Origin of the sequence: Vibrio agarilyticus (assembly GCF_012641465.1) — a bacterium.
GTDB classification, from domain to species: Bacteria; Pseudomonadota; Gammaproteobacteria; order Enterobacterales; family Vibrionaceae; genus Vibrio; species Vibrio agarilyticus.
The window spans coordinates 1-40,611 of record NZ_JABAIK010000027.1 but is presented as its reverse complement, the minus strand read 5'-3'; the positions used below and the strand labels follow the sequence as shown (position 1 = coordinate 40,611).

At 47.5% G+C, this 40,611-nt stretch carries 34 protein-coding genes, 1 tRNA gene and 1 rRNA gene; 33 read left to right on the top strand and 3 right to left on the bottom strand.

The window, feature by feature from the left end; translation table 11 throughout:
- Nucleotides 1-56: 56 nt before the first annotated feature.
- The 3 genes from HGP28_RS17845 (at nucleotide 57) to HGP28_RS17835 (ending at nucleotide 2,924) form a co-directional block, all read left to right on the top strand.
- Nucleotides 57-1,751, top strand: coding sequence for a hypothetical protein (locus HGP28_RS17845; protein WP_168837814.1), 1,695 nt, complete (start codon nucleotides 57-59; stop codon nucleotides 1,749-1,751).
- A 137-nt stretch (nucleotides 1,752-1,888) separates the two neighbouring features.
- Complete coding sequence (locus HGP28_RS17840) at nucleotides 1,889-2,242, top strand: hypothetical protein (RefSeq protein WP_168837813.1); 354 nt, start codon at nucleotides 1,889-1,891, stop codon at nucleotides 2,240-2,242.
- A 109-nt stretch (nucleotides 2,243-2,351) separates the two neighbouring features.
- Nucleotides 2,352-2,924: a hypothetical protein gene (locus HGP28_RS17835; RefSeq protein WP_168837812.1), complete on the top strand. Its 573-nt coding sequence runs from the start codon at nucleotides 2,352-2,354 to the stop codon at nucleotides 2,922-2,924.
- A 31-nt stretch (nucleotides 2,925-2,955) separates the two neighbouring features.
- On the opposite strand, the gene HGP28_RS17830 is transcribed toward HGP28_RS17835, so the two are convergent.
- Nucleotides 2,956-4,956 carry an ATP-binding protein gene (locus tag HGP28_RS17830; protein WP_168837811.1) on the bottom strand — a complete coding sequence of 667 codons (2,001 nt, stop codon included), beginning with the start codon at nucleotides 4,954-4,956 and terminating at the stop codon, nucleotides 2,956-2,958.
- 413 nt (nucleotides 4,957-5,369) lie between these two features.
- Between HGP28_RS17830 and HGP28_RS17825 the strand changes: the two genes are divergently transcribed.
- The 12 genes from HGP28_RS17825 to HGP28_RS19385 all read left to right on the top strand — a co-directional run bounded on the left by HGP28_RS17825 (nucleotide 5,370) and on the right by HGP28_RS19385 (nucleotide 20,398).
- Entirely contained in the window at nucleotides 5,370-8,081 is a 2,712-nt protein-coding gene (locus HGP28_RS17825) for a nitrate reductase (RefSeq protein WP_168837810.1), read from the top strand.
- A gap of 4 nt (nucleotides 8,082-8,085) precedes the next feature.
- A complete protein-coding gene (gene cobA / locus HGP28_RS17820; RefSeq protein WP_246225777.1) occupies nucleotides 8,086-9,186 on the top strand; it encodes a uroporphyrinogen-III C-methyltransferase in 1,101 nt (366 codons plus the stop codon).
- Complete coding sequence (locus HGP28_RS17815; RefSeq protein WP_168837809.1) at nucleotides 9,183-10,211, top strand: glycosyl transferase family protein; 1,029 nt, start codon at nucleotides 9,183-9,185, stop codon at nucleotides 10,209-10,211. Before cobA ends, HGP28_RS17815 begins: the two co-directional genes overlap by 4 nt.
- A gap of 385 nt (nucleotides 10,212-10,596) precedes the next feature.
- Nucleotides 10,597-11,208, top strand: coding sequence for an ANTAR domain-containing response regulator (locus HGP28_RS17810; RefSeq protein WP_168837808.1), 612 nt, complete (start codon nucleotides 10,597-10,599; stop codon nucleotides 11,206-11,208).
- A 326-nt stretch (nucleotides 11,209-11,534) separates the two neighbouring features.
- Nucleotides 11,535-12,884 carry a CmpA/NrtA family ABC transporter substrate-binding protein gene (locus HGP28_RS17805; RefSeq protein ID WP_439333869.1) on the top strand — a complete coding sequence of 450 codons (1,350 nt, stop codon included), beginning with the start codon at nucleotides 11,535-11,537 and terminating at the stop codon, nucleotides 12,882-12,884.
- Nucleotides 12,885-13,187: 303 nt separating this feature from the next.
- Complete coding sequence (locus HGP28_RS17800; RefSeq protein WP_168837806.1) at nucleotides 13,188-14,153, top strand: ABC transporter permease; 966 nt, start codon at nucleotides 13,188-13,190, stop codon at nucleotides 14,151-14,153.
- A gap of 12 nt (nucleotides 14,154-14,165) precedes the next feature.
- The gene (locus HGP28_RS17795) at nucleotides 14,166-15,053 is read left to right on the top strand and encodes an ABC transporter ATP-binding protein (protein WP_168837805.1); all 888 of its coding nucleotides are present in this window, start codon (nucleotides 14,166-14,168) and stop codon (nucleotides 15,051-15,053) included.
- Nucleotides 15,054-15,063: 10 nt separating this feature from the next.
- Nucleotides 15,064-17,547, top strand: a complete 2,484-nt coding sequence (nirB, locus tag HGP28_RS17790) for a nitrite reductase large subunit NirB (protein WP_168837804.1) — start codon at nucleotides 15,064-15,066, stop codon at nucleotides 17,545-17,547.
- Nucleotides 17,548-17,904, top strand: a complete 357-nt coding sequence (gene nirD / locus HGP28_RS17785) for a nitrite reductase small subunit NirD (protein WP_168837803.1) — start codon at nucleotides 17,548-17,550, stop codon at nucleotides 17,902-17,904.
- Between the two features lie 252 nt (nucleotides 17,905-18,156).
- Complete coding sequence (locus tag HGP28_RS17780) at nucleotides 18,157-19,383, top strand: MFS transporter (RefSeq protein ID WP_168837802.1); 1,227 nt, start codon at nucleotides 18,157-18,159, stop codon at nucleotides 19,381-19,383.
- Nucleotides 19,384-19,499: 116 nt separating this feature from the next.
- Nucleotides 19,500-19,584: transfer RNA gene (locus HGP28_RS17775), tRNA-Leu, on the top strand.
- Between the two features lie 316 nt (nucleotides 19,585-19,900).
- Nucleotides 19,901-20,398 (top strand): prepilin-type N-terminal cleavage/methylation domain-containing protein, encoded by a 498-nt coding sequence (locus HGP28_RS19385; protein WP_168837816.1) that lies wholly within the window; start codon nucleotides 19,901-19,903, stop codon nucleotides 20,396-20,398.
- 159 nt (nucleotides 20,399-20,557) lie between these two features.
- Here HGP28_RS19385 and HGP28_RS17765 read toward each other — a convergent pair whose 3' ends face one another.
- Nucleotides 20,558-21,529 carry a zinc-binding dehydrogenase gene (locus HGP28_RS17765; protein WP_168837801.1) on the bottom strand — a complete coding sequence of 324 codons (972 nt, stop codon included), beginning with the start codon at nucleotides 21,527-21,529 and terminating at the stop codon, nucleotides 20,558-20,560.
- A gap of 65 nt (nucleotides 21,530-21,594) precedes the next feature.
- Between HGP28_RS17765 and HGP28_RS17760 the strand changes: the two genes are divergently transcribed.
- The 16 genes from HGP28_RS17760 to ureG all read left to right on the top strand — a co-directional run bounded on the left by HGP28_RS17760 (nucleotide 21,595) and on the right by ureG (nucleotide 36,620).
- On the top strand, nucleotides 21,595-22,029 hold the full coding sequence (locus tag HGP28_RS17760; RefSeq protein ID WP_168837800.1) for a copper resistance protein NlpE: 435 nt from the start codon (nucleotides 21,595-21,597) through the stop codon (nucleotides 22,027-22,029).
- 77 nt (nucleotides 22,030-22,106) lie between these two features.
- The gene (locus HGP28_RS17755) at nucleotides 22,107-22,976 is read left to right on the top strand and encodes a DMT family transporter (RefSeq protein WP_246225776.1); all 870 of its coding nucleotides are present in this window, start codon (nucleotides 22,107-22,109) and stop codon (nucleotides 22,974-22,976) included.
- A 282-nt stretch (nucleotides 22,977-23,258) separates the two neighbouring features.
- On the top strand, nucleotides 23,259-24,335 hold the full coding sequence (locus tag HGP28_RS17750; RefSeq protein WP_168837798.1) for a TolB family protein: 1,077 nt from the start codon (nucleotides 23,259-23,261) through the stop codon (nucleotides 24,333-24,335).
- Between the two features lie 391 nt (nucleotides 24,336-24,726).
- On the top strand, nucleotides 24,727-26,001 hold the full coding sequence (gene urtA, locus HGP28_RS17745) for an urea ABC transporter substrate-binding protein (protein ID WP_168837797.1): 1,275 nt from the start codon (nucleotides 24,727-24,729) through the stop codon (nucleotides 25,999-26,001).
- Between the two features lie 172 nt (nucleotides 26,002-26,173).
- Complete coding sequence (urtB, locus tag HGP28_RS17740) at nucleotides 26,174-27,799, top strand: urea ABC transporter permease subunit UrtB (RefSeq protein ID WP_168837796.1); 1,626 nt, start codon at nucleotides 26,174-26,176, stop codon at nucleotides 27,797-27,799.
- Nucleotides 27,800-27,808: 9 nt separating this feature from the next.
- The gene (gene urtC / locus HGP28_RS17735) at nucleotides 27,809-29,017 is read left to right on the top strand and encodes an urea ABC transporter permease subunit UrtC (RefSeq protein ID WP_168837795.1); all 1,209 of its coding nucleotides are present in this window, start codon (nucleotides 27,809-27,811) and stop codon (nucleotides 29,015-29,017) included.
- On the top strand, nucleotides 29,014-29,856 hold the full coding sequence (gene urtD, locus HGP28_RS17730; protein WP_168837794.1) for an urea ABC transporter ATP-binding protein UrtD: 843 nt from the start codon (nucleotides 29,014-29,016) through the stop codon (nucleotides 29,854-29,856). The genes urtC and urtD overlap by 4 nt, the downstream gene beginning before the upstream one ends.
- Nucleotide 29,857: 1 nt before the next feature.
- Complete coding sequence (gene urtE / locus HGP28_RS17725; RefSeq protein ID WP_168837793.1) at nucleotides 29,858-30,553, top strand: urea ABC transporter ATP-binding subunit UrtE; 696 nt, start codon at nucleotides 29,858-29,860, stop codon at nucleotides 30,551-30,553.
- Complete coding sequence (locus HGP28_RS17720; protein ID WP_168837792.1) at nucleotides 30,550-31,473, top strand: urease accessory protein UreD; 924 nt, start codon at nucleotides 30,550-30,552, stop codon at nucleotides 31,471-31,473. Before urtE ends, HGP28_RS17720 begins: the two co-directional genes overlap by 4 nt.
- Nucleotides 31,474-31,505: 32 nt before the next feature.
- Nucleotides 31,506-31,808, top strand: coding sequence for an urease subunit gamma (gene ureA, locus HGP28_RS17715; protein WP_168837791.1), 303 nt, complete (start codon nucleotides 31,506-31,508; stop codon nucleotides 31,806-31,808).
- A gap of 37 nt (nucleotides 31,809-31,845) precedes the next feature.
- Nucleotides 31,846-32,190, top strand: a complete 345-nt coding sequence (locus HGP28_RS17710; RefSeq protein ID WP_168837790.1) for an urease subunit beta — start codon at nucleotides 31,846-31,848, stop codon at nucleotides 32,188-32,190.
- Nucleotides 32,191-32,223: 33 nt separating this feature from the next.
- Entirely contained in the window at nucleotides 32,224-33,927 is a 1,704-nt protein-coding gene (ureC, locus tag HGP28_RS17705; protein WP_168837789.1) for an urease subunit alpha, read from the top strand.
- 34 nt (nucleotides 33,928-33,961) lie between these two features.
- Entirely contained in the window at nucleotides 33,962-34,411 is a 450-nt protein-coding gene (ureE, locus tag HGP28_RS17700; RefSeq protein WP_168837788.1) for an urease accessory protein UreE, read from the top strand.
- Between the two features lie 86 nt (nucleotides 34,412-34,497).
- Nucleotides 34,498-35,106: a HupE/UreJ family protein gene (locus HGP28_RS17695; protein WP_168837787.1), complete on the top strand. Its 609-nt coding sequence runs from the start codon at nucleotides 34,498-34,500 to the stop codon at nucleotides 35,104-35,106.
- 39 nt (nucleotides 35,107-35,145) lie between these two features.
- Nucleotides 35,146-35,925 carry an urease accessory protein UreF gene (locus tag HGP28_RS17690; RefSeq protein ID WP_343033943.1) on the top strand — a complete coding sequence of 260 codons (780 nt, stop codon included), beginning with the start codon at nucleotides 35,146-35,148 and terminating at the stop codon, nucleotides 35,923-35,925.
- 68 nt (nucleotides 35,926-35,993) lie between these two features.
- Nucleotides 35,994-36,620: an urease accessory protein UreG gene (ureG, locus tag HGP28_RS17685; RefSeq protein WP_168837786.1), complete on the top strand. Its 627-nt coding sequence runs from the start codon at nucleotides 35,994-35,996 to the stop codon at nucleotides 36,618-36,620.
- A gap of 83 nt (nucleotides 36,621-36,703) precedes the next feature.
- Here ureG and HGP28_RS17680 read toward each other — a convergent pair whose 3' ends face one another.
- Nucleotides 36,704-38,605, bottom strand: coding sequence for a glycoside hydrolase family 17 protein (locus HGP28_RS17680; RefSeq protein ID WP_168837785.1), 1,902 nt, complete (start codon nucleotides 38,603-38,605; stop codon nucleotides 36,704-36,706).
- Nucleotides 38,606-39,434: 829 nt separating this feature from the next.
- Here HGP28_RS17680 and HGP28_RS17675 point away from each other — a divergent pair.
- Nucleotides 39,435-39,842 (top strand): VOC family protein, encoded by a 408-nt coding sequence (locus HGP28_RS17675; protein WP_168837784.1) that lies wholly within the window; start codon nucleotides 39,435-39,437, stop codon nucleotides 39,840-39,842.
- 707 nt (nucleotides 39,843-40,549) lie between these two features.
- Nucleotides 40,550-40,611, top strand: a 16S ribosomal RNA gene (locus HGP28_RS17670); the annotation flags it as partial.

Sequence of the window (40,611 nt, the reverse complement as noted above, 5' to 3'; positions counted from 1 at the left end):
GCACTCCTTAAAGATAGGTCTAAGCCTATCGCTTAACTAATGAGTGTCCGTTTTAATTGGGGGCTATTACAGAAAATCAGACGCTGGTACTAGAGCAAAAATATTTTCGTCTGAGTCATAATTTAATTGAAACGTTGATCGATGCAATAAATGACAATAGCAGCGAATTTATTCGCAATAATGTGTCTAAATGTGCCTTGGCGTGGTTTGAAGCGAATTTTACCAAACGAGCGCAATCCTTGTTGGCAAAGCGCGTTTTGCCCGTCATTGGTCAAGCGCTGTTATTTTATGATGCGGTAACGGCCAGCGAATCTTTAGCACAAAGCTCAGGGGTAATTTGGGACGTTTCGCGTAAAGAAGAGTGGTTATTGAATTTCGAATTTTCACATTGTGTGATGCAAAATCGATTAAATCAATATTATGAAGATGATACTTATTGTTACTCGGTTTATCAGGATGAGGGCGATGGGCGTGTGTATGCGCAGCAATATCATCATGGTTTATTAGCCACAGATGCTAGTTTTGAACCTGGTAATCGCTCGTTAACGAGCGAATATCCTGCCATTCCGGTCGACTTTTATTCTGACATTAAAGTGGGAAAAAAAGATCATTGGATGACATATAGCACGTCGATTGAAGCACCACGCTACTCAGTCCCAATGGAGTCTCATACGAATACTTCTGGTAATGAGAATTCAGAAGGTTATACGGTGGATCGCTTCTTTAGTGAGCCTCTGCAAGATCTCAATGGTGAATGGCACAGCTTGCTGCAAAAAATGCAATACAAATCAGAGAGTGCAGAAAGGACAGATATTTACTATCCCGAAGCGCGTTATGATCTCTACGGCACTCCTTTGAGTATCATTTCTGAAAGACAAAGCTATGACCCTGTTACTGATACCTTTAGCCGTCAACTATTTAGCGAACCGGTTCAAGATAAGAATGAACATTGGATTGCCTTGCTAAACTACACCGAGACGCAGCACCCCAGTTATGACAGCTTTACTCGATATGCGCCAGCGCAAGATAATGATGGGGAGTGGAAAGCGCACACCCTGGAATACCAACATCGCTCATTTACGCAAAACAGTGAGCACCATGATGAGTATTTTCACCAGCTGCAGCAAAACCATGCTGGACAATGGGTGAGTCTGCTTCACCGATCTCGTGTGATTAATCAAAGGGGTGAAAATCTTCGAGAGAATTACGAACCCACTCAAGACAGTGATGGCAATTGGCATGCGCACCCGAAGGAGAAACGCACTCGCAGCATTCACAGTAGCGCCGAAACGGAATCACTCGAGCGTTATTACCCTCCAGAGCAAGATAACAAAGGTTACTATTCCAGCTCGTTAGAGGTAAAAACCTACTCGTCATCATCAAGTCGCAGTAAAACGCAATACAGCGCGCCAAAACAGATCTCAGCGGATCGGTTTGACTCGTATCCGATTTATAGCGAATCGTTTAATGGTGCTCGCGCGGTGATCACCCACTATTACCCAGCAGAAGTTGGCAGTAACGGCGAGGTTTACTCTTTGTGTGAAGAGGTGGTGGATTATTATGATTTTGATAATGGTGGCATTCGCACTCGCACCGATTGCGGTGCTCCGGTGGCGCGTGATGGTGGCTATGTGAATAGCCAAAGGGTGGTCACTTATTACTGTTTTCCTTATACCGGGCGAGTTTCTTCTCGAGCCACTTACCGCGCCGATGGCAGCTCAAACTCGAGTGAGCCTAACGATTGTGATTAATACTTTGGGTATAGAGTTCAAAAACAGACCCATAGGTAGTAACTGAAAAGGGTTAGTTATCTCAACAAAAAGACACTCAATTGTGTCGCGGCAACGTAGGATAAGGAAATGAAAGCGAAAGGGCGGGAGTGGGCGATATGAGTTTTCGACAGCTGATCACCGATGTGTTTACAAAAGACATCATTGTTATCATGGTAATCAATATTGTTTTGGCGATATTGGCCGATTTTCAGTCTCATATTGGCTTTGAAAACATAACCCAATCGTACTTTTTACTTCATCCCTTCATGTTCTTGCGACACTTTATTGAAGGTTTGCTCGCAGCCCTTGTGTTACCGTTTTTTGTGGTTGCTGTCTACTATGGCGTGTCGAGCGAGCGAAAAGTCAAAATCTTTCAATGGTTACTGGTGATATCTTGCGCCGCGTTAATTCTGTTTAATCTTATTGCGTTGAAGCGGCATGTGTTTTTGTCAGCGACGCCGTATGATTAGTGCGATAAAGTGTTTATGTCAAAGCCATGACGAAAGTCGTGGCTTTGTCGTCTTTGTCCGTTGATAATCAACAAATTCGATTGGTATCTCAAATCATGAGAGGTTTTGGGTGCGTCATCATCTGCGTGGATTTACATTAATTGAGATAGCCATCATTGCGATCATTCTTGGGATTATCGCGTTAAAGCTGTTGCCTAAGCTTGATAACGTGCAGCGCGATGCCCGCATTGCCACTCTTGAAGGAGCAAAAGGCGCTTTAGACAGCGCGTTCGATCTCTTCGCGACTAAAGTCAAGACCGAGCAAACACTAGCCCCTTGCACTCTGCCTTTTCAATCCGAGATGCGTTGTCTTACGGTGAATGGCGTTGAGATAGGCATCACCGCAGACGATCATCCGGCCATTTTGTCGACCGTGCAACATAATGGTATTACGCAATTATTGGCCATTACGTCAATCGACTTAAACGAAGCCGATCATAGAACCGAGAAATATCAAAACAAGCTCAACTATGAAGATGAAGCTGAGCACTTTCGCGCGCAAGCGTTTTGGATTCTGCCCCCCACCCAAGAGGGTTGGATCCATGCACGCGATTCACGTTGTAAATTGATCTATTTACCGTTAGGTAATCCTAACAACCATCAAGGAAAAAGCCATTTTGAGCTTATTACGGATGGGTGTTAGCTGTCGCATCGCACGTTAAGAGCAAGATAATTTAGGATATCAATTCCGTTGGCGCGGCATAAATTCGCGACTTAAATTGTTCAATAGCATTACGGAGCGTTGACTCATCGAGCGGCTTTGCCAAAATATAGTCAGCACCGGCGGCATTAAATTTATCGTGTACATCCTGAAATACATCGGCGGTGTAAGCGAAAATGAGGATCTGCTCGCCAAGTAAGCGCCGCACATGGTGGGTGGCTTCAATGCCATCCATTTCGGGCATATGATTGTCCATCAAAATAATGTCGTAATGCTTGCCGGAGTTCAGTTTGGCAAGTACCTCAACGCCATTAGTCACGATATCCACATCACAATGAAGATTTTCACAATAGCATTTAGCGACAAACGCATTCACCGCGTTGTCTTCGGCAATCAGGACTTGCAGCGGTTGGGGAGTCGTCGGTGGCTGATCAAAAAGAGCTGTTGCAGTCTGCTGAGGATGACTTTGATAACTGGTTATTGGCAACTCTAAGATAAATTCAGTCCCTTTGCCAAATTGGCTCTCAACCGCGATTGAGCCCTTCATCGCCTCGGTCAATTTTTCAACGATGGACAATCCAAGCCCAGTACCGCCGTATTCGCGAGTGGTCGACGTGTCTGCTTGTTCAAATGGCCGAAAAATCTGTGCCTTACTGGTTTCTTTAATGCCAATCCCAGTATCTTTCACGCTAAATTTTAGCAAACCGTCCGGTTTATTATGAGTTACGCTGATCATAATGTGTCCCTCATGAGTAAACTTGACCGCATTTCCGGCTAAATTCATGATCACTTGTCGAATTCGCGATGCATCACCGACAAACTGAGTGTTATCTTCAACACGATTTTCAATGAAGAAATCGATATTTTTTTCCTCAGCGAGAGGCGCCAACGTACTGTGCACGGGGTTAATAATTTGAGTGACAGAGAAGGGGGTGTTTTCAAGTGTCAGTTTATTTTCTTCCACTTTGGCAATATCAAGAATATCGTTAAGAATGGTGACTAAGTGCTGCCCAGATTCAATAATGGTTTGTGCATATCCTTTTGTTGAATTTTCTTTGGTTTGATTTTGAATAATTTTGGCCAATCCCAGAACGCCATTCATTGGCGTGCGTATTTCGTGACTCATAATCGAGAGGAAATTTCCTTTGGCTTTATTGGCTTTCTCTGCATTATCTCTAGCTTGTTCTAAATTCTTTTTATGTTCTTGCTCTTGCTGCTCTTTATCTGCAAGGTGAATCGACATTTGAATAAAATGGTCGGTCAGGATTTGAATTTCATCCCGCTGTTTTTTATTGTTCATCAATGGACTGTTATCGAGTGCGTTTTTTGTTTGTTTTGAGATGATCGATTTAATTTCATAGATCAAAAAACGCAATCGAGTATTGATGTTTCGATAAAAGAGTATAGTTGAAATTACCGAGACGAGAATGGCTAACGTTGTACCTATTCCAACCACCAAGTAAAGACTATGTTTCGAGTTTTTAGCGGAAACAATACGGTTTTTGATAAGCTTTTCTTCTTCAAAAATGAATCGATCCAATTCAGAATTGATTTTCTTTATTTTATTCTGATTTTCATTATGCTTTGAAATGAAATTTGAACTCGTACGATTATTTTGTATAGAAGAGGACGATAATACCGTACTTACCCAATAGGTATATATGTCATCAATGGATAAAAGTAATTGAACCTGACTCGGGTTATCATCCACTAGGTTGGTCAGTGCATTAAGTTTAGCGTTCCAATTTTGCGTCGCATTAATAAATTCATCTTTTATCCCCTTATCATTAAGGATCAATTGGCTGTTCATATAAGGTTCTATTTTTAGAATCATGTATTTTAATTCATGCGCTTTGCTTATCGCTTGGTGAGTATGATTCACCCAATGATCGTCATGAATGACAGATTTAATATGATTCAGTACCGATACATAGACACCCAGCATAAGAAAAACCGGGATAAGGCAATTGATAATGAGCTTTTTTTGTAAGGAAGATGAATGTAAGTTATTCATTCCACACTCCAACTAACTGTCTGAAAAATATGATTAAGCGGAAAATAATTTTTCAAACCTCGATGAACGACATAAGTGGTGAATAGCTAACTGACATTTGTTTTTTTATTTGTTAATTAAGCTAGTGCGTCAGAGTGCATATCGCAACGTATTGTCCCCGTAAATGACCAAAATGTCATCTAAATGTGATCTTGCGCGAATGAATTTGAAATCGATGCTCAGCCTTTAGTCATTGCTTTGCACGGTAATGAATCACGACGCACCGTTTGAGGGCATAATTGTGATAAAAATGTAATGGACAACGGTTAATTTATTGATTTAATTGATATTTTTTGTTTGGCATTTCAATTGCAGTCTCAACTGTTAGAACGAACCGCTTTGGTGTGAGTGAAATCAATTGTTGGGAGAGTGGGATGTCGCAGAAGTGTTTGAAAACCACATGTCCGTATTGTGGAGTAGGCTGTGGTGTGAGGGTTGATGGGCAAGGCATTGTTGGAGATGAAACGCATCCAGCAAACGAGGGGGCCTTGTGCGTCAAGGGAGTGGCACTTGCAGACAGCTTGGCCATGCCCTCACGCCTGCTCTACCCCAAATTGAATGGACAAGAGGTTTCGTGGCAACAAGCAACCTCCTTAATTGCACAAAAAATGGTGCAAGCTAAGCGTAGCGCCGGAGCCGATTCGGTCGCTATGTACGTTTCTGGTCAGCTTCTAACAGAAGACTATTATGTTGCGAATAAATTGATGAAAGGGTTTGTTGGCAGCGCCAATATCGATACCAACTCACGCCTGTGCATGTCTTCTGCGGTTGCGGCGCACATTCGCGCCTTTGGCGAAGATGTTGTACCTGTTAACTATGATGATATCGATGAAACGGATCTACTGGTCATTTGTGGTGCCAATACGGCCTGGACTCACCCAGTGCTGTTTCGCCGAATTCAACAAGCGCGTGAGCGCAATCCTCAACTGAAATTGGTGGTGATTGATCCGCGAAAAACCGTGACCGCGCAACAAGCGGATCTTCATTTGGCAATTGCTAACGATGGTGACGTCGCCCTCTTCAATGGACTATTGCGTCATTTGGTGCAGAAAAAACAGTTGGATCATGATTATATCGCAGCGCACACCGAAGGTTTTGATGCTTTGATGCAGCAGTTGAGTGATTTAACCCTGCCTTTGCCGGCGTTAGCGCGTGAATTGGGAGTGGCTGATGAGGCATTGCAGACCTTTTTTAATTGGTTTGGTCGCAGCGATAAAGCGATTACCTTATTTTGCCAAGGAGTCAATCAAGCGCCAAATGGCGTTGATAAAGGCAACGCGATTATTAATGCCCATTTAGCAAGTGGAAAAATTGGCCGAGCGGGCGCAGGGCCTTTTTCTATCACGGGACAACCCAATGCGATGGGGGGACGTGAAGTGGGTGGCCTTGCCAATCAATTGGCGGTGCATCGCGGCTTTGATGACGAATCGATTGATCGGGTGCAGCGGTTTTGGCAAGCCCCTGCCATTGCTACCAAACCAGGTTTGAAAGCGGTTGATCTTTTTGCTGCTGCAGAGCGCGGTGACATTGATGTTTTGTGGATAATGGCGACCAATCCAGTGGTCTCCATGCCAAACAACAGCCAAATTAAGCGCGCGTTGGCGCGTTGTCCCTTTGTGATTGTCTCTGATATTACTGGCGATTCCGATATCGCGCAGTACGCAGATTTAGTCTTGCCTGCCGCCGGTTGGGGTGAGAAGCAGGGTATGGTGACCAATTCAGAGCGTCGCCTCTCGCGTCAGCGCCGTTTTCAAACGCCACCGGGTGAAGCTAAGCCCGACTGGTGGGCCATTACTCAAGTGGGTCAGCAATTGTGTGAACTCGATTCTGTGGCAAATGGGTTTAACTTTGCCAGTGAAGTTGAGGTGTTTCGTGAGTATGCCGCCATGACTGCGATAAACAGTGATTCACCACTGTTGCTTGATTTATCGCAATACGCATCACTCAGCGCGCAAGAATATGACCAGTGGCAGCCGACGCAGTGGGGGGGAGAGCGCCCGTTTGCCGATGGGCGTTTTGCTCATGCCAGTGGCCGAGCTAAATTCATCTGTTGCGCGCCTAATTTTAACCATTCCCAAACTGTGGTCTCGTCGAATGATGAAAGTCACAGCGCGGCACCTTTGTGGTGGCTCAATACCGGTCGCCAGCGCGACCAGTGGCATACCATGACGCGCACTGGGCACATCACGCAATTGGCCGCAGGTGAAGTCGAACCCACCGTGTATATGAACAGCTTAGCCGCCTCTGAAGCCGGCCTTAAAGCGGGGCAATTAGTGGCATTGAACGTACCTCAGCACCGTTTGTCCGATAACGTTAACGATGCCACGTTCAGCCCTTCACAAGCTCAGGGTTCAAGTGTTTTGGCTAAGGTGGCTTTTGACGATGGGCTTGGTCAGCGGCATCTTTTCATGTCGATGCATTGGGCTGGCGTGTATGGCGGTGAAAGCCAAGTCAATGCGGTGGTTGCTGCAACCGTTGACCCAATTTCAGGCCAGCCTGCGTTTAAATCATCTTATGTTACCGTAAGCCCAGCTCCTGTGGTGGCGTATGGACTGTATGTCGGATCTCAATTTGATCCAAGCGCCTTTTTTTACCATACCCAGCAAAGTGAAACCGGTATGGCAGTGTGGCGTTTTGCTTCTCATCAACCGATCACACGGCAAAGTTTTACTCTCACACCGCATACTCAACGATTGACGCTTGCTACGTCAACGGGGTGGCTCGCTGTGGATTATGAAACCAAAGGATCGCAACGTGTCATTCGCGCGCTTATGGTGGTGAGTGAACAGCCTACGCGCTGTGACTATACAACGTTGGTGAAATGGATTGGTCAGCCTTTAGATATCAATCCACTATTAGCCGCCACCCAAAACCAAACTCAAGCCAAATTGGTTTGCAGCTGTTTTCGTATCACTGACAAACAAATTATCGATGCCGTCGAAAAACACGATTGTCGCTCAGTGGCCCAAGTGCAAAATCGCTTAAAATGTGGCACCAACTGCGGCTCATGTTTATCGCAAATTCATCAAATGGTGGAAGAGCAAGTGGCTTCATCTGCGCTCACTACCTCAGCCAAAGAAGGATAAGATCATGGACGTTACTTATCGACAACTCTTTGCTAAGCAAGGCGTTATGGATGAATCAAAAGAGTCTCACTCAGCCAATGCAACAGCGCTATTTGATACGGATGCACGTATGAGCGAGCAGGCGTGGTTTGATAATATCTGGCCTCAATCTGAGGCGCAGAACACGGCGAAACCAACGGCTTTTTCTCAGGTGAAAAATGACGTGAGTCACCGCCGGTCACAGTTCTCAGCGCACTTAGCGCAAGTTGAAAAAGTCGGCGCTTTGGGGCGTGTCGAAGGCGATAACAGGGAAAAAAGATCGCCCGGCGGCGAGGCCTTTGATGGGCGTTTTGGCTCGGATCGTACGGGGTTCGTTTCGATCGTTGGCGCCGGGCCACATGATCCTGAGTTACTGACGATGAAAGCGGTGAAAGCGATCATGCAAGCGGATGTGCTGCTGTACGATCGTTTAGTCAATCGCGAGATCTTAACCCTCTCCCCAGATCAGTGCGAATGGGTCTATGTGGGAAAACGTTGTGGTGAAGTCAGCATTGGCCAGCAAGAGATTGGGGATCTTTTGGTCAGCTTGGCTCAGCAAGGCAAGCGCGTGGTGCGCTTGAAAGGGGGCGATCCTTTTGTCTTTGGGCGTGGTGGTGAAGAGGCGCTCGCTTTGGTAGAGGCGGGTCTGCGTTATGAGGTGATTCCAGGGATCACAGCCGCAATTGGCTGCGCCGCAAGCAGCGCCATCCCTCTGACGCATCGCGGTTTATCGCGCAGTGTTACCTTTGTCACCGGTCAAGTGGTGACAGGAGCGTTTGACGCTTGGAGCCAGTTGATGCAAAGCGGGCAGACTCTGGTCTTTTATATGGGACTTGAAAAAGCACACAGCATTCAAGAAGGATTGATAAACGCCGGGTTAGCGCAGGATTTTCCGGTCGCCATCATTACTCACGGCTGCAGCGCGCAGCAGCAAGTGCATGTGACAACATTGGATCAGTTGATGACACTTGCCACTCGGTTAAAAGGAATAAGCCCGGCACTGATGATCATGGGGGAAGTGGTACGGTTACGCGATCAGTTGTGTCGAGTCCATGAAATGGCAATGGAGCAGAAGGATTGCGTATGAGTACAATTATTTCGTGTATTAAAACCGTGGGTCGTGGTGAGCGCGGCCGTCAATCACTCAGTTTTGAACAAGCGTATCAAGTGATGACCGAATATTTGGCCGGTGACATCGACGACGATCAAATGGCGATGTTGATGATGCTGATTCGAGTCAATAACGAAACGCCCCAAGAAATTGCAGGGTTTGTTAAAGCATTTCAGCAACAAGTCACGCCATTAGACGCGGAAATTGATTGGCCTTGTTACGCGGGCAAACGTCCACAAGCAGGTGAGCCTTGGCACGTGTTAGCGGCAAAAATTTTGGCGGATAATGGGCATAAGGTGCTACTGCACGGTTACCACAACCCGCAATCAGATCGGATTCACGCTGAGAATGTGCTGGTTAAACTGGGTATTGCTCAAGCGCACACTCTTTGTGATGCGCAACGTTTATTAGACAAATACCACATTGCCTATTTGCCATTAGAGGTATTTGCGCCGCAGGCAAAAACCATGCTGGGTTGGCAGCAGCGTTATGGTTTGCGCACCCCAATCAATACTGTGGTGCGGGCGTTAAATCCCGCGCGTGCATTGACGGGCGTGCGTGGCAGTTTTCACCCCGGTTTTCAGCAGCTGCATGCGGAGGTTGAACATTGGGTAGGGCAAACGCAACACGCGGTGGTCTCTTTTAAAGGTCAATCAGGCGAGAGTGAATACAATCCTAAAGTGAGTCAAACGGTTTGGGTCAGTCAAGACTCGGGCGTCACTTCCCATTATTGGCAAGAATTGCAATTGGATGATCTACCCGTTCCCGGGCGCTGCCCGCTTGATACCGCACCAAGCGTGATACAGCAAATGGCGAATACGGTGATTGAAACCATGAGTGTGGCGTTATTTGCGCAATTGCAAGATCGCACTGCGGCAAGAGCAAAAGCACTGAGTTACTGGCAAACGTACTGTGATGACCGAGAAATCCACGTACGGCCGCACGCACCACTTCATCCGAGTAGGCGTTCGCATTTATGCGCGAGTGCATTTCGTCATTAACGCTTTATACCCAAGTAACCTCAAGATGCATGGTTCAGCGAGAATGACTTGGTTTGTCAGTGAGGCGAGGATTTGAAGATTGAGTGGTTCTCAATCGAAAATCGTCAACAAAGCTGATGAGCCAAGGCAGCTCGCCCCTTGGGAGCCAATCACTGAACCGCTTTTTGTTGTAACGAAAGTGCGTTAAACAACTTGAAAATAGGCTCGCTATTTCGCTGCGTTGTTTGCCTTGCTCTCAGCTCAGTGAGCCGGCTCTGAATCCAGCATCTTGAGGTCACTTGGGTATATTGAGTGAGAGCTGAGACTCTCACTCACCTCATTCAAAATGCCTTGGCACAGATCTTGTTTGATCTAGATCAAACGACGTTAATTCCAAGGTGTTCGTATGACAGTTTCCTCTCAATCCGCTTCATTTTTATCTCAGACAACCGCGCAAACGCCAATCATCGTTTGCTGCGATACACTGGCAGAACAAGCTCGTTTATCCGGCTTATTAAGCCAAGGCTGCGACAATATTGTCGGCTGCCGTTTGTCTCAATTTGAGCGCCTTCTTGAGCGAGAGTCGAACGCCTCTGTGGTTGTCAGTTGGCAACAGCCCTGCGCGGAACTGCGGCTCATCATTGAATTTTGTCGACAAAAATCCGTTCCTTTACTGCTGGTGTTAAAACAGCTTTCATCTAATGATATCAATCGCTTGTGTGAAAAAATGGATTACGTCATTTTGCCCGCTGACAGCGATTTTGATTTGCTACCTTGGCTTGACAATGCAAAGCGTCTGCGCGCCAGCTTCATGGCAATGGAGCACGAAATTGCGCAATTAACCGACAAAATTGAAGAGCGTAAAGTGGTGGAAAAAGCCAAGGGTTTACTGGTTAAGATTCATCAAGTCAGTGAAGAAGAGGCTTATCACGCTTTGCGTAAATCGGCGATGCAATCGAGCCAGTCATTAGCGCAAGTGGCGCAAAATGTGATCACGACGTGTGAGGTATTGGTTTAACGCCAAGCCACCGATTTGGTGCGTGTTGCACTAACAAGTCGCAATGATGAGTCAGATAATGGAATATAAGAGGCGAATTACGAGTGTTTTTATTGTAAGTGGCTGATTTTTATCGATTTGATTAAGTTGGCACACGCATTGCAATATTTAAAGTGAGTCACCATGAGTTGTTTACATTCTCTTGTGGTTGCTTGGTTAGTGGAATTTTCATACATGGCTTAGTGACATGACCAACGAGGGTTATGACATTATCAGCAACGGCGCTGCTTCTCCTTTTGGAGTTGTAGCGCTTTTTTTATGGGAGTAAACCAATGAATTGGAATTGGATGCGAACCCTTTCAGTGGTGTCGTTAGTTGCGTTAGCCACGGGCAGTGCCCGTGCCGAGCTGGGTGAGCCAGAGATTGAAGATCTGAAGTTTGGCTTTATTAAGTTAACCGATATGGCGCCGCTTGCGGTCGCTTACGAGAAAGGATTTTTTGAAGATGAGGGGCTGTACGTCACCTTAGAAGCACAAGCAAACTGGAAAGTGTTGCTTGACCGCGTGATTGATGGTGAGCTCGATGGCGCGCACATGCTTTCAGGCCAACCTTTGGGGGCAACCATCGGAATTGGCACGCAAGCAGAGGTGATCACCGCGTTTAGCATGGATTTGAACGGCAACGCTATCACTGTCTCAAACGATACTTGGGAGCAGATGAAGCCACACATTCCTAAGCAAGCTGACGGTAAACCGGTTCACCCAATTAAAGCCGATGCGCTAAAACCCGTGGTGGAAGGGTATTTGGATCAAGGTAAACCATTCAACATGGGAATGGTGTTTCCCGTTTCCACTCACAATTATGAATTGCGCTACTGGCTGGCGGCTGGTGGCATTCACCCCGGCTATTACGCGCCAGAGTCAGGCGATAACAGCGGTCAAATTAACGCCGATGTATTACTGAGCGTGACACCACCGCCACAAATGCCAGCGACAATGGAAGCTGGAACCATTAAAGGTTACTGCGTCGGTGAACCGTGGAATCAACAAGCGGTATTCAAAGGCATTGGTGCGCCGGTTGTGACTGATTATGAGATTTGGAAAAACAACCCAGAAAAAGTGTTTGGCGTGTCAAAAACGTGGGCTGAAAAGTACCCCAATACCCACATTCGCGTCGTCAAAGCGCTGATCCGTGCCGCACACTGGTTGGATGAAAACAACAACGCAAACCGTATGGAAGCGGTGAAGCTGCTATCAAAAAGTGAGTATGTTGGCGCCGATGCGGAAGTGATTGCGAACTCAATGACGGGAACCTTTGAGTACGAAAAAGGCGACAAACGTGACGTGCCCGATTTCAATGTCTTTTTTCGTCACAACGCCACGTACCCTTACTACAGCGATGCTATTTGGTACTTAACTCAAATGCGCCGTTGGGGCCAGATTGCAGCGCCACAAACCGACGATTGGTATATGAATATCGCCAAAGAAGTGTATCGACCTGATATCTATCAACAAGCGGCGGAAGCGCTGATTGAGGATGGTCTCTTTGAAGCCAAGCAGTTCCCTGACTTTGCCGAAGAAGATGGTTTCCGCGCGCCGCAAACGCACTTTATCGACAACATCGTGTATGACGGTCGTGAGCCGAATAAATACCTCGAGAAGTTCAATATCGGTTTGAAGGGCGACGATAAGGTGTAAGCAAGCCATATCAGCCCGTAAATAATAATAACCCCTTTCTACTTGACGTTGCAGCTGTGTTGCCTGGCACTCACAAACTTCACCACATAGTGTATCTATGTTCATGAAGTGCTCAGAGGCGTTGTTCGTTTGTCACCGAGCTGCATCACCAAGTCGTTTAGGCATGGCTCTTGGCGCGTTAGCACCAATGAGCAGGTATAAGCCTTTGGCGGCGATGCGTCGCCATAAGGCATTCCACGAACCCAAGCCCTTCAATTCGAATGGGTAACGTTGTGGGACGCAATGTCACACCAAGGAGTGCGTATGCGTAGTAATGTCATTTCTCTTTTTCCTGCAAAGCAGGTGGTAAACCGAAGTCGGCTGGTGCTGTTACCGCTCATCGGCTTGGTGATTTTTTTAAGCATTTGGCATCTTGCCGCCAAAGAGGTCAACACCTCACTCGGCGCATTGCCAGGTCCTTCTCAGACATTTGAGCAATTAACCAATTTGGTGAAAGACCATTGGCAAGAGCGTGAAAAAGAGCAAGCGTTTATTGAGCGTCAAGAGAAACGCAATGCGGCCAAGCTGGCTAAAAACCCTGACGCAAAAGTTAAAATTCGCCCTTACACCGGCAAGCCGACCTTTTTTGACCAAATCGGCACCAGCCTTATTACCGTGGCGGCGGGGTTTCTTCTCGCCACTGTTATTGCGATACCGCTTGGCATTGTGCTTGGTCTCAATCAAGGTTTGTATCAAGCCTTTAACCCGATCATTCAACTGTTAAAACCGGTTTCGCCTTTGGCATGGTTACCGATTGTCACCATGGTGGTGAGTGCCACTTACATCAGTGATGATCCTTTGTTTGCCAAATCGTTTATTAACTCGCTCATTACGGTTGCGCTGTGCAGCTTGTGGCCGACGCTCATCAATACTGCGGTTGGCGTGACCAGCGTAGATAAGGATCTGATTAATGTGAGTAAAGTATTGCAGCTTTCATGGTGGCAGCACATTCGTACTATCGTACTGCCCTCTGCGATCCCAATGATCTTTACCGGATTACGTCTGTCACTTGGCATCGCTTGGATGGTGCTCATCGCCGCAGAGATGCTGGCGCAAAACCCAGGTTTGGGTAAGTTCGTTTGGGATGAATTCCAAAACGGCAGCTCGGCCTCATTGGGTCGCATTATGGTGGCCGTGATCGCGATAGGCTTTATCGGCTTAATGCTGGATAAAGGAATGCTGCAACTGCAAAAGTGGTTGTCGTGGAATAAACAGCAAGCGCTGCGCTAGAGGGACACACTCATGGAAAAACCATTATTAGATTTGACCCGTTTGGGCATGCGCTTTCCCACCAATGATGGCGAGTTTATTGCGCTGAAAAATGTCGATTTGCAAATTCAACAAGGGGAGTTCATCTCTTTGATTGGTCACTCAGGTTGTGGTAAGTCGACGGTATTAAACCTTGTGGCTGGCTTGTATTTACCGACCGATGGCGGCGTGATTGTCGACGGTCGAGAGGTGTCAGGCCCAGGTCCAGATCGCGCCGTGGTGTTTCAAAATCACTCTTTGCTGCCTTGGCTGAGTGTCTACCAAAATGTCGAGCTAGCAGTGAAACAGATCGCCGGTAAGCAAGACAAAGCGTGGATCAAAGAGCAGGTAATGCACTACCTCGATTTAATTCAGATGACCCACGCCGCAGATAAAAAGCCTGATGAAATTTCAGGCGGTATGAAACAGCGCGTTGGTATTGCTCGCGCTTTAGCGCTGCAACCCAAAGTGTTACTGATGGATGAACCCTTTGGTGCGCTTGATGCGCTAACACGCGCTCATCTGCAAGACGCGTTGATGGCGATTCAAGCCGAGCTCAATAACACCGTTATTATGATCACTCATGATGTGGACGAAGCGGTACTGCTGTCAGATAAAATTGTCATGATGACCAACGGGCCGGCGGCAACCATAGGTGAAGTGCTTGAGATTGACTTACCGCGCCCTCGGGAGCGTGTGGCGATGGCGAATCATCCTCAATATCAACACTATCGCCAATCGGTATTGAAATTCCTCTATGAAAAGCAGTCAAAATCGGCAGTGACAAAACCCGAGGTGAAGCACGCAGCCACCGAGGCGTCAGCGAAGGCTCAGGATGAGCCGGCGGCGAAGGCAGACAAACCCGCCGCGCGTCAAGCATAAGGAGATCATCATGAATCATATAGTTATTGTCGGTAACGGCATGGTGGGTCATCACCTTGTTGAGCAATTAGTGCAAAAGCAGGCGCACCTGGAGCATCGCATCACGGTGATTGGCGCGGAACGTTTTATCGCCTATGACCGAGTGCAGCTTTCGTCGCTGTTTGGCGGGAAATCTCATGACGACCTGATGCTCAGCAGCCAGCAATGGTACGAGATGCACGGTATTCAATTGGTCCTCGGTAGCCAAGTGACAGGCATTGATCGCGAGCAGCAACGCATTTTGCTCGATGACGAAGATGTGATTGGGTACGATCAACTGGTATTGGCAACGGGCTCATATCCTTTTGTGCCGCCGATCCCCGGCTACGACCGTGAGGATGTGTATGTTTATCGCACTTTGGATGATCTTTCGCAGATCAAAAACGCGTGCCAAGGCGTCAAACGCGGCGCGGTCATTGGTGGTGGTTTATTAGGTTTGGAAGCGGCCAACGCGCTTAAGTTGCTGGGGCTTGAAACCCATGTGATTGAGTTTGCGCCACGGTTAATGCCAGTGCAGTTGGACGATGGGGCGGGCGCGCTGCTGCGCGAGAAGATTGAAGATCTCGGTTTGACCGTTCATACCGCGACGGCCACCGAACGGATTTGTGATGGAGAAACGGCGCGTCATCGCATGGTGTTTAAAGACGCAGAGCCGTTGGAAGTCGACGTGATCGTGTTTTCTGCTGGCATTCGCCCGCAAGATCATCTCGCGCGTTTGGCGCAACTTGAAGTGGGTGAGCGCGGCGGTATTGTGGTCAATGATCACTGCCAAACCAGCGATGAGCGTATTTTTGCCATTGGTGAGTGTGCCCTGTGGCAGCAGCAGATTTTTGGTCTGGTTGCGCCGGGGTATGCCATGGCTCGAGTGGTGGCCGATAAACTGACTCAGCGCCAAAACAGCGGTTTTCATGGTGCCGATATGAGCACCAAGTTAAAACTGCTTGGTGTTGATGTGGCGTCGATTGGTGATGCGCAAATGCGTACCGAAGGCGCGCAAGAGATGGTGCTGCAAGATGCCGTCGCAGGTCTTTACAAAAAATTAGTGATTGACGCTTCGGGCACTCGTCTGCTCGGCGCGATTTTGGTCGGTGATACAACCGATTATGAAGCGCTGCTACAAGCGTATCTCAATCAAACTGAGCTGCCTGATCACCCCGCCAATTTGCTGTTTGATACTGGCGCGCTTGATGGTGACATGCCGGATAATGCGATCATCTGTTCTTGTCACAATGTGACCAAAGCGGATCTGGTGGCTGAGATTCAGGCGGGCACCACCGAGCTTGGCGATCTCAAAGCCAAAACCAAAGCCGGTACTGGCTGTGGCGGATGCAGCAATATGGTGAAATCAGTCTTAGATGCCGAGCTGGTGGCGATGGGCGTTGAAGTGAATAACGACTTATGTGCTCACTTTGCGCTGAGTCGTCAGGAGCTGTTTCACATTTGTCAGGTCGAGCAAATCAAAGATTTTGATACCTTACTTGAGCGCCATGGCAGCGGCCAAGGGTGTGACATTTGTAAGCCTACCGCGGCGTCGGTGTTTGCTTCATTATGGAATGAGCACATCATGGAGCCACAGCATCAATCGCTGCAAGACTCGAACGATGCCTTTATGGCGAACTTACAAAAAGATGGCTCCTACTCTGTCGTGCCTCGCGTTCCCGGTGGCGAGATAACGCCGGACAAATTGATTGTGCTGGGCGAAGTGGCGCAGCAATACGATCTGTACACCAAAATTACTGGGGGTCAGCGGGTTGATTTGTTTGGTGCCAAACTCGAACAGTTGCCAGATATCTGGAAAACCTTGATTGACGCCGGGTTTGAGACCGGGCATGCCTATGGTAAGTCATTGCGAACCGTAAAATCGTGTGTTGGCTCAACGTGGTGTCGATATGGCGTTGATGATTCGGTCGGCCTCGCGATTGAACTGGAAAATCGCTACAAAGGGCTGCGCGCGCCGCACAAAATTAAGTTTGCTGTCTCAGGATGTACTCGCGAATGCGCCGAAGCCCAAAGTAAAGACATTGGAGTTATTGCGACTGAAAACGGTTGGAATCTGTACATCTGTGGTAACGGAGGAATGCGTCCACGCCATGCGGATCTGTTTGCCTCTGATCTCACCAAAGAGGCGTTGGTGACCATGATAGATCGCGTGCTGATGTTTTATGTTCGCACCGCAGATCGATTACAACGTACTTCGGTATGGATGGAGAATCTTGACGGCGGGATTGAGTATCTTAAAGAGGTAGTACAACAAGACTCGCTTAATCTGTGTCAGTCACTCGATGAGCAGATGGCGCATGTCGTCGAAACTTATCAGTGCGAATGGCGCAGTACGCTGGCGAACCCACAAAAACTTCAGCGTTTTCGTCCTTATCTCAACAGTCAGGCCAGCAGTAAAGCGCTGCCATACCAGCGCGTTCGCGGCCAGCGCATTCCAGTGAAGCAGGAGGGATAAATGGAACAGATGACTCAAACGGCGCTGTGCCGACTCGATGAATTGATGCCTAATATCGGCTCTATCGTTCTTATTGAGGGTGAGCAGGTGGCGCTATTTTTCGTCCCAGATCATGGTGTCTATGCGGTGCAAGATTGGGATCCGATTGGTCAAGCTTATGTCATGAGTCGTGGGATTGTTGGCGACATTGATGGAGAGCTCTGCATTGCATCGCCGTTATACAAGCAGCATTTCAGCTTGATAACGGGGCAGTGCTTTGAAAATGATCAAGTGTGTTTAAAGGTGTGGCCTGTTGGTGTTAATGAGGATGGTCGTGTTTGCTTATACTCGTCCTACTTGAAGTTTCAGCGGTGTTGACGGGCACTCACAAACCTCATCACATAGTTTATCTATGCTCAGAGGCTTTGTTCGCTGGTCGCCTACCTGCATCTTCAAGTTGTTTGAGTATAGATCTGAATTAGTACAGCTTAGACAAATATTAGATCACACATATTGATACACCGACGTATCGTTTTCGCTAAAGCCCTGCAGTTGATGCAGGGCTTTTTCGTTGATTAGGCAAGGATGCACTACTCTAGAGAGAGTCAATCGCCAATAATGGAGGGCTCCATGCCTAAGCCCGGGCTCCAATTTCCTATCGGAATCGAAGTGGCGTTACTGTCAACGATTCCATTGATTTATCAAGTATTGCGTAACAGCCCAGCGGTATTAACGCCAGTCCTGAAAAGTACCTTTGGGTTGAACGCCACTTACATGGGCCTCGTCGCCAGTGCGGTGCCTTTGGGGGCGATTTTTTCTGCTTTGTTTGCTGCGCGCTGGGTCGATCGTTATGGCGCGCGCCCAGTGATTCTCGTTAATGCGCTGATGGTAGTGATTGGTGCGATTGGCTTTGCGTTAGCGCAAGACGCTTGGCAGCTCTTCTTTGCTCGACTTTTGATTGGGTTAGGTTCGGGCGCGTTTCTTGGCGCCGCCATGGTTTGGGTGGGTTATCATCGTTCCATTGAGGAGTTTCGAGTTTATTGGGCTGAAGTGAGCGCTATTGGTCGTCTGGGCACATTAGGGGCGACTGCACCGCTGGCGATGTTAATTGCATTATTGGGCTGGCGAGAGGCGTTACTCGCGCTCTCTATTGTGGCGGCGTGTGTCGGGATCGTGCTGTTTTTTAGTTTATCCAATACCAAAGAGCCAGGAGAAAGTACCGCAAAGAAACCACCAGTGAAGTGGCGCTCGGTTTTTACCGCATTTCTCTGTACTCGCCTGTGGACCTTAATGGTGTTACTCGGCTCTATCACGACGGTGGTTGGCTTGTGGGGCGGGCCGTGGCTCATTAGTGCTTATCAGCTTTCAGAAAATCAAGTCAGCTGGTTACTTTCACTGATGGCGATGGGGTTTGTGGTTGGCTCTGGTGGCTGTGTAGCGTTAGAGCGATTTCTGCACGGGTGGACCATGAGTGTGCTGTTACTCGCCTCTGCGGCGATATTTTTACTGATGGGGCTGGGTTTGATGTCGGCCGTCGGAGCGGGGGCGTGGTTATTCGTGTTGGGGTTTTGTTTGGCGCCAAGCACTTTAGTCATTGCCGAAGTGCGCCAAATGACCGATAAAGCCGTACTCTCTGAAGCGCTTTTTGCCAGTACCATTGCGTTTTCATTAGGGGTGTTTGTGTACCAAGCGCTGTCGGGTTTTATTATCGATAGCTTTGCTTTAACCAAAACGGGGCATCATCCGGTCGAGTCATACCAAGCGCTGTATTATATTGCCGCCATATTATTGGTATTCACCACGGTTTTAAACAATATCTACCGTCCCAAAGTCATTGAAACTGATGCAAAGGAATGAAAACAGGGGTGAAGTGCTTAAAATCTCAGCAAACGCGCGTGGTTGGTGGTTTTTTGCTTGCGTGATGTATCGGCATGCGTATAATGCCAACCATCAAGAGGTTAATGCCTTAAGATGCCGGTGTGGTGAAATTGGTATACACGACGGATTCAAAATCCGTTTCCTTCGGGAGTGGCGGTTCAAGTCCGCCCACCGGTACCAAATTTAAACAATAAAGCCTCGACGAAAGTCGGGGCTTTATTGTATTCAGATAAAGCAAATTAACTTGCTCATCCTCTTATAAATACCCGCCACTTTCATTGACTCATTATGAATAAAAGCCTGATTGAAAGGTTGCCTCTGTCGGGCGCTTTTGTTGCTTTGAAATAAGCAATATTCTGCATCGATTGATATCACTTAATTGTTGTACTGAGTCCATTCACATTCAGTTTCCATAACGCTGTTACTTTTTCATTTAATCGATTATCGTAGTTTGCCTAATATTTAACCCATTAAGTTCGAAGGAAAAGCAGTGAAGATCAAAAGAAAGCGAGGTTTTACCTTAATTGAACTTGTCGTGGTGATTGTCGTGCTTGGGATCTTAGCGGTGATCGCAGCGCCTCGATTCATTAATATTTCAGACGATGCTCGAGTGGCGGCTTTGCAATCAATGCAGGGGTCAGTCAACGAGGTGTTAAGAAACGTTGATATGCTTAGTCAGATTGATGAAAAAGTAATTTATGAAACCAATGGAAAAGGTAAGTTAGTGCCTTTTGTGATTTACTCTGATGATACTCATTTTGAGCTAAACCCCAGCAAAGGTGACAAGATGTCAGTTTCTGAAGTTTGTCGCTCAATCGGTTTGATAGACAAGGCTCAAACGCAAAAAGACGCTTATTCAGCAGATAAAAAATATCGATGCAAGATGGAAAATAGTGACAACTTGTCAATTATTGATAATCAAAACTCTAATTTTTGCGTCAAGTTTAAGGGCAACGGCACCAGCGAAATTTACACCGATGGTAAAGGCTGTTAAGTGGATTACGTTGGTAAGAGGTGATCGCTGAATTAATCAGTACGCATCACGCTGTTTATCCTCTTTTTAATTGAAAGCTGCAGACTTTTCGTTACGAGAACAGAGGCTTTGCTCGTTTGCCACCTACCGCAATGGCATGTTGTTGAGGATCTCTATGGTTTAAGTGACAACCACCAGCTTACCGGAAGCGGTGTTTGTTTCCATGATGCGATGCGCTTGGTGTAGCTCTTCAAAAGAGAAGACTTGCTCAATGTTAGGGCGGTAGGCCCCTGATTCTATTTTTTGAACAATTTGCTGCATCACGGGCGTGGCATAGTTTTTTTCTAAGGTTTCTGAACTGTAAAGTGATAATCGTACTGTCGAAGGCATCCAGGGGAAAAACTCATATTCCCAAGTGTTGCCGAGAAAGCCTACCATACCAACAACACCTTTATCGCGGCAGCATTGTAAACTGTCAGTAATGGTTGCAGGTAACCCAACAAGCTCTACCACGCCATCAACACCGCTACCTGTTTTGCTTTTAACTATGTCACTGATATTACCCTGATCAAGAATGATCTCATCAGCGCCTGCTTGTTTCAGTTTTGCGGATTTAGACTCACTACGAGTGGTGGCAAGAACATGTAACCCGTGATCTTTAGCAATATTAATTGCCGCTAATCCGACCGAGCTTGAACCACCTCGAATTAGGACTTTCTGACCATGAGAGATGTCAATAGTTTCATGAAGTACGCCCCAAGCGGTGAGGTAGCTTTCGGGAAGAGCGGCTAATATTTCCCATGGTAAATTGGTGCTAATAGGGTAAACGTGGCTTCTGGGTAATAGCGCTTTTTCAGCGTAGCCACCGTCGTGTTTTCGACCCATCTCACCCATTGCCGCAACGACCTTTTGTCCCTTAATTAGGTCAGTTCCTCCCCCATCGAGTACGACACCAACACATTCAATGCCGAGTATGCGAGGTAAAGTCACCGCGTCGCCACTGTGGCCTTGGCGAGTGTAAAGTTCACTGCGATTAAGGCCAAACCCTTTGATCTCAATTAGAATCCAATTCTTTTTTGGTGTTGGGTCAGGTAACGTTGTAAGCTGCAATTCGTCAACGTCGCCGGGTTTATGCATGACATACGCTCTCATCGTAACTCCCGCTTATCTTCATCTTATAAAAGTGTATACCTAATTTGATACTCAAGAGGCATGGTATGAAAAACAGATATTGGTTAACCGTCGGTGTGATGTCGGTATTAGGTATGATGGGATGTCAAAGCTCGGCGTCAAAGGTCGAAAAGTCGCTCCCTTCGGTTGCTGCGATGGATAATAGTCAGAATTCGTTAGATTGGAATGGCACCTATTTGGGGACATTCCCATGCGCTGATTGTGAGGGGATTGAAATGAGCCTAACGCTTTTACCTGAAGGGCGCTATCAGTTGACACAAACGTATTTAGGCGAGGCATTAAAGCCCTTGGTTTCTCAAGGCGCATTTGTTTGGAATGACGCGGGTAATACGATAACTCTCGAAAATGAGCCGCAACCTAATCAGTATTTTGTTGGCGAAAACCGGCTGATCAAACTCGACAGGTTTGGTCAAAAACCAACTGGCGAATTGGCACCTTTCTATCATCTAATAAAACAATAATATCCATTTGAATCCAGCATCTTGAGGTCACTTGGGTATAGATATCAATTACTCGAATAAAATTAAAGGCATTGCCGATGAACAAAAAAGACATTAGTGAATTGCTGCTGTTGGCAGCATTGTGGGGCGGCTCCTTTATTTTGATTCGTTATGCGGTACCAGATTTTGGCCCCTTTGCCTTAATCTTGATTCGGGTCGGATTTGCCGCGCTCTTTTTAACGCCACTATTGTTGCTGCGCCGCCAGTGGGCCGTGTTTTGGCGTCACCGTTTTCACGCTTGCGTGGTTGGACTCTTTAGTTCAGCGTTTCCTTTCTTATTATTTGCCTATGCCATGATGAGTGTGTCGGGCAGTTTTGCTTCTATTGTCAATGCGGGAACCCCAATATGGGGCGCGATTATCGCCTACCTTTGGCTTGGGGAAGCGATGGACAAACAGCGAGTACAGGGGCTGGCGATTGGTGTCGTTGGCGTTGTTGTATTGGTGTGGGGCAAGTTGGACTTTAGTGCCAGTGGGCTTGGTTGGCCCGTGCTAGCGGTGCTGGGCGCCACGGTCTTTTACGGCATATCGGCCAGCTACACTAAGCGTTTTTTGACCGGAGTGCCGCCATTGGTGACGGCCACGGGAAGTCAAATTGGCGCGACACTGGCACTGTTGCCTTTGGGCATTCTCTTTTGGCCTGACTCGATGCCCTCGCAATCGGCGTGGTCAGCGGCGCTCATTTTGGGGGTGCTCTGCACCGGGTTTGCTTACATTCTCTTCTTTCGTCTCATTCGAAATATTGGCCCTGCTAATGCGATTGCGGTGACGTTCCTTATTCCGCTGTTTGCTGCGCTGTGGGGCGTTTTGTTTCTCAATGAAGCCATCACATTGCGCATGGCAGTTGGTGGCGCAATCATCTTTTTAGGTACCGCAATGGCAACAGGGGTATTACGCAAAGCACATTGACGTTAACGCTAATAGTTTCTTCACCTTATCGTCTGCTGTTCTCTGAGCAGATTGTTAATGCTTTAGCGCGCTTTTGTGCGCCTTGCCAAGGTTTGGTCATTTAGCCCAAGATATGTCAGCAGGTTTACTACGCTTAAAGACATGTTCTGCGGTGTCTCGATTAAGATAATCTCAACGCTGTGAGGTAGGGCATGAGTATTGTACCAACCGCATCAACGATGAAATCTTCTCAAGTTTGTTTGCGTTTGGTGTTGGACAAAGTTAACTGGAAAGGAGCCCAGCATGTCTCGCCAGCATCTTATTTGGACTTTGCCTGTCTTGGCACTAGCTATGGCAGGATGCCAAGCCACTTCAGGCAAAGATAAACCGGCCACCGGAAAAATTACCGCAGTTGAACGCACCGAAAAGGTGAATAAAGAGACGGGGGAAATCACCGTTTCGACCTCAAGCTATGAAGAAGAGGCGGAACGTAGTGTGGCCGATAAAGGCGCCGAGTCTTTGCTCACTGCGCAAAAATACGCTCCGGTCGGCGCGCCATTTTCTTACTTCTCGGTGGGCGATGAAGATAAAATCGTGACGTCGATTTACAATCAAAATGGTAAATCGGGATCGGACATTTGGATTTTTTCACGCGGTAAGTCGCGTTTGACGAAAACCAATTATCACAACAACACACCGCGCTTTTCTACGGATGGCAAATATGTCTATTTTGCGTCGGCGCGGATCAGTAAATCCTCTTTTGGTAGTTATGATCAAAACTCTTATCTGTGGCGTATGCCTGCAACCGGGGGCGGTGGGATCACTCGAATCGGTACGCCGGTATTTTCTTATTTAGAACCTGTAGAGTCACCCGATGGCACTAAGCTGCTCTATTCCGCGCGTGAGTATTCTGAAAACTCTCCGTTTATTTGGTACGCCACCAAAACCGGCAGCTTGCCGACCCAATTAACCCAAGGGCAGGGGGCTGTGTGGGCCTCGAATGACACCGTGGTTTTTAGCACCCAAGATGAGAATACTAGCCTTCACACCATTTGGAGTTCAAAGCTCGATGGCTCTGAGTTGACGCAAATTATCGCCGATACCGAGCTGCATTGCATTCAACCTTCAGTCAGTCCAGATGGTCGCTATATTGCTTATGTTAAACAGAAAAAAGCAGAGAAAGGCGATAGCTATCGTGCACTAGGTGCATCGAGAGACGTTTATATTTATGACAGAGAGACAGGGCTGTCGCAGCAAATTACCACCAATACCTCTCGTGACGATTTGCCTCAATGGTCTAAAGACAGCCAGGCCGTATTTTTCCGTTCAACACGGGGTGTGGCATGGAATATTTGGAAAGTCTCCACCGCTAAGCTTTAACCTCTTTTTTTACAAATTAACGCCCTTGTTCAAATATGAACAGGGGCTTTTTGCTTGTTGGAGCTCGCATTTCCACGGTGACTTTGTTTGGTTGTCGCCTATATCCAAACAACTTCAAGTGGGATGGTCTTGGCGTCACTGAGTATCAGCGCTGCGCGTTTTTAGTGCGCGCGCAGTGTATCAAAATGGAGCATGCGTCTTACCAATGCACCAATTTGTATCATCCTCGAGATTGAACTGTCACACCACACATTCTCATTTGATTTTAATTGCTTATTTTTCATTGTGTTAGTTCAAATTCTCACATTTGAGCAATTTGGCACTCTTCTTGAATTGCTGCATTAGTAACAGGGAATTACTGCATAACAATTCACAACAACGGAGAGTTCATATGAACAAGATGTTCAAATTATCGCTAGCGGGCTTGGTTACATCACTGTCATTTTCGGCATTGGCCGAAGAGACGATTAAGGTCGGGGTACTGCACTCGTTGTCGGGCACGATGGCTATCAGTGAAACAACGCTGAAAGACACCGTGCTGATGCTGATTGAAGAGCAAAATAAAAAAGGTGGCTTACTGGGTAAAAAGCTTGAACCTGTGGTCGTTGACCCGGCTTCAAATTGGCCATTGTTTGCAGAAAAAGCGCGTGAGCTGATTGAAAAAGAGCAGGTGGATGTTGTGTTTGGCGGCTGGACCTCGGTTTCTCGTAAATCGATGCTGCCAGTTTTTGAAGAGCTTAACAGCATTTTGTTTTATCCCGTTCAATACGAGGGTGAGGAGTCATCGAAAAACGTCTTTTACACCGGCGCTGCGCCAAACCAACAAGCGATCCCGGCAGTGGATTACTTGATGGAAGAGCTTGAGGTAGAGCGCTGGGTTCTTGCGGGTACTGATTATGTTTACCCACGCACCACGAATAAAATTCTTGAGGCATACCTGAAAAGCAAAGGCGTTGCCGCAAAAGACATCATGATCAATTACACCCCATTTGGTCATTCTGATTGGCAATCGATTGTTTCGGATATTAAAAAGTTTGGTTCAGCGGGTAAGAAAACCGCCGTGGTATCGACCATTAATGGCGATGCCAACGTGCCATTTTACAAGGAGCTTGGCGCGCAAGGCATGTCTGCTGAAGATATTCCGGTGATCGCATTTTCGGTCGGTGAAGAAGAACTCTCTGGTATGGACACTGAGCCGTTGGTGGGACACTTAGCCGCGTGGAACTACTTCATGAGTGTTGACACTGAAGCCAACCAGGAGTTTGTCGAAACTTGGCAGGACTTTATTCAAAGTGAAGAGCGTGTCACCAATGATCCGATGGAAGCGCATTATGTCGGCTTCAATATGTGGGTGCAAGCGGTGACAAATGCGGGTACTACCGATGCAGAAGCCGTGCAAGATGCTTTAATTGGCGTGTCAGTTCCTAACCTCTCGGGTGGCTTTTCTACCATGCTGCCAAACCACCACATCACCAAACCTGTGCTGATCGGTGAAATTCAAGATGACGGTCAATTCGATATCGTTTGGGAAACGACGGGCCTTGTGGCGGGCGATGCGTGGTCTGCGTATTTGCCTGAGTCAGCGAAGCTGTTTTCAAGTTGGTCAAAGCCATTTTCATGTGGCGCGTTTAACGTTGAAACCAACACGTGCTCTGGAAGTAAGTAACCCATAATAAAGCGCCCCGCAGACAGAATCCCAAACACCGTAACATGGTTTGGTGATAGCAGCAGTTTGGCGGCCAGCTTTGCATAAGCTTTCTCTTTGTTTTTTATGACAGGAGATACTGTGATGCGGGGCGCGACCTATACGACGGGTATAGTCGCAAGGATGTGATCTCATGAAGCGAATAGTGACCTTATTTATCGCCATGCTCAGTGTCAGCATGGCGCAATGGGCTGTGGCGAGTGTTAATGATGCCGCAAGTTTTGATGCGGCGCTGATGGGTAAAAATAAAACCGTCAAGATGGCCGCAATAGAGTGGCTGGTAAGCTCTCAGCCAACCGAGGTGTCAGAGCGTATTTTAACCGCGTGGCTCGATGGAGCGCTTTACTATGTACGCGCCCGCAATAGCGACCATTATGGGGCGTTAGTTTGGCTACAAGGCGGAAAATCCGCCACCCAAGGTGAGCTCATGTGGCAGCAAACGCCGCTGAACATCAGCTCAAGTAAGATGGTGAAAAAGGTATCGGTCAATAACCGCTTACGGCGAGCAATTCGCCAACAATTGGCGGTACTGAATTTGACTCACTCAGAAATAGCAACACGATTGACTGCCGTAAATGATCTTCTTGGCAACGACAAGCCTGCGGTACTTGCATCACTAAGCGCGCAATATCAGCAAGAAACCAACGAAGAAGTGAAGGCCTTAATTGCGCTGGCACTGAATGTTGAGCGAGCGCTCAATCGTGATATTTCTGCGGCAACGCGACTTAACGCAATTGATGCACTCGGCGAGCAAAAACACACGGTTGTGCTGAAAACCTTAAATCAAATTTTGGCGCAAGAAGAAACAACGGCCATTACCAAAGCGGCTGAGCAGGCACTAGGGCATTATCAGCAAAGTCAGCGTTTTTACTCTGGCATTGAAACCGCCTTTTTTGGTTTGAGTTTGGGATCTGTGCTCGTGCTTGCGGGGATCGGCCTTGCGATCACTTTTGGCGTTATGGGCGTCATCAATATGGCGCATGGTGAACTTATCATGATTGGTGCGTACACCACTTATGTGCTGCAACTTTTATTACCTAACCACATTGGATTGGCGCTTATTTTGGCAATACCGGCGGCATTTTTGGTCTCCTGCGCCGTCGGGGTATTGATTGAGCGTAGCGTGATAAAACACCTTTACGGACGACCCTTAGAAACCTTACTGGCAACGTTTGGCATTAGCTTAATTTTACAACAAGCGGTGCGTTCAATTTTCTCTCCTCTAAATCGCTCGGTGTCAACGCCGGATTGGATGGCGGGCGCTTGGGATCTGCATCCCATGCTGTCACTGACCTACAACCGCCTCTACATCATTGTATTTTGCGCTTTGGTCTTTGCTGCATTACTGCTGGTGCTCAAGAAAACGTCACTGGGATTACAAGTTCGCGCGGTCTCGCAAAACCGTGCGATGGCGCGGGCGATGGGGGTGCGATCTGAGCGTGTCGATGCGATGACATTCGGACTTGGCGCAGGCGTTGCCGGTGTGGCGGGCGTGGCGCTGTCTCAGCTGACGAATGTCGGCCCGAACATGGGGCAAGCTTACATCATTGATTCGTTTATGGTGGTGGTGTTTGGCGGTGTCGGAAACCTATGGGGCACGCTGGTTGCGGGGTTGAGTTTGGGCATTTTCAATAAGGTGCTTGAACCATGGGCTGGCGCAGTATTGGCCAAAATTCTCGTGCTGGTTTTTATCATATTGTTTATTCAAAAAAGGCCAAGAGGACTGTTTCCTCAACGTGGTCGCGCAGCAGAAAGTTGAGGAGTGGTTATGTCGTCAAAATCGATAGTGTTATCGGCGATGCAAGGCGATAGAGGGGGGCAGTTAACACTGCTGGTGTTATTGGCTGCGGTGATTTTGGTGCCACTGGCCAATATGGCATTACCGGCAAGCCACCCGCTGCACATAGAGACATTTACCATCTCGTTGATGGGGAAATACTTAAGTTACGCCATGCTCGCGTTGGCGCTGGACTTAGTGTGGGGGTATTTGGGCATTTTGAGTCTTGGACACGGCGCATTTTTTGCCCTTGGTGGTTACGCCATGGGCATGTATTTGATGCGTCAAATTGGCGATAGGGGGGTCTATGGCGACCCAATATTGCCCGATTTTATGGTGTTTCTTGATTGGCAGGCTTTACCGTGGTTTTGGCACGGTTTTGACAGTTTTGTTTTCGCTTGCCTAATGGTGGTTCTGGTACCGGGCGCACTGGCCTATCTATTTGGTTATCTTGCGTTCCGCTCACGAGTGTCTGGCGTTTATTTGTCAATTATGACCCAAGCGCTGACCTACGCATTAATGCTCGCGTTTTTCCGTAACGAGATGGGGTTTGGCGGTAATAACGGCCTGACCGATTTCAAAGATATCTTAGGGTTTAGCCTGCAAAGTGATGGCACTAAGGTTGCACTGTTTGTCGCCACCGTAATTGCGCTGATGATGAGTTACTGGATTTGTCGCATGGTGGTGGCCAGTCGTTTGGGCCGTGTCGCCCTTGCCATTCGCGACAGTGAGTCACGCACTCGGTTTATGGGATACGACGTTGATACGATTAAGTTGGCCGTGTTTGTGCTTTCGGCGGTGATTGCGGGTGTAGCCGGCGCGCTTTATGTGCCTCAAGTTGGGATTATTAACCCCGGCGAATTCACACCGATTAACTCAATTGAAGTGGTGGTGTGGGTGGCTCTGGGTGGCCGCGCCACGCTATTTGGTGCCATTGTCGGCGCGTTGTTGGTCAACTACGCCAAGAGCTGGTTTACCGTGGAGTTTCCAGAAGTGTGGTTATTTGCGTTGGGCGGCTTATTTGTTCTCTCGACGCTTTATTTTCCACGGGGCGTGAGTGGTTTTGTTCACGAGGCGTTGAGCCGCTATCGCGCGCGCGCTTCAAGAAATGGCAATCGTTCCGATAAGCGCGAGCCTCATCAAAGCACCCTCGATAACACGTCAGAATCTGCGCATACACCCAAGGAGGCGACAATATGAGCACGCAATCAGGTTTAAGCCAGTCTTTTCAGTCTTGGGCTCGGCGTGACCAAGTGTTTGATTTTCTCAAACCAGAGGTGCACCCCAATATCGATATGCGCCACAACATGCTGCTTTATTTAGAAGGGGTGAATAAAAATTTTGACGGTTTTCAAGCAATCACCGATTTGAACTTGTACATCAAGGAGGGGGAATTGCGCTGCATTATCGGGCCCAATGGCGCAGGTAAAACCACCATGATGGACATCATTACCGGAAAAACCAAACCTGACAGTGGTTCGGTATGGCTCGGCGCTTCGCTTAATTTACTCAACCTCAACGAAGCGCAAATTGCCAACGCTGGAGTGGGACGAAAGTTTCAAAAACCGACTGTGATCGAATGTTTAACCGTATGGCAAAACCTTGAATTGGCGATGGCTGGCACACGCGGCGTTTGGTGTACGTTCACCGCCACAATGAGTGGCGAGCAGCGTGACAAATTGCGCTCTGTATTAGAGCTAATTCATCTGCATACCCACGCCAGTGAGCTGGCGGGAAATCTATCTCATGGACAAAAGCAGTGGCTTGAAATCGGTATGCTGCTGATGCAAAACCCCAAGCTTTTGCTGATTGATGAGCCGGTTGCCGGCATGACCCATCAAGAGATGGATCGCACCTCTGAGCTTTTGAATTCATTGGCGGGTAAGCACTCGGTGGTTGTGGTGGAACACGACATGGATTTTGTGCGTTCGATTGCCAGCCATGTCACGGTGTTGCATCAAGGGCACGTGCTTGCAGAAGGCACTATGGATGAGGTGCAAGCCAATCCGCAGGTGAAACAGGTCTATTTGGGAGAGTAGTATGCTGAGTGTTCAGGGGTTGAATCAATATTATGGCGAAAGCCATACCTTGTGGGATCTTAATCTTGAGATCCCGCAGGGGAAATGCACGGTTCTGATGGGGCGCAACGGCGTCGGTAAGACCACGTTACTGCAGTGCATTATGGGGCTGATTAAAGTGGAAAGTGGCGATATTCGTCTTAACGACACTTCGTTGCTGGCGTTGGATGCGGAGGAGCGCTCTCGGCATGGCATTGGTTATGTACCTCAAGGCCGACAAATTTTTCCGCTGCTAAGCGTCGAAGAAAATCTGCAAATTGGCCTGCCTATTCGAGCTAAGGGCGATCGCGACATTCCCGCGTTTATTTTTGATATTTTTCCCGTATTGGATGAAATGCGTCACCGCCGCGGCGGAGATCTCTCAGGAGGCCAGCAGCAGCAATTGGCAATTGCTCGAGCCTTGGTGATTAATCCAAGCCTACTGATTTTAGATGAACCTACCGAGGGGATTCAGCCCAATATCGTACAAGAGATCGGCGATATCATTCGCATGCTCAATCAAAAGCTTGGGTTAACGGTTTTGCTGGTGGAGCAAAAGCTGCCATTTGCTCGCAAAGTGGGTGATGCATTTTGCATTTTGGATCGTGGTAAAGACGTTGCAAGTGGTGCAATGGACACGCTCGATGACCATTTGATCAAGGAGTACCTCACCGTATGAGTGCATTGGTTAGCGCACTATTAACGCACGAAGGGGGATTAGGCCACGCGATTGCCAGCGATGTCCGCGAGGGATGGCAGGCGAATTTGGCGCTGAGTTTTCGCGACCGTGGTGATAAAACCGTGCTCAAATCCCGTCATCAGTCGGGGCCACTGGCCATTCAAAGGCCACTTTATCCTGATGGTCGCACTTGCCATACCTACCTATTGCACCCGCCAGGCGGTGTTGTGGGTGGGGATACGCTAACGATTGAGGTCACCGCACAAGAAAATGCGAACGTATTGATCACCACACCCGGTGCAACAAAGTTTTATCGTTCTGAGCAAAAGTATGCTCACCAAACTCAAACCTTGACCGTTAAAGCAGGCGCGCAGTTGGCGTTTTTGCCTCAAGAAAATATCTTTTTTCCCAGCGCTCACGCGCGGCTTGATACTCAAATTCATTTAGAAACGGGCGCACAATTTTGGGGCTGGGAGATGCACTGTTTTGGGCGGCCCGCACTAAAAGAGGGCTTTTTCAGTGGTCAACTGATTGGAAAAACACAAATTTTTATTGATGGCAAACCTGTGTTGGTCGAAGGCATTAACTTTAATGGAGGCGATAACCCTCTGATTAAAAAGGGCTTACTCGAGTATTCACTCAGTGGCAGTTTTTATTTTACGCCGAAAGAGGGCCAATCGCTTTTGTTGGTACAGGGTTTGCTCAAAGAGATATATCAGCAAGTGATTGATAAAAAACAGGCTTCTCAACAATCACCTGAGATGATTATGGCGGTAACTCAGTTAGATGAGCTGATGGTGGTGCGCGCACTGGCGCATTGGAGTGAAGATCTTCTTCTTGCTTTTGGCCTGCTTTGGCAAGCACTTGCCAGTGACGATAATGGTACCAAACCCGAATGGCCACGGATCTGGCTAACGTAACCAGCAGCGTAATGCTGTGATGAGAAAAAACAATGGAATTGACCCCAAGAGAAAAAGATAAGTTATTGATTTTTTGCGCAGGGATGTTGGCGCAGCAGCGCAAAGATAAAGGCTTAAAACTCAATTACCCAGAATCAATTGCTCTGATCAGTAGCGCGATTTTAGAAGGTGCACGTGCTGGGAAAACGGTCTCAGAGCTGATGGATTATGGTCGCACCTTACTCACGATTGATGATGTGATGGAGGGCGTTGCGTCAATGATCCCCGATGTGCAAGTCGAGGCGACCTTTCCTGATGGCACTAAGTTAGTCACAGTGCACGAGCCTATTGTCTAGTTCAAGGAAGCGTTTAACTCAAGGAGTGAGACACAAAATGGCCAATTCAAAAGCGAATCAAGCTCATTGGGCGCCCGGGCAAATAGAAACTGCCGCGGGCGATATTGCGCTCAATGTGGGGCGCGACACCTGCCAAGTCAGCGTGAAAAATGTGGGTGATCGTCCGGTTCAAATCGGCTCGCATTACCATTTTTACGAAGTGAATCCGTCATTGCATTTTGAGCGCGAAAAAGCACGAGGCTTTCGTCTCAATATTCCAGCAGGCACTGCGACCCGTTTTGAGCCGGGACAATCGCGGACCGTTGAGCTGGTGCGTTACGCAGGAAAGCAGGAAGTGTATGGCTTTCGTGGCGAGGTTATGGGCAAGGTATTTGAGTCGTAAACCGACAAAGAAATAGATTAAAAGGATTTAATAATGGCGACCATTTCTAGACAGGCATACGCTGAAATGTTTGGCCCCACGGTGGGGGATCGGATGCGACTGGCGGATACCGAATTGTGGCTTGAGGTTGAGCACGATTACACCGTTTACGGCGATGAAGTGAAATTTGGTGGTGGCAAAGTCATTCGCGATGGTATGGGGCAAAGTCAATGCTCCGGCGCGCAAACACCAGACTTGGTCATTACTAACGCTGTCATTTTAGATTATTGGGGCGTTGTAAAAGGTGACGTCGCAATCAAGGAAGGTCGCATTCAAGCGATTGGTAAAGCGGGCAACCCCGATGTTCAGCCTGGCGTTGATATCATCATTGGCCCTGGTACGGAAGTGCTCGCCGGTGAAGGGGCGATTTTGACCGCAGGAGGAATCGATTCCCATATCCATTTTATTTGCCCACAGCAAGTTGAAGAGGCATTGGCTTCTGGCGTGACGACCATGATTGGTGGAGGCACTGGGCCAAATACCGGAACTAACGCTACCACATGTACACCCGGGCCGTGGAATCTGCATCGCATGCTCGAAGCTCTCGATGAATTGCCGATGAATTTTGGTCTATTAGGCAAGGGGAACGCGAGCCAGCCCGATGCATTACGTGAGCAGGTCGCCGCTGGAGCGGTGGGGTTGAAACTTCATGAAGATTGGGGCACCACTCCAGCATCGATTGATACTTGTTTGCAAGTGGCGGATGAAATGGACGTGCAGGTCGCCATCCATACCGACACCTTAAATGAGTCCGGTTTTGTTGAGTCCACGCTTGAAGCGATTGGCGATCGCGTGATCCACACTTACCACACCGAAGGCGCAGGCGGTGGTCACGCACCGGACATTATTCGTGCAGCAGGTGTGGCGAACGTGCTGCCTTCATCGACCAATCCGACACGTCCTTACACGATAAATACCGTTGATGAACATCTCGATATGTTGATGGTGTGTCACCATTTATCCCCTTCGATTGCCGAAGATGTCGCGTTTGCTGAATCGCGTATTCGTCGTGAAACCATTGCGGCCGAGGATATTTTGCACGATCTCGGTGCGTTTTCGATGATTGCCTCTGACTCACAAGCCATGGGGCGCGTGGGTGAGGTGATCACACGCACTTGGCAAACCGCGCACAAAATGAAGGTCCAGCGTGGCCCACTGGCAGAAGACAGTGAGCGCAGTGATAATTTTCGTCTGCGCCGTTATATCGCCAAATACACGATAAACCCTGCCATTACACACGGTATGGCTCATGAAATTGGGTCGATAGAAGTGGGTAAATTGGCTGACTTGGTTTTGTGGAAACCGGCCTTTTTTGGTGTGAAACCCAGTGTGGTCTTAAAAGGAGGCATGATTGCAATGGCGCCGATGGGCGATCCAAATGCTTCGATTCCAACGCCTCAGCCAGTGCATTACCGACCGATGTTTGGCAGTTATGGCCGTGCGTGTCAGCGCACCTCGATGCTGTTTATTTCTCAAAAAGCCAAAGCCGACAAACTCGATGAACAACTACAGCTAAAAAGTTTGATTGGTGTCGTGCGAGATTGTCGCAACATATCTAAGGCCGATATGAAGCTCAATGATTGGATGCCAACCATTGAGGTTGATTCGCAAACTTACCAAGTGAGCGCCGATGGTATGGTGCTTTCTTGTGAGCCAGCAAAAGAGCTGCCTATGGCGCAGCGCTATTTTCTTTTTTAACGCGCGCCGCGCATTGTATCTAGGATGTTGAGTCATGATTGAACTAACGGAACACAATCATAAACGAAGCGAGTCACCAGATGGTTATCTCAGCCTGCCAATAGAGAGTCGCATTAAGAGCCGCTTAAAAGTACAGCTTGATGATGGGCGAGACGCGGGGCTGTTTTTGACGCGCGGCATCACGTTGCGAGGCGGCGAGCAGTTGCAAAGTCGTTGTGGTCTCGTGATTGAAATCAAGGCCGCGCCCGAACAAGTCTCAACCATCTATTGTGACGACCCATGGCTATTGACTCGCGTTGCTTACCATTTGGGGAACCGTCACGTGCCATTGCAGGTCGCTCAAGGTTGGGTCCGTTATCAGCACGATCATGTGTTGGATGACATGGTGACAGGTCTTGGTGCCAAGGTCACCGCTGAGCTGGCGCCTTTTGAGCCCGAAGCCGGCGCTTATGGTGGTCGCTCAGGTGGCCATCATCACCACTAATCACTTGGTGCGATGTTCACACCAATAAAATATGCCCAAACTACGTCAAGTTGTTTGGGTATAACAAAAGTTGCAAGGAGTAAGCAATGACAACAAAAAAACGCAGTTTGGCTTCACTTATTGTGGGTGCATGCGCACTCGCACCATCGCTAGCCATGGCTCATCCAGGCCATGATACCCATTCGTGGATGGCAGGAGCACTGCATTCATTAACCGGCACCGACCATTTGATTGCCTTGGTCTCATTTGGTTTAGTTCTGGCCGCTGTCGCGACGCGGTTTTCTCATAAATTAATTATTGCCGCGTTTGGGCTGCTGGCGCTGCTGTCTGGGCTAATTAGCGGCCAGCATTTTGGGGCCATCTCGCTGGTCGAGCCCATGATTATCGGCTCACTTGTGGTTGCAAGCCTTTGTTTGTGGGTTATTGCGCTGCCTAACCGTGTCACCTCGTTAAAAAAAGGGTGGCAGAGCAAGATGGCAGATATTGCTTTGGTTGGGGCTCCGACGTTTTTACTCTTTTTCCATGGCTACGCGCACGGCGTTGAAGCGTCTGGATCTGTCACGCAGTTTGGCTTTGGCATGATGGTAACCGCAGCGCTATTAATGGCCTCTGGTGCAACCCTTTTTACATTTGCTCGCACGCTCTGGTGGGCATGGGGGATTTCAGCGTTGAGTTCGCTGGCTTTATTGGCATAGCTGTCATGTTTGCCCTAAACCATCTCATAGGAGCAAGTGGTGACACAAAAATCCCAAATGACGAAACCTAAGCTCGCAAAGCCAAGCGCAAACAGCGTAAACCTCACCGACAGCTTAAGTGGTGAGGGCGCTGGAAGTCAGGTGTCGATATATCGGTTATTTCAACTGATCAGCCCTTCATTGCCCATTGGTGGATTTACCTATTCACAAGGGGTGGAGTATGCCGTTGAAGCGCAGTGGATAACCAATCGAACCGAGCTTGAAGAGTGGTTGGTGTATGTACTGGGGAGCAGTGTGGCAACCTTGGAGTTGCCCATTTTAGAGCGTTTTTACTGGGCATTGGAGAATCGCCCACTGAGTGAGCTCAGTCGTGAAGAGTTGGAATATTGGAGCGATTATCTTTACGCAAGCCGAGAAACCAGTGAATTGCGCGCAGAAGAGCGTCAGCGAGGGTTAGCGCTGAATACTTTGTTAAAGCAATTGGCTATGGATGTGACACCAGTGACCACATTGAATTGTCCACCGAACCAACTCTTAGGTTTCGCACTTGCAGCGCATCATTGGAACATTCCTTTAAGCGAGCTAAAGCAGGGGTATCTTTGGAGTTGGTTAGAAAACATGGTCACTGCTGGCGTGAAGTTAATTCCTCTTGGGCAGACCGATGGTCAGCTTGCACTGTTGAAAGTCAGTGAGCATTTTCCTCAGTTTATTGAGCGCGCTAGCCTGGTCGAAGATTGGATGGTGGGCAGTTTCTCGCCTTCTGTGGCTCTGGCCAGTGCATTACACGAAACGCAATACACGCGCTTATTTCGCTCTTGATTGCATGATTAAAAATAACGTTTGGCATATATGGCTGATACGTCAAGTAAGAATAAAAGGAATGACACATGGAAGACTATAAACAGCCACTACGTATTGGTATTGGCGGTCCTGTCGGTTCAGGAAAAACCGCCCTACTTGAGGTGTTGTGTAAGTCCATTCGTGACAAGCTCAATATCGCGGTGGTGACGAATGATATTTACACTCAAGAAGACGCCAAAATACTGACTCGAGCTGAAGCCTTAGAACCGGATAGAATTATTGGTGTTGAGACGGGGGGCTGCCCGCATACGGCAATTCGTGAAGATGCATCAATGAATCTGGCGGCGGTGGAAGAGCTTGCGCAGCGGCATAAAAATCTTGATGTGGTGTTTGTCGAAAGTGGCGGTGATAACTTAAGTGCCACATTCAGTCCCGAATTGGCTGATTTGACAATTTATGTCATTGATGTGGCCGAAGGAGAGAAAATTCCTCGTAAAGGTGGTCCTGGGATCACGCGTTCTGATCTGCTCATCATCAATAAAATCGATCTAGCGCCTTATGTTGGAGCCTCACTTGAGGTGATGGAGCAAGATACGTTACGTATGCGTCCTAACAAACCGTTTGTGTTTACCAACCTAAAACAAGGGCAGGGGCTTGATACCATCATCGATTTTATCGTGACGCAAGGAATGCTGACGTTAAAATCGGCCTGATACAGACAAACAAAAAAGGCGATAACCGAGGTTGTCGCCTTTTTATATTCTAACTTGTTACATCAAGTCGAAAATCATAGCGCTTATTTTAGCCAAGCGATCTCTTTGAATTCGATGTTACTCTTAGTCAGTTTGCTTGGATCCCAAACTTCATCAATGCTCGATACTGAGAATGGCGTGTTAACATCATTCATCGTAGGCTTACCTGAGAAGTTGTTAACGTTGACCGTAACGGTTTGCCATGAGCCATTCAATGTATAGTCACCGGTATTGAATTTAATCCAATGGTTGCCCGCGGTTGATTGGAACCCAACAAAGAATGGGAACTCAGCCATAACACTCTCATCACTAACGACGCCGCGAACCTTAAAGGTCAGTTTTGTGTAACCAGTGAGGTCAATGTTTTGTGATGGGTTGGCAACACCAATGCCCCAGCCCCACTCTTTCGCGCCATCTGGCAGAGTGGCAACCGTCAAAATACCCGTTGCGTTATCCACACCAGCCCACGCAGTAATTGGGGTTTCCCAGCCAAATGCTTGAGCGCCATCAAACAGCGTATCACCGAGAACTTCAAAAGTACCTTCTGGTGGTGGCGCAACCTCAGCCACGTGAGGAGGCGTTAATACCGATTCCATCAATGTTGGTAGATCGCCGCCAAAGCTGGCTGTAAAAGCACCCGTTGGACAGTCGCGAGTCAAGCCAAGCTTGTTTAGCTTAGTAACGCTGTTCCACTCTAGATGCTTGACATTACAGTTGATATCAATCAGACCAAAGTGTTGCTCTGAGTGATTAACATTACTAGTGTCACCTTTCCATGGCTCATCAAAGGCTTGGAAGTAAAACAGTGACGCGCCAAAATCATTTGAGAAGTCACGCATGTTATCGTGGAAGATTTTTTGCTTGTATTCATCCGCCGCTTGAGTACCGCCCGCGCCATAACCGTCTGTTGAGATGGTTGACCAGCCAGTCTCACCAATGTGGATCTGTTTGGTTGGGTCGATATTATTGATGAACGCTTGCGCTACTTGGATTTGTGACACGGTGTAGTCATGCACAATATCCATTGAGTAATCAATTTGTTCTTCTTTTGATAAATGCTGCTGGCTAACCGGAATCTTCCACTCTTCTTTGAACGTTGGACTATGCAGTGTGTCATGGTGCGCGTAAGTATGCAGCGAGACGTAATCGACAGCTTTGATCAACTGTTTAAGGTACGCTTGCTCTTCATAGTTACCATTGCCATCAAGACCTGCCCAAACCGCGTGGTTTTCTGATGTGGTGATCCAAATATCTTTAGTGGTGTCTGCGTTTTTCTTCCAGCTTTGCAGATCGTTAACATGCTCTAGAATCACTTTTGGCGTTACGTGATAGGGCGCCCATTCCACCATGGCTTCGTTACCAACGGCGATAACTTTAATAATGTCAGGGTATGCTAACGCAAGTTCTTTTGCCGCTGCGACTTCATCATAGTTCACAGGGTTATTTTGCGTTGCATCTGGCGTTTTATCACTCCATGAGTTTAACGCGTCAATCCAGATCCCAAGTATGACGTACATTTCAAAAGATGGATCGTCTTGTTTCAACTCACTGATTGCTTGCAGTAGGTTTTGCGCTTCCGTTTTTCCATCGAGGCCTGTGTAACCTTGAGTGTTATAGGTACGAATGACTTTGATGCCCAAAGCAGACAAAATCTTCATATCTTCTTTTTGCTGTTCTACTGAAGGCACTGTCGCACCATCGATGCGCGCATTGGTGCGCCAAGCGCCATAAGAAACCGCTTTATATTCAGGATTGCCCAGTAATACGTCACCATTAGCAGATTTTGGTGCATTAGCTGCTTGTGGCTGAGGAGCCAGTTCCACCGAGGGTGGTGGCGTTGGGCCAACACCAGGATTTGAGGGTTCACCAATAATTTCATCGCCGCATCCAGCAATTGCCATTGCGAAACCAAGCAGTGCTGTGGTCTTTAATTTAAATGATTTCATATAGTTAAATTCTTCATTAAAGTGTGAAATCAATACTTCAAAACTCAGTCCTGTTTTTTTAGGAGGGCGTTTTATGGTGAAGTACGTTGTCTAATTAAGGCTGATTAAAACCAAGAAATCAGAATTCGTATAGCTCTAATGATAAAAGACTTGAATTGGGTCACGAAAATGAAAGCGCTTTCAATAATGACTGTTTCAATATCTCAACAAGGTTTATATCCAAACCACGCCGAGTTGCTTATAGGCTTTAAACGAACAAAGCCTATATACCCAAGTAACCTCAAGATGCATGGTTCAGCGAGAATGACTTGGTTTGTCAGTGAGGCGAGGATTTGAAGATTGAGTGGTTCTCAATCGAAAATCTTCAACAAAGCTGACGAGCCAAGACAGCTCGCCCCTTGGGAGCCAATCATTGAACCGATAGCGATGTTAAACAACTTGAAAATAGACTCTCTATTTCGTTGCATTGTTTGCCTTGCTCTCAGCTCAGAGAGCTGGCTCTGAATCCAGTATCTTGAAGTCACTTGGGTATAAGCACTTCACGAATATAGATGAACGACATAATGGGGTTTGTGAAAGGCAGCCAACACCCATGCAACTTCAAGCAGAACGGATGTAGGTGAAGATAGCGGTAAAGAAAGTCAAGGGAGATAAAGATTTGGCAATACGTTGATGTGACATTTAATTGAAATGCAATTGTTGCTAATATGTTAATTATGGCGTTTTGTATACTCATGTTAAAGCAAGTGAGCGGCTCAGAATCCTGCAGCTTGAAGTCACGTGGGTATATTACGCCTCGAATTTTTAACAATCGCATGGAGGCGAAATTATGTTTCAAATGACACCTTATCTCTTTTTTTCTGGACGTGGTCGAGCGGCATTGGATTTTTATCAAACCTGCTTTGGTGGTGAAATTACCTCTATCCAATATTATCGTGATGCACCGCAGGTGATTCCTGGAGTCGACCCCAATTGGGTAATGCATGCAGAATTTGAAGCATTTGGCCTTAAATTAATGATGAGTGATGGACTGGCACAAAAAGCGCGTCAAGGGAATACGGTTTCATTAGCATTGAGTTTGACAGATCTAGATTTGCAAACTCGTCTATTTGATCGATTAAGCAAAGGCGGCTACGTGATGGTGCCACTCGCCGATACTGCGCTTGGTGCGCGCTTTGGCAAAGTTGAGGATAAATTTGGCATTCGATGGATGTTGCACTGCGAACGAGTACGGTAAGGTGCCGCTGATGTATAACATATATGATGCATTAAAGCGTTGAATGGGGATTTATCCCCTTTCCACTTGAAGCTGCATGGCTTTTCGTTACAGAGTAAGAGGGATCTCTTACAATCTTCGCCACATAGCTTGCCCATACCCAGAGGCCTTGCTTGTTTTCTGCCCACCTGCAACGCCAAGTTGGTTGGGTATATTTATCTTAGAATGCCCAGGAGTGTTGATAATTTGTGCGATCTGTTTATTTGGTGTTCGCTTGAGCGTTATTTTCCAAAAAAAGTAAAAAATACACTTGTCAGCCAAATGATTCTCCCTATAATGCGCCCTCACTGACGGGGCAAGCGCGAGCGGGTTACGTTAGAAAGGAAGAGAGATAAATGATTCGATAAATAATTTGAAATAGTGTTTGACACTGAATTATTTATCGCTAAAATCCTCATCCGCTTTGAAGGGTTAAAATTCAAAGCCAAGCTCTTTAACAATATAAACCTATCAATCTGTGTGGGCACTCGTTGATGATAATCCAATTAGAAACTTCTCTTATATAAAGAGGGGCTTCAAATTGATTTCAATGAACTGAGTGACCAATTCAAGTTGGAAATCAGCCTTGAGCTGTTTTGTTTCACTTTTTTAAAAGTGAAAGCCAATAAGAGCACAGTCAATTCACTATCGAAAGATAGAATCAGTATTCATTGAGTCACAAAAACTTTAAATTGAAGAGTTTGATCATGGCTCAGATTGAACGCTGGCGGCAGGCCTAACACATGCAAGT

What these genes read in the sequence shown, in the direction of transcription:
- HGP28_RS17840 (WP_168837813.1), top strand. Translation starts at nt 1,889, where the DNA reads ATGAGTTTTCGACAGCTGATCACCGATGTGTTTACAAAAGACATCATT.
- HGP28_RS17830 (WP_168837811.1), bottom strand. Translation starts at nt 4,956, where the DNA reads ATGAATAACTTACATTCATCTTCCTTACAAAAAAAGCTCATTATCAAT.
- HGP28_RS17825 (WP_168837810.1), top strand. Translation starts at nt 5,370, where the DNA reads ATGTCGCAGAAGTGTTTGAAAACCACATGTCCGTATTGTGGAGTAGGC.
- cobA (WP_246225777.1), top strand. Translation starts at nt 8,086, where the DNA reads ATGGACGTTACTTATCGACAACTCTTTGCTAAGCAAGGCGTTATGGAT.
- HGP28_RS17815 (WP_168837809.1), top strand. Translation starts at nt 9,183, where the DNA reads ATGAGTACAATTATTTCGTGTATTAAAACCGTGGGTCGTGGTGAGCGC.
- HGP28_RS17810 (WP_168837808.1), top strand. Translation starts at nt 10,597, where the DNA reads ATGACAGTTTCCTCTCAATCCGCTTCATTTTTATCTCAGACAACCGCG.
- HGP28_RS17805 (WP_439333869.1), top strand. Translation starts at nt 11,535, where the DNA reads ATGCGAACCCTTTCAGTGGTGTCGTTAGTTGCGTTAGCCACGGGCAGT.
- HGP28_RS17800 (WP_168837806.1), top strand. Translation starts at nt 13,188, where the DNA reads ATGCGTAGTAATGTCATTTCTCTTTTTCCTGCAAAGCAGGTGGTAAAC.
- HGP28_RS17795 (WP_168837805.1), top strand. Translation starts at nt 14,166, where the DNA reads ATGGAAAAACCATTATTAGATTTGACCCGTTTGGGCATGCGCTTTCCC.
- nirB (WP_168837804.1), top strand. Translation starts at nt 15,064, where the DNA reads ATGAATCATATAGTTATTGTCGGTAACGGCATGGTGGGTCATCACCTT.
- nirD (WP_168837803.1), top strand. Translation starts at nt 17,548, where the DNA reads ATGGAACAGATGACTCAAACGGCGCTGTGCCGACTCGATGAATTGATG.
- HGP28_RS17780 (WP_168837802.1), top strand. Translation starts at nt 18,157, where the DNA reads ATGCCTAAGCCCGGGCTCCAATTTCCTATCGGAATCGAAGTGGCGTTA.
- HGP28_RS17765 (WP_168837801.1), bottom strand. Translation starts at nt 21,529, where the DNA reads ATGAGAGCGTATGTCATGCATAAACCCGGCGACGTTGACGAATTGCAG.
- HGP28_RS17760 (WP_168837800.1), top strand. Translation starts at nt 21,595, where the DNA reads ATGAAAAACAGATATTGGTTAACCGTCGGTGTGATGTCGGTATTAGGT.
- HGP28_RS17755 (WP_246225776.1), top strand. Translation starts at nt 22,107, where the DNA reads ATGAACAAAAAAGACATTAGTGAATTGCTGCTGTTGGCAGCATTGTGG.
- HGP28_RS17750 (WP_168837798.1), top strand. Translation starts at nt 23,259, where the DNA reads ATGTCTCGCCAGCATCTTATTTGGACTTTGCCTGTCTTGGCACTAGCT.
- urtA (WP_168837797.1), top strand. Translation starts at nt 24,727, where the DNA reads ATGAACAAGATGTTCAAATTATCGCTAGCGGGCTTGGTTACATCACTG.
- urtB (WP_168837796.1), top strand. Translation starts at nt 26,174, where the DNA reads ATGAAGCGAATAGTGACCTTATTTATCGCCATGCTCAGTGTCAGCATG.
- urtC (WP_168837795.1), top strand. Translation starts at nt 27,809, where the DNA reads ATGTCGTCAAAATCGATAGTGTTATCGGCGATGCAAGGCGATAGAGGG.
- urtD (WP_168837794.1), top strand. Translation starts at nt 29,014, where the DNA reads ATGAGCACGCAATCAGGTTTAAGCCAGTCTTTTCAGTCTTGGGCTCGG.
- urtE (WP_168837793.1), top strand. Translation starts at nt 29,858, where the DNA reads ATGCTGAGTGTTCAGGGGTTGAATCAATATTATGGCGAAAGCCATACC.
- HGP28_RS17720 (WP_168837792.1), top strand. Translation starts at nt 30,550, where the DNA reads ATGAGTGCATTGGTTAGCGCACTATTAACGCACGAAGGGGGATTAGGC.
- ureA (WP_168837791.1), top strand. Translation starts at nt 31,506, where the DNA reads ATGGAATTGACCCCAAGAGAAAAAGATAAGTTATTGATTTTTTGCGCA.
- HGP28_RS17710 (WP_168837790.1), top strand. Translation starts at nt 31,846, where the DNA reads ATGGCCAATTCAAAAGCGAATCAAGCTCATTGGGCGCCCGGGCAAATA.
- ureC (WP_168837789.1), top strand. Translation starts at nt 32,224, where the DNA reads ATGGCGACCATTTCTAGACAGGCATACGCTGAAATGTTTGGCCCCACG.
- ureE (WP_168837788.1), top strand. Translation starts at nt 33,962, where the DNA reads ATGATTGAACTAACGGAACACAATCATAAACGAAGCGAGTCACCAGAT.
- HGP28_RS17695 (WP_168837787.1), top strand. Translation starts at nt 34,498, where the DNA reads ATGACAACAAAAAAACGCAGTTTGGCTTCACTTATTGTGGGTGCATGC.
- ureG (WP_168837786.1), top strand. Translation starts at nt 35,994, where the DNA reads ATGGAAGACTATAAACAGCCACTACGTATTGGTATTGGCGGTCCTGTC.
- HGP28_RS17680 (WP_168837785.1), bottom strand. Translation starts at nt 38,605, where the DNA reads ATGAAATCATTTAAATTAAAGACCACAGCACTGCTTGGTTTCGCAATG.
- HGP28_RS17675 (WP_168837784.1), top strand. Translation starts at nt 39,435, where the DNA reads ATGTTTCAAATGACACCTTATCTCTTTTTTTCTGGACGTGGTCGAGCG.